Annotated in this window: 49 protein-coding genes; 22 read left to right on the top strand and 27 right to left on the bottom strand. The window is 34.9% G+C overall.

The annotated features are described in order from the left end of the window. Nucleotides 1-618 precede the first annotated feature (618 nt). From GXM17_RS18625 to GXM17_RS18610, 4 genes are all read right to left on the bottom strand, one after another. Nucleotides 619-1062, bottom strand: a complete 444-nt coding sequence (locus GXM17_RS18625) for a hypothetical protein (RefSeq protein WP_163401052.1) — start codon at nt 1060-1062, stop codon at nt 619-621. A gap of 78 nt (nt 1063-1140) precedes the next feature. Next, entirely contained in the window at nt 1141-1497 is a 357-nt protein-coding gene (locus tag GXM17_RS18620) for a hypothetical protein (protein WP_163401051.1), read from the bottom strand. A 192-nt stretch (nt 1498-1689) separates the two neighbouring features. Next, nucleotides 1690-2868, bottom strand: a complete 1179-nt coding sequence (locus GXM17_RS18615; protein ID WP_163401050.1) for an AIR synthase related protein — start codon at nt 2866-2868, stop codon at nt 1690-1692. Nucleotides 2869-2972: 104 nt separating this feature from the next. Then, nucleotides 2973-3638: a uracil-DNA glycosylase gene (locus GXM17_RS18610; RefSeq protein WP_163401049.1), complete on the bottom strand. Its 666-nt coding sequence runs from the start codon at nt 3636-3638 to the stop codon at nt 2973-2975. Nucleotides 3639-3771: 133 nt separating this feature from the next. Here GXM17_RS18610 and GXM17_RS18605 point away from each other — a divergent pair, with 133 nt between their 5' ends. From GXM17_RS18605 to GXM17_RS18595, 3 genes are all read left to right on the top strand, one after another. Next, on the top strand, nt 3772-5937 hold the full coding sequence (locus GXM17_RS18605; protein WP_163401048.1) for an endonuclease MutS2: 2166 nt from the start codon (nt 3772-3774) through the stop codon (nt 5935-5937). A gap of 144 nt (nt 5938-6081) precedes the next feature. After that, nucleotides 6082-6387, top strand: a complete 306-nt coding sequence (locus GXM17_RS18600) for a GIY-YIG nuclease family protein (protein WP_163401047.1) — start codon at nt 6082-6084, stop codon at nt 6385-6387. A gap of 11 nt (nt 6388-6398) precedes the next feature. Beyond that, nucleotides 6399-6842 (top strand): thiol-disulfide oxidoreductase DCC family protein, encoded by a 444-nt coding sequence (locus tag GXM17_RS18595; RefSeq protein ID WP_163401046.1) that lies wholly within the window; start codon nt 6399-6401, stop codon nt 6840-6842. Between the two features lie 208 nt (nt 6843-7050). On the opposite strand, the gene ettA is transcribed toward GXM17_RS18595, so the two are convergent. The 3 genes from ettA to holA form a co-directional block, all read right to left on the bottom strand. Then, the gene (ettA, locus tag GXM17_RS18590; RefSeq protein WP_163401045.1) at nt 7051-8742 is read right to left on the bottom strand and encodes an energy-dependent translational throttle protein EttA; all 1692 of its coding nucleotides are present in this window, start codon (nt 8740-8742) and stop codon (nt 7051-7053) included. A 75-nt stretch (nt 8743-8817) separates the two neighbouring features. After that, entirely contained in the window at nt 8818-9000 is a 183-nt protein-coding gene (locus tag GXM17_RS18585; RefSeq protein WP_163401044.1) for a CAL67264 family membrane protein, read from the bottom strand. Nucleotides 9001-9062: 62 nt separating this feature from the next. Further along, the gene (gene holA / locus GXM17_RS18580) at nt 9063-10067 is read right to left on the bottom strand and encodes a DNA polymerase III subunit delta (RefSeq protein ID WP_163401043.1); all 1005 of its coding nucleotides are present in this window, start codon (nt 10065-10067) and stop codon (nt 9063-9065) included. Between the two features lie 102 nt (nt 10068-10169). On the opposite strand from holA, the gene GXM17_RS18575 reads away from it, so the two are divergent. From GXM17_RS18575 to GXM17_RS18565, 3 genes are read left to right on the top strand one after another with little or no spacing between them, the layout of a single operon-like run. After that, nucleotides 10170-10619, top strand: coding sequence for a type I restriction enzyme HsdR N-terminal domain-containing protein (locus GXM17_RS18575; RefSeq protein ID WP_163401042.1), 450 nt, complete (start codon nt 10170-10172; stop codon nt 10617-10619). 20 nt (nt 10620-10639) lie between these two features. Beyond that, nucleotides 10640-11659 (top strand): glycosyltransferase family 2 protein, encoded by a 1020-nt coding sequence (locus GXM17_RS18570; protein WP_163401041.1) that lies wholly within the window; start codon nt 10640-10642, stop codon nt 11657-11659. Between the two features lie 34 nt (nt 11660-11693). Then, entirely contained in the window at nt 11694-12527 is an 834-nt protein-coding gene (locus tag GXM17_RS18565) for an OmpA/MotB family protein (protein WP_163401040.1), read from the top strand. Between the two features lie 158 nt (nt 12528-12685). Here GXM17_RS18565 and GXM17_RS18560 read toward each other — a convergent pair whose 3' ends face one another. The 3 genes from GXM17_RS18560 to GXM17_RS18550 form a co-directional block, all read right to left on the bottom strand. Continuing rightward, entirely contained in the window at nt 12686-13306 is a 621-nt protein-coding gene (locus tag GXM17_RS18560; protein ID WP_163401039.1) for an L-threonylcarbamoyladenylate synthase, read from the bottom strand. A gap of 82 nt (nt 13307-13388) precedes the next feature. Further along, nucleotides 13389-15728 carry an ATP-dependent helicase gene (locus GXM17_RS18555; protein ID WP_163401038.1) on the bottom strand — a complete coding sequence of 780 codons (2340 nt, stop codon included), beginning with the start codon at nt 15726-15728 and terminating at the stop codon, nt 13389-13391. A gap of 241 nt (nt 15729-15969) precedes the next feature. Next, on the bottom strand, nt 15970-16737 hold the full coding sequence (locus GXM17_RS18550; RefSeq protein ID WP_163401037.1) for a sulfite exporter TauE/SafE family protein: 768 nt from the start codon (nt 16735-16737) through the stop codon (nt 15970-15972). Between the two features lie 122 nt (nt 16738-16859). Here GXM17_RS18550 and GXM17_RS18545 point away from each other — a divergent pair, with 122 nt between their 5' ends. Next, nucleotides 16860-17381: a DUF7935 family protein gene (locus GXM17_RS18545; RefSeq protein ID WP_163401036.1), complete on the top strand. Its 522-nt coding sequence runs from the start codon at nt 16860-16862 to the stop codon at nt 17379-17381. 81 nt (nt 17382-17462) lie between these two features. Here the strand turns inward: GXM17_RS18545 and GXM17_RS18540 are convergent, their stop codons facing one another. Together GXM17_RS18540 and GXM17_RS18535 are read right to left on the bottom strand one after the other, a co-directional pair. After that, nucleotides 17463-18362 carry a patatin-like phospholipase family protein gene (locus GXM17_RS18540; protein WP_163401035.1) on the bottom strand — a complete coding sequence of 300 codons (900 nt, stop codon included), beginning with the start codon at nt 18360-18362 and terminating at the stop codon, nt 17463-17465. Nucleotides 18363-18476: 114 nt separating this feature from the next. Continuing rightward, the gene (locus GXM17_RS18535; RefSeq protein WP_163401034.1) at nt 18477-20537 is read right to left on the bottom strand and encodes a M1 family metallopeptidase; all 2061 of its coding nucleotides are present in this window, start codon (nt 20535-20537) and stop codon (nt 18477-18479) included. Nucleotides 20538-20603: 66 nt separating this feature from the next. Between GXM17_RS18535 and GXM17_RS18530 the strand changes: the two genes are divergently transcribed. Next, nucleotides 20604-21371 carry a Dph6-related ATP pyrophosphatase gene (locus GXM17_RS18530; protein ID WP_163401033.1) on the top strand — a complete coding sequence of 256 codons (768 nt, stop codon included), beginning with the start codon at nt 20604-20606 and terminating at the stop codon, nt 21369-21371. A gap of 2 nt (nt 21372-21373) precedes the next feature. After that, nucleotides 21374-21877: a hypothetical protein gene (locus tag GXM17_RS18525; RefSeq protein ID WP_163401032.1), complete on the top strand. Its 504-nt coding sequence runs from the start codon at nt 21374-21376 to the stop codon at nt 21875-21877. A gap of 44 nt (nt 21878-21921) precedes the next feature. Here the strand turns inward: GXM17_RS18525 and GXM17_RS18520 are convergent, their stop codons facing one another. The 5 genes from GXM17_RS18520 to GXM17_RS18500 are packed head-to-tail and all read right to left on the bottom strand — an operon-like array spanning nt 21922 to nt 28487. Then, nucleotides 21922-22506, bottom strand: coding sequence for a chemotaxis protein CheB (locus GXM17_RS18520; RefSeq protein ID WP_163401031.1), 585 nt, complete (start codon nt 22504-22506; stop codon nt 21922-21924). Further along, nucleotides 22488-23297, bottom strand: coding sequence for a CheR family methyltransferase (locus GXM17_RS18515; RefSeq protein ID WP_163401030.1), 810 nt, complete (start codon nt 23295-23297; stop codon nt 22488-22490). Before GXM17_RS18515 ends, GXM17_RS18520 begins: the two co-directional genes overlap by 19 nt. Before the next feature lie 7 nt (nt 23298-23304). Next, nucleotides 23305-23670, bottom strand: a complete 366-nt coding sequence (locus GXM17_RS18510; protein WP_163401029.1) for a response regulator — start codon at nt 23668-23670, stop codon at nt 23305-23307. 15 nt (nt 23671-23685) lie between these two features. After that, on the bottom strand, nt 23686-27258 hold the full coding sequence (locus tag GXM17_RS18505; RefSeq protein ID WP_163401028.1) for a response regulator: 3573 nt from the start codon (nt 27256-27258) through the stop codon (nt 23686-23688). Between the two features lie 5 nt (nt 27259-27263). Beyond that, on the bottom strand, nt 27264-28487 hold the full coding sequence (locus GXM17_RS18500; protein WP_163401027.1) for a hybrid sensor histidine kinase/response regulator: 1224 nt from the start codon (nt 28485-28487) through the stop codon (nt 27264-27266). A gap of 245 nt (nt 28488-28732) precedes the next feature. Between GXM17_RS18500 and GXM17_RS18495 the strand changes: the two genes are divergently transcribed. After that, nucleotides 28733-29581, top strand: a complete 849-nt coding sequence (locus tag GXM17_RS18495) for an SDR family oxidoreductase (RefSeq protein ID WP_163401026.1) — start codon at nt 28733-28735, stop codon at nt 29579-29581. A gap of 16 nt (nt 29582-29597) precedes the next feature. Then, nucleotides 29598-29861, top strand: coding sequence for a SemiSWEET family sugar transporter (locus tag GXM17_RS18490; protein WP_163401025.1), 264 nt, complete (start codon nt 29598-29600; stop codon nt 29859-29861). Between the two features lie 69 nt (nt 29862-29930). Here GXM17_RS18490 and GXM17_RS18485 read toward each other — a convergent pair whose 3' ends face one another. The 3 genes from GXM17_RS18485 to GXM17_RS18475 all read right to left on the bottom strand — a co-directional run bounded on the left by GXM17_RS18485 (nt 29931) and on the right by GXM17_RS18475 (nt 32041). Then, nucleotides 29931-30764 carry a hypothetical protein gene (locus GXM17_RS18485; RefSeq protein WP_163401024.1) on the bottom strand — a complete coding sequence of 278 codons (834 nt, stop codon included), beginning with the start codon at nt 30762-30764 and terminating at the stop codon, nt 29931-29933. Between the two features lie 256 nt (nt 30765-31020). Then, complete coding sequence (locus GXM17_RS18480; protein WP_163401023.1) at nt 31021-31362, bottom strand: hypothetical protein; 342 nt, start codon at nt 31360-31362, stop codon at nt 31021-31023. Between the two features lie 247 nt (nt 31363-31609). Then, complete coding sequence (locus tag GXM17_RS18475) at nt 31610-32041, bottom strand: response regulator (protein ID WP_163401022.1); 432 nt, start codon at nt 32039-32041, stop codon at nt 31610-31612. Between the two features lie 191 nt (nt 32042-32232). Between GXM17_RS18475 and GXM17_RS18470 the strand changes: the two genes are divergently transcribed. Further along, the gene (locus GXM17_RS18470) at nt 32233-32733 is read left to right on the top strand and encodes a pyridoxamine 5'-phosphate oxidase family protein (RefSeq protein WP_163401021.1); all 501 of its coding nucleotides are present in this window, start codon (nt 32233-32235) and stop codon (nt 32731-32733) included. Nucleotides 32734-32769: 36 nt separating this feature from the next. On the opposite strand, the gene GXM17_RS18465 is transcribed toward GXM17_RS18470, so the two are convergent. The 3 genes from GXM17_RS18465 to GXM17_RS18455 form a co-directional block, all read right to left on the bottom strand. Next, nucleotides 32770-33477 carry a DUF72 domain-containing protein gene (locus tag GXM17_RS18465; RefSeq protein WP_163401020.1) on the bottom strand — a complete coding sequence of 236 codons (708 nt, stop codon included), beginning with the start codon at nt 33475-33477 and terminating at the stop codon, nt 32770-32772. Continuing rightward, complete coding sequence (locus GXM17_RS18460) at nt 33474-34205, bottom strand: DNA-formamidopyrimidine glycosylase family protein (protein WP_163401019.1); 732 nt, start codon at nt 34203-34205, stop codon at nt 33474-33476. The genes GXM17_RS18465 and GXM17_RS18460 overlap by 4 nt, the downstream gene beginning before the upstream one ends. A 61-nt stretch (nt 34206-34266) precedes the next feature. Next, complete coding sequence (locus GXM17_RS18455) at nt 34267-34836, bottom strand: YciE/YciF ferroxidase family protein (RefSeq protein WP_163401018.1); 570 nt, start codon at nt 34834-34836, stop codon at nt 34267-34269. Between the two features lie 186 nt (nt 34837-35022). Here GXM17_RS18455 and GXM17_RS18450 point away from each other — a divergent pair, with 186 nt between their 5' ends. After that, on the top strand, nt 35023-35349 hold the full coding sequence (locus GXM17_RS18450) for a hypothetical protein (RefSeq protein WP_163401017.1): 327 nt from the start codon (nt 35023-35025) through the stop codon (nt 35347-35349). A gap of 39 nt (nt 35350-35388) precedes the next feature. Further along, nucleotides 35389-35853, top strand: coding sequence for a hypothetical protein (locus GXM17_RS18445; RefSeq protein WP_163401016.1), 465 nt, complete (start codon nt 35389-35391; stop codon nt 35851-35853). Between the two features lie 376 nt (nt 35854-36229). On the opposite strand, the gene GXM17_RS18440 is transcribed toward GXM17_RS18445, so the two are convergent. After that, a complete protein-coding gene (locus GXM17_RS18440; protein WP_163401015.1) occupies nt 36230-36391 on the bottom strand; it encodes a DUF1328 family protein in 162 nt (53 codons plus the stop codon). A 177-nt stretch (nt 36392-36568) separates the two neighbouring features. On the opposite strand from GXM17_RS18440, the gene GXM17_RS18435 reads away from it, so the two are divergent. From GXM17_RS18435 to GXM17_RS18420, 4 genes are all read left to right on the top strand, one after another. Beyond that, complete coding sequence (locus GXM17_RS18435; RefSeq protein WP_163401014.1) at nt 36569-36883, top strand: hypothetical protein; 315 nt, start codon at nt 36569-36571, stop codon at nt 36881-36883. A 2-nt stretch (nt 36884-36885) separates the two neighbouring features. Continuing rightward, entirely contained in the window at nt 36886-37449 is a 564-nt protein-coding gene (locus tag GXM17_RS18430; protein ID WP_163401013.1) for a 2'-5' RNA ligase family protein, read from the top strand. Between the two features lie 237 nt (nt 37450-37686). Further along, complete coding sequence (locus GXM17_RS18425; RefSeq protein ID WP_163401012.1) at nt 37687-38592, top strand: helix-turn-helix domain-containing protein; 906 nt, start codon at nt 37687-37689, stop codon at nt 38590-38592. A gap of 212 nt (nt 38593-38804) precedes the next feature. After that, on the top strand, nt 38805-39569 hold the full coding sequence (locus GXM17_RS18420; RefSeq protein ID WP_163401011.1) for an SDR family NAD(P)-dependent oxidoreductase: 765 nt from the start codon (nt 38805-38807) through the stop codon (nt 39567-39569). Between the two features lie 277 nt (nt 39570-39846). Here GXM17_RS18420 and GXM17_RS18415 read toward each other — a convergent pair whose 3' ends face one another. The 3 genes from GXM17_RS18415 to GXM17_RS18405 form a co-directional block, all read right to left on the bottom strand. Beyond that, nucleotides 39847-40320, bottom strand: coding sequence for a PepSY-like domain-containing protein (locus GXM17_RS18415; RefSeq protein WP_163401010.1), 474 nt, complete (start codon nt 40318-40320; stop codon nt 39847-39849). A gap of 218 nt (nt 40321-40538) precedes the next feature. Beyond that, on the bottom strand, nt 40539-41249 hold the full coding sequence (locus tag GXM17_RS18410) for a LytR/AlgR family response regulator transcription factor (protein WP_163401009.1): 711 nt from the start codon (nt 41247-41249) through the stop codon (nt 40539-40541). After that, nucleotides 41249-42283: a sensor histidine kinase gene (locus GXM17_RS18405; RefSeq protein ID WP_163401008.1), complete on the bottom strand. Its 1035-nt coding sequence runs from the start codon at nt 42281-42283 to the stop codon at nt 41249-41251. The genes GXM17_RS18410 and GXM17_RS18405 overlap by 1 nt, the downstream gene beginning before the upstream one ends. A 161-nt stretch (nt 42284-42444) precedes the next feature. Here GXM17_RS18405 and GXM17_RS18400 point away from each other — a divergent pair, with 161 nt between their 5' ends. The 4 genes from GXM17_RS18400 to GXM17_RS18385 all read left to right on the top strand — a co-directional run bounded on the left by GXM17_RS18400 (nt 42445) and on the right by GXM17_RS18385 (nt 50452). Continuing rightward, nucleotides 42445-44016 carry a TolC family protein gene (locus GXM17_RS18400; RefSeq protein WP_208796463.1) on the top strand — a complete coding sequence of 524 codons (1572 nt, stop codon included), beginning with the start codon at nt 42445-42447 and terminating at the stop codon, nt 44014-44016. A 12-nt stretch (nt 44017-44028) separates the two neighbouring features. Then, the gene (locus GXM17_RS18395; protein WP_163401007.1) at nt 44029-47322 is read left to right on the top strand and encodes an efflux RND transporter permease subunit; all 3294 of its coding nucleotides are present in this window, start codon (nt 44029-44031) and stop codon (nt 47320-47322) included. A gap of 324 nt (nt 47323-47646) precedes the next feature. Then, nucleotides 47647-48726 (top strand): efflux RND transporter periplasmic adaptor subunit, encoded by a 1080-nt coding sequence (locus GXM17_RS18390; protein WP_163401006.1) that lies wholly within the window; start codon nt 47647-47649, stop codon nt 48724-48726. Nucleotides 48727-49345: 619 nt separating this feature from the next. Further along, complete coding sequence (locus tag GXM17_RS18385) at nt 49346-50452, top strand: hypothetical protein (protein ID WP_163401005.1); 1107 nt, start codon at nt 49346-49348, stop codon at nt 50450-50452. Nucleotides 50453-50728 lie beyond the last annotated feature (276 nt).

The raw sequence follows: 50728 nt of genomic DNA, 5'->3' as shown, positions 1-50728 counted from the left end.
CAAACTGCGCAAGCTTTTTTGAATCTTTTTTTTGAAAATTTCTTCTCTCTTAAAATTCGTTTGCCTGTCAGTATTTCTGTGAACGTTTTTCGCTGTTGCGGGTGCAAAAGTACACAACAATTCCAGTTAAGCAAGCTTTTTTATTGCCTTTTTTTGATCTTTTTTTTGTTTAATTCATAACCCGCTGGCAACGCATTGTTTACAGAATGATTTTTTTTGACTTTCTGTACGGTTTTTCTGGTTTCCTTTGGTTTTTTATGGTTTAAAGACTCTTTCCCGTTATCGGTTTTGAGGAGTTTTCAGCCTTTTAGAATCTCTTTGAAGGGATTATTATTCTTTTAAGAACCGAATTATAACCGAAAATTCCTTCCGGAACAATACTGCCCTAGCCCGGATAGAAGCGAAAATCCTTTTTAGGGCGGGGTTTGCCATGAAAAGATTGCAGCGCATAGCGGGAAATAGCTCCTTAGTAATATCAAAATCCAATTCTTAATTTTAAAAAATGTCTTAACTACAATCTGACTTGAACAAACTCCCCTATTATACTATTATGTATAAAAAAAACAATCCCGATAGCCTAAAGCAACTATCGGGGTGGATATTATAAATATTCAATGGTTATTTCTTCGCAGGGAACTTCCAATCGAATTCGTCTTTGTCATTTATGATGGCGCCAATTTCAAATTTTACAACTTCATTAAATTCAGTTTGCAGAATGAACCAATTGTCTTCATTGAAATAGTTTTCGAAAGTATCAAATGTTTCCTGATTGTATTTTGTAATTCCTTTAGTTGCCAGATCTTTTTTTACATCTGCAATTTTTCTCCCAATAAGATTGAATCCAAAAACTTCCAGATCAACACCAGAAGCAACTACATAACCCAATTTAAAATCTTCTTCCTGATAAAAAGTCAATCTCATTTTTTGTGCGTTATATACAAAAATCACATTTTCGTCTTCATCCTTATAATTCTTATCAGGTTTTCCTAAAGCCGCTATTACATCATTTTGCTTCATTCCGAAAAGCAATTTATCGATTCCTGATTTTAGATTTATTTTCATATTTAACTATTAATTTTAAAAGTAAAAATTTCGCAATTTTTTGCTTTATGTTTCAAAACTTTATATGGAAGAGAAAAATTACTCACTCATTTCATCGTAGCGTTCAGGAACTTGTGGATCATATAAAGGACATTTGAACTCTTCTAATAAATCTACCAGTTTGTTCATTGTTCTGCCTTCGGTTCCGTAGCAGTCTATTTTGATACTTTGTGGTGTAGTGATAATTTGAAAAGCACCTTTACCTCTATTATTTTTCCAGCTGTTTTCATCCACTTTTTCCCATTCTGAGAAAACTGAACCAATTCGGTTGAGGATTACCTGTGTGGGAAGAATTTCAAGACCATTAACTTCCTGCTTTTCAAGTAAAGCTTCATAAACTTCCTGGTTGTTCAGGTAAATTTCGTCTAAATATCTCCAAAAAAGCAGTTCATACATAACAGGGTTGTTTTTTAGCCCCGATAGCAGCGGCATCCTTTTGTGGCGGGGTTCGCCACAAAAGATACAGCGAATAGCGGGATTAGCTCCTGAAAAAGCTAAAATTATTATAGATTCTAAAATGTAATCTGAAGGAGGTTGAGGCTTTTAAGGAATAAATAACTTCGACTCCTCAGCCTGACAAATTATATTTTAATATTCGAAAATTCCGTATTCGCTGGTGATAGTCAGTTTCTTAGCATCAGCAGCTTCTACTCTTCCTACGATTTGCGCATCAACATTGAATGATTTTGAAATCGCAATAATATCCTGAGCAATATTTTCAGGTACATAAAGTTCCATACGGTGACCGCAGTTGAAAACCTGATACATTTCTTTCCAGTCGGTTTTTGATTGTTCCTGAATCAGTTTGAACAATGGCGGAACCGGAAATAAATTATCTTTTATAATATGTAAATTTTGAACGAAATGTAAGATTTTAGTCTGTGCCCCTCCACTGCAATGCACCATTCCGTGAATATCATTTGGCGTGTAAGCGTCTAAAATCTTCTTGATGATCGGCGCATACGTTCTGGTTGGGGAAAGTACCAACTGCCCTGCGTTTATTGGACTGTTTTCTACAGGATCCGTCAAATTAACCTGACCTGAATAAATCAATTCTTCAGGAACGGCAGCGTCAAAACTTTCAGGGTATTTTTTTGCTAAATATTTTCCGAAAACATCGTGACGCGCAGATGTTAATCCGTTGCTTCCCATTCCGCCGTTATAGCTTTTTTCATAAGTTGCCTGACCAAACGAAGCCAGACCAACGATTACGTCTCCGGCCTTAATATTAGCATTATCTACAACATCGGAGCGTTTCATACGGGCTGTAACGGTTGAATCTACGATAATCGTACGAACTACATCGCCTACATCAGCAGTTTCTCCTCCTGTTGAGTGAATGGTTACTCCGAAAGATTTTAATTCGTTGATTAATTCTTCCGTTCCGTTGATGATTGCTGAGATAACTTCGGCAGGAATTAAGTTTTTATTTCTTCCGATAGTGGATGAAAGCAGGATATTATCTGTTGCTCCAACACATAATAAATCATCGATATTCATAATTAAAGCATCCTGAGCGATTCCTTTCCAGACTGAAATATCTCCGGTTTCTTTCCAATACATGTAAGCCAGAGACGATTTTGTACCTGCTCCGTCAGCATGCATAATCAGGCAGTATTCTTCGTCCTGTGTTAAATAATCAGGAACGATTTTACAGAAAGCCTGAGGGAATAAACCTTTATCAATATTTTTTATGGCGTTGTGTACGTCTTCTTTTGATGCCGAAACACCTCTTTGCGCGTACCTTTTGCTAGAATCTGAACTCATGAAACTTAGTTTGTGTTGAATGTGGGGCAAAGATAATCCCTTTTTTTAATTCTTTGGTTGATTCGTAAGTTTGATTGACAAAAAAATCCAATCTTACCTCAATATTACCACTCAATTTCTTTTAAACCTTTTGATTTAAGAAAAGTATTTGTCTGACTAAAATGTTTGTTTCCAAACCAAAATCCTCTGTTAGCACTTAAAGGCGAAGGGTGTCCTGATTTTAAAATATGATGTTTTGAAGCGTCGATTAAAGCTGTTTTTTTTTGAGCAAAACCTCCCCAAAGCAGGAAAACAACATTTTCTTTTTCGGCCGAAATTTGTTTGATAACGGCATCCGTAAATTTCTCCCAGCCTTTTCCCTGATGGCTTCCTGCTTCAGATTGACGAACCGTTAAAGTTGCATTTAAAAGAAAAACACCCTGATTTGCCCAACGCTCTAAATTACCGATTTTAGGAAGCGGTTTGCCTAAATCCGTTTCAATCTCTTTGAAAATATTATATAAAGAAGGCGGAAACGGGATTCCGTCATTTACAGAAAAACACAATCCGTTGGCCTGATTTGGACCGTGATAAGGGTCCTGCCCGATAATCACCACTTTTACCTCATCGAAATGGCAATGATCAAAAGCCGAAAAGATCTGGCTCCCTTTTGGATAACAAACTTTTGTCGTGTATTCGGATTTTACGAAAGAAATCAGTTCGGTGAAATATGGCTTTTCAAATTCTTCATTCAAAACCGGCTTCCAGGAATCATGCATTTTAACGTCCATATTTTTTTTATGCGAATTTCAGGATTTTTTTGCTGAAATCATATCTGCATCGAATAAAATAACACCTTTAAACTTTACAGCATTCATTGCTACTATTTTTGTATTTTTGCCTTCACTTTCTTAAAGAAATTAAATGATTAGTATTACCGAAAAAACATTACAAGACTTACAATTTCCAACCGTTCTCGAAACCATTTCAGATGGATGCAATACTGATATTGGAAAAGAAAAAGCTTTACAAATAAAACCATTTAGAGACAAAGAAACTTTGATGCAGGCCCTGATGCAGACATCTGAATATGTTTCGTCTTTTGAAAATAACAATGCCATTCCGAATCACGGATTTGACGCCATCACGCATGAAATTAAGTTTTTGGCAATTGAAGACAGTTTTCTTGAAGTGGGAAGTTTCAGAAAAATTGCCAATCTTTCTGCAACGACAAATGTATTATTGAATTTCTTACGAAAATTCGATGATTATTATCCAAACTTAAATGCGAGAGCGTCACGTGTAGAACTGACTAAAGATATCATCACTTCGATTGACGCAATTGTAGATAAATATGGAGAAATTAAAGACAATGCTTCTCCTGCCCTTTCCGGAATTCGTCAGAACATGAATTTGGTTCGAGGTAAAGTAAACCAAAGTTTTGGTGTTGCACTTACTCAATATAATGGTTTAGGATATCTGGACGACATTAAAGAAAGCTTCGTACAAAACCGTCGCGTTTTGGCGGTTTTAGCCATGTATCGTCGTAAAGTGAAAGGTTCTATTTTAGGAAGTTCTAAAACCGGAAGTATAGCCTACATCGAACCTGAAGCTACTTTGAAATATTCCAGAGAATTAGCGAATTTAGAATACGAAGAGAAAGAAGAAATTACGAGAATTTTAAAAAATTTATCGAATGTTATTCGTCCGTACTTACCTTTGTTAATTGAATACCAGGATTTTTTAAGTGATATTGATGTCGTTGCCGGAAAAGCAAAATATGCTAACAGAATCAACGGAATCTTACCAACAATTACTGAAGAAAGAAGATTGTTTTTCAGAGAAGCATATCATCCAATTTTGTATCTGAACAATAAGCAAAAAAAAGAAGTTACACATCCGCAGACTATAGAATTAAAACAGGAAAACAGAATTATTGTTATTTCGGGTCCAAACGCCGGAGGAAAAACCATTTCCTTAAAAACGGTTGGACTATTACAATTAATGTTGCAATCCGGAATTTTGATTCCGGTTCATGAAAGAAGCGAAACTTTCTTGTTTGACAGAATCTTAACTGATATTGGAGATAATCAGTCAATCGAAAATCATTTAAGTACTTATAGCTACCGACTAAAAAACATGAATTACTTTTTGAAAAAATGTAATCACAAAACCCTGTTTTTAATTGATGAGTTTGGTACAGGTTCTGATCCTGAACTGGGTGGGGCATTGGCAGAAATTTTCCTTGAGGAGTTTTATCATCGAGAAGCTTTCGGAATCATTACAACGCACTACTCGAATTTAAAAATTCTCGCTAACGAATTACCTTATGCAACCAATGCCAATATGATGTTTGATGAAAAATCGTTGGAACCAATGTACAAACTAGCTTTAGGACAGGCAGGAAGTTCCTTTACTTTTGAAGTTGCTCAGAAAAATGGTATTCCGTTTGGACTGATTAATCGTGCGAAAAAAAAAATCGAAGTGGGTAAAGTTCGTTTTGATAAAACTATTGCAACACTTCAGAAGGAAAGATCAAAACTGGAGAAAACTTCTTTGAATTTAAAAGAAGAAGAAACAAGAGCGCGTGAGGAAAGCAAAAAGATGGAAAACATCAATACCAAAATCAAGCAAAAACTGGAAAGCTATCAGGAATTGTACGACAGTAATCAGAAAATTATATATATAGGACAAAAAATTGACGATATTGCTGAGAAATATTTCAACAACAAAAACAAAAAGGAACTGATTGGTGAATTCCTGAAAATTGTTGAAATTGAAAATTCAAAACGTAAAAAAGCAACTCCAAAAGAAGTCAAAGCAAAAGTTGAAAAACAAAAAGAAATTATTGCTGAAGTACAGGTAAAAGTTGAAGAAATCCGAAAAGAGAAAAAAGAAAAGAAACTTAAACCGGTTGTAGAAAAACCAAAACCAATTTTAAAAGTTGGTGACCGCGTGCGAATGCTTGATGGAAGATCCGTGGGAAGTATTGATGCTATTGAAAAAAATAAGGCGACAGTAAATTATGGAATTTTCACCTCAAAAGTAAGTTTGGATGAATTGGAACTGGTTGAAGCTGTGAAAAAATAAGTCATTGCGACGAACGAGCAATCACACTTGTATGAGAAGCCTTGCAAATAGGAATGAGATCACTTCGTTCCTCGCATTAAAGTAAAAATAATACAAAAAATCAATAGGGATGAGATTGCTTCGTTCCTCGCAAAGACAAAAAAAGTGAAACCAGGATTTGTTTACATCATAACCAATAAATACCAAACGGTTGTTTACACTGGTGTAACTTCAAATCTTCCTCAAAGAATTTTAGAACATAGGGAGAAAAAATACCCAAAATCATTTTCAGCTCGTTATAATGTAAATATTTTAGTTTATTATGAGCAATTTCAGTGGATTGAAGATGCAATTGCAAGAGAAAAGCAAATCAAGGCAGGTTCAAGAGAAACGAAAAATGATTTAATTAGGTCGATAAATCCAAGCTGGAAAGATTTGTTTGAAGAAATAGAAAATATAATGATTGAATAATACAAATTAAAATGGAAGTACGTAGAGAGATTGCTTCGTTCCTCGCAATGACTGCCGGGAACAAAAAAATAATCCTCTTCGACGGTGTTTGCAATTTATGCGACGGAGCGGTTCAGTTGATTATAAAGCACGATAAAAAAGATATTTTTCGTTTTACAGCCCTGCAATCTGATTTGGGGAAAGAAATTTGCAGTTATATTGGTGTTGATCAGAGTAAAATTGACAGTATCATTTTGTATCATCCCGGAGTTGCCTATTATTTCAAATCATCTGCAGCTATTGAAATTGCAGAAGAATTAGGTGGGATTTACAGTTTAATTTCAATATTTAAAATTTTCCCTGAAAAACTTCGAAATTACATTTACGATTATATTGCTAAAAACCGTTACAAATGGTATGGTAAAAAAGAGAGCTGTATGATTCCTACTCCGGAATTGAAGGCTAAGTTTTTATGAAATTCCAAATCTGAAATTCCAAATCTGAAATTCCAAATTCCAATTTCAAAAAACTTGTCATTCTGAGGAAAAAGTTCTTCAAATCTTTGCCGAATTTCTAGTGTGATTTCACCTTACGTCGAAATGACAAAAAACAAAAAATCCCAAATTTCAAATCTATTAGAATTTGGAATTTGGGATTTTAAATATGGAATTTATTTTTAGAAAACTATCTAATCAATTTTCTATATTTCAAACGTTTTGGAGTTAAATCACCGCCTAAACGTTTCTTTTTATTTTCTTCATATTCAGTGAAACTTCCTTCGAAGAAATACACTTCAGAATCTCCTTCGAAAGCCAAGATGTGAGTACAGATTCTGTCCAGGAACCATCTGTCGTGCGAAATTACCACAGCACAACCTGCAAAATTTTCCAAACCTTCTTCAAGAGCACGAAGAGTATTTACGTCCAAGTCGTTCGTAGGCTCATCCAATAACAATACGTTTCCTTCTTCTTTCAAAGTCATTGCTAGGTGTAAACGGTTACGCTCGCCACCCGAAAGCATCGAAACTTTCTTGTTTTGCTCGCCTCCACCAAAATTGAAACGTGACAAATAAGCTCTGGAATTTACTTGTTTTCCGCCCATCATAATTAGTTCCTGACCATCGGCAAAATTTTCCCAAATCGATTTATTAGGATCAATATTAGAGTGAGACTGATCTACGTAAGCGATTTTTACAGTTTCTCCCACTGAAAATTCTCCGCTATCTGTAGCTTGTTCTCCCATAATCATTTTGAAAATGGTAGATTTACCAGCACCATTTGGTCCGATAATTCCAACGATTCCTGCTTGTGGCAAAGTGAAGTTTAAGTTGTCGTATAGTAATTTATCTCCAAAAGCTTTGGCAACATTTTTCGCTTCGATAACATTTGTTCCTAAACGCGGGCCATTCGGAATATAGATTTCTAATTTTTCATCCAGTTGTTTTTGGTCTTCATTCAAAAGTTTATCGTAGTTCTGTAAACGTGCTTTTTGTTTAGTCTGACGACCTTTTGCTCCCTGTCGAACCCAGTCCAACTCACGCTCCAATGTTTTTCTGCGTTTTGAAGCAACTTTTTCTTCTTGCTCTAAACGTTTTGATTTTTGGTCCAACCAGGAAGAATAGTTTCCTTTCCAAGGAATACCCTCTCCTCTATCCAATTCCAAAATCCAACCTGCTACATTATCCAGAAAATAACGGTCGTGCGTTACTGCAATTACAGTTCCGGCATATTGCGCTAAGTGTTGCTCTAACCAAAGCACAGACTCGGCATCCAAGTGGTTGGTAGGCTCATCCAAAAGCAAAACGTCCGGTTGCTGTAATAACAAACGACACAAAGCAACACGACGACGCTCTCCACCAGAAAGGTTTTTGATTGGGGTATCGCCATCCGGAGTACGCAACGCATCCATAGCGATTTCTAATTTGGTATCTATTTCCCAAGCCCCCAAAGCATCAATTTTGTCTTGTAGTGCCGCTTGACGCTCCATCAGTTTATCCATTTTATCCGGATCTGAATAGTTTTCTTCAAGACCAAATAAATCGTTGATTTTGTTGTATTCGTCTAAAACTGCCATTGTTTCAGCAGCTCCTTCACGAACAATTTCGATAACGGTTTTTGAATCGTCCAAAATTGGTTCTTGTTCCAAATAACCTACTTTGTATCCTGGCTGAAAAACCACATCACCCTGATAGTTTTTATCAACTCCTGCAATAATTTTTAAAAGAGAAGATTTTCCGGAACCGTTAAGACCTAAAATACCAATTTTAGCTCCATAAAAGAAACTCAAATAAATATTTTTAAGTACCGGTTTGTCTGCTCCCTGATACGTTTTACTCAATTTCTGCATTGAGAAAATTACTTTCTTATCGTCTGACATTTTTATGTTTTATTTTAATTGTTATTTTTCTATTGATTCTGAATTGCAATTGATTTTTGCAATTAATATTTTTTTTTAAACTCTCCCCTTCAAAGCATTAAAAACCCAGGCATTAGCAAGAAAACCTACTCCCGTTGCAGCAAAGCCATAGCCTGAAACATCTCTGTATCTGAATGCTCCAAGACCGATGAGTAACAATCCCATAAGTGTCATTATAAAAGTAGCCCATCCTAAGACGGTATTTTTATTCATTCCCATAATTGTGTAATTAATTTAGAGTGGTATTATTTAGAAATGCAAATATCGGGAATTTTCACGGCTTAATTAAAAATTTTGTATAGCATTTCTTTTAACAAATCAGATTGTGGTAAAGCATTGGCACCAACACCTTTACTTTTCATGTCAACCTCTCGTAAAGCTCCCACAATCTGGCTTACTTTTCGCATTGGATAATTTTTTAAAGCCAAATCATATTCCTTTAAAAAATAAGGATTTACTCCAATAGCTGCCGCAACATTTTTTGGGTTTTTATCTTTAAGTCCGTGGTATTTTAAAAGCTGAACAAAAAATCCAAAAACCAGTCCGGTTGTCATTACTAAAGGGTATTCTTTTGGGTTATGAGCGAAGTTTTCGGCAATTTTATACGCTTTTAACTGATTACGTTCTCCTATTGCTTTTCGAAGTTCAAAAACATTATAATCTTTACTGAAACCAATATTTTCCTCAATATGCTGAGGCGTAATCATAGTACCCTGAGGTAAAATGATCTGGAGCTTTTCAAGTTCATTATTAATTTTACTCAAGTCTGTCCCTAAAAACTCTACCAGCATCGCATTTGCTTTCGGGTCAATGGTATATTTTTTTCCGGCCAGAACACGCTTAATCCAGTCCCCTACCTGATTTTCGTACAACTTTTTACTTTCGTAAACGATTCCGTTTTGTGCCAATAATTTAGTCACTTTTTTACGTTTATCAAGCGTTTTATATTTGTAACAAAAAACCAAAACAGTTGTTTCCATTGGATTATTGACATAGGATTCAATTTTATCAATCGTCCTTGATAAATCCTGAGCTTCTTTTACGATAACCACCTGGCGTTCTGCCATCATCGGGTAACGCTTTGCTGTTGACACTATATCTTCTACAGAAACATCCCTTCCGTATAAAACCGTCTGATTAAATCCTTTCTCTTCTTCCGAAAGGACATTCTGCTCAATATATTCCGATAATTTATCAATGTAATAAGGTTCTTCACCCATTAAAAAATAAATTGGCTTTATATTTCCCGCTTTTATATCATTAACAATTTTTACAACTTCGTCCATTCAAATGTTTTGTTTCATGTTTCAAATTTCAGGTTTAAGCAAATTTTCACAACTTGAAACTTTAAAACTTGAAACCTGAAACTATTTTAATATTTTTGCTTTATGCAGCGATTAAATTTTCCAATCTATAATTTTCGATTCAAAAATAACGAAAATAAAGTGTCCATTTTTGATGAAATCAGAAAAAAATTTATAATTCTTACCCCCGAAGAATGGGTTCGTCAGCATGTTGTTCATTATTTAATAAATGAAAAAAAATACCCAAAATCGCTCATAAACGTAGAGAAAGTTTTAACGGTCAACGGTTTACGAAAACGCTATGATGTAGTTGTTTTTAATCCGGATGGTTCTATACATATACTGGTAGAATGCAAAGCGCCGGAAGTAAAAATATCACAGGCAACTTTTGATCAGATTGCGCGTTATAATATGACAATGCAGGCACGGTTTTTGAAAGTCACAAACGGGTTGAATCATTATTATTGTCAGATGGATTTTGAAAACGAAAAATATGATTTTTTAAGATCACTACCGGACTATAACGAAATATAATAATTATAAAAAAAATACTTTTGGATAAAATTGCAGTCGTCATTTTAAATTGGAACGGAATAAAATTATTAGAACAATTTTTGCCATCAGTAATTCAGTTTTCTCAAGAGGCTGCTATATATGTAGCTGATAATGCTTCTACAGATAATTCAATTCAATTTATTCAGGATAATTTTCCTTCTGTAAAAATAATTAAAAATTCTGGCAACCACGGTTTCGCCAAAGGCTACAATGATGCCTTGAAATCTGTAGATGCACAAATTTATGCCTTAGTCAATTCGGATATTGAAGTTACAGAAAACTGGCTCAAACCAATAGTTGATACATTCGAAGCAGAAAAACAAACTGCTATTATCCAGCCTAAAATCCTTGATTATAAAAACAAGGAATATTTTGAATATGCCGGAGCCGCAGGAGGCTTTATTGACCAATACGGTTATCCATTCTGCAGAGGAAGGATTTTCGATACGGTGGAAAAAGATAACGGACAATATGATGACAATTGTGAAATATTCTGGGCATCCGGGGCTTGTTTTTTTATCAGAAAAGAAGTTTACGATGAGCTGGAAGGATTTGATGAATCTTTTTTTGCCCACCAGGAAGAAATTGATTTGTGCTGGCGCGCCTTAAATAGAGGACACAGCATTAAATACAATCCGCAATCTGTTGTTTATCATGTAGGGGGGGCAACTTTACAACAAGGCAACCCCAAAAAAACGTATTTGAATTTTAGAAATTCATTGCTGATGCTGGTTAAAAACCTTCCAAAAAAAGGGTTGTTTTTCATCATTTTCTTCAGAATGGTTTTAGATGGAATTGCAGGAGTAAGATTTTTAACACAAGGAAAAATTAAACATACCTTTGCTGTTTTACATGCTCATTTTTCATTTTACTGCATGTCAATAGCTTATCTCAAAAAGAGAAAAGATTTTCAAATAAAGAAATACTACACTGTAAAAAGTATCGTTTTCATCTATTATATAAAGAAATTGGTTTTTTTTAAAGAAATCTTTAACACTAATCAAAATATTAAAAACTAAATTTGTAAACAACGTCTAATTAAATTTAACATTTATGAGAAAAATAGTTATCGCACTATCCGTACTAATGGCTTTAACATCGTGCGTATCGAAGAAACAATACGCAGCATTAGAGGCTAAAAACAAAGAGACTCAGGACTTATTAAATTCAACTACTGTAAAATTAAACGCATGCCTTGAAGAAAAAGCTGGTCTGGCTGCCACAGCTGCAAGTTATAAAGAACACAACCAGGATTTAATAAACAGCTCAAAAGACTTGACAGTATTAACTACCAAGGGTGCTGAAAATCTTGAAAAATCTTTAGAAAGTCTTAAAGAAAAAGATCTTAAGATATCCAGACTTCAGGATGCCCTTACTAAAAAAGACAGTGTAACATTAGCATTAGTTACAAGTTTAAAAGGAGCAGTTGGAATCAATGATCCGGATATCGAAATCAATGTTGAAAAAGGAGTTGTGTTTATTTCTATTGCTGACAAATTATTATTTAAAAGCGGAAGCTATGATGTAACTGACAGAGCTAAAACAGTTTTAGCAAAAGTTGCAAAAGTAGTAAATGACAAACCAGATTTTGAATGTATGGTTGAAGGACATACAGATAATGTTCCTTACAGAAGCAATGGTGTTTTACTTGATAACTGGGATTTAAGTGTAAAACGTTCTACATCTATTGTCAGAATATTGACAAATGATTTAGGAGTAAACCCTGCTAAATTAATTGCAGCAGGTAGAAGTTCTTACGTTCCTCTGGTTCCTAATGATACAGCAGAGAACAAATCAAAAAACAGAAGAACCCGTATTGTTGTGATGCCAAAAATCGATCAGTTCTATGATATGATTGAAAAAGAAATGAAAAAACAACAGCAATAATATTATCATCATTTTTGGATACAAAAAAGCAGGTCAATTGACCTGCTTTTTTTTTGTCCTAAGATTTAAGGACTGATTATTTTAATTAACTAACTAAATTTTAACTAACACTAAAGTTACTTAATAATTTTTAATTGTTACGTAGTTTAAGTTTTTTTTTACAAAATATCAATATCCCCTTTGCCTTCTCTGATAATTATCGGTTCATGTTCAGAAAGATCTATAATTGTAGAACCAACATTATCACCATAACCTCCATCAATCACCATATCAACAAGATTCTGCCATTTTTCAAAAATCAGTTCAGGATCAGTTGTATATTCAATTACATCATCTTCATCTCGTATTGATGTAGAGACAACAGGATTCCCCAATTGTCGTACAATCTCTAATATAATATTGTTATCAGGAACACGAATACCTACTGTTGTTTTCTTTTTAAATTCTTTAGGCAAATTATTATTTCCCGGTAAAATAAAGGTATAAGGACCCGGCAAAGCTCTTTTAAGAATTTTAAAAGTAGAAGTATCAATTTGCCTGACATAGTCAGATAAGTTGCTAAGATCGTGACAGATAAAAGAGAAATTAGCTTTTTCTAACTTCACTCCCTTAATTTTTGCAATTTTTTCTAAAGCCCTTGAGTTGGTTATATCACAACCTAAACCGTAAACAGTGTCGGTTGGATAAATAACTAAACCGCCATTCTGAAGAACTTTTACAACTTTTGCAATAGCAGCTTCACTGGGTTTGTCGGGATATATTTTTATAAATTCGGCCATTTTATTTTTGTTTAAATTTAATTTGTTTCGGGTTTCAGCTCATTTAACAGCAGTAATCTGAAACTCAAAACTTGCATTTATTTTATCCCACAACATCTAATTTAGCAAATCTCAACAACAGTTTTTTAATTCCCCCTGCTTCAAATTTTATTTCGGCTTTTTTATCAGCACCTGCCCCTTCTAAATTTATAACTTCTCCTTTTCCAAAACGTTCATGCATTACCACATTTCCAACGGTCAGCTTGTTATCAAACAGGTTTGCAGCACCTGAGGCCGCCTGTACATTTCCTGAAACTGGTTTTAATTTCCTGATATTTAAATCCGGTTTTGGACTATTATCTGTAATATGTTTGGGAGGAGTTCCCCCTATAGGTTTAGAAAGTCTTAATTTAGATTTTTCAACATCTCCAAAAATATCGCTGTCTATTGTTGGTTTGTAGCGATAATTACTTTCTGAAGGTGTTAAATATTCTAAATATTGGCCGTCAATTTCTTCGATAAAGCGGGAAGGTTCACTATCTGTAAGTTTTCCCCAGCGGTAACGTGACTGTGCATAGGTCAAATACGCCTGATGCTCTGCCCGCGTCAAGGCTACATAAAACAATCTGCGTTCTTCCTCAAGTTCACTTCGCGTACTCATGCTCATTGCGCTCGGAAACAAATCTTCTTCCATACCAACAACGAAAACATGAGGAAATTCAAGTCCTTTTGCCAGGTGGATTGTCATCAAAGCGACACGGTCTTCATCAGATGTATCCTTATCCAAATCAGTAGCCAGGGCAACATCTTCCATAAATTCAGAAAGAGCTCCCCTTGCCCCGTCAATTTCTCTCTGCCCTTCTGTAAAATCTTTAATCCCGTTTAAAAGCTCTTCAATATTCTGGATTTTTGCCATTCCTTCCGGAGTAGCATCTTTTTTCAGTTCCTGAACCAATCCCGTTTTTTTGGCAACATGATCTGTAATATAAAAAGCATCCTGATTTTCATTAATTACCTGAAAACTCTGAATCATTGTTACAAAATCTTTCAGTTTATTTTTTGTACCGGCATTCAGTTTCAAATCAATTTTATCGATATTAACCATTACCTCCCAAATAGAACGTTTGTAATGATTGGCCGCAATAGTAAGCTTTTCAACAGTTGTATCTCCAATTCCGCGCGCCGGATAATTGATTATACGTATTAAAGCTTCCTCGTCTTTCGGATTCAGAACCAAACGGAGATAACACAAAACGTCTTTTATTTCTTTACGCTGGTAAAATGAAAGTCCACCGTAAATTCTGTACGGAATATCGCGTTTTCTCAAAGCATCCTCCATCGCACGGGATTGTGCATTGGTGCGGTACAAAATTGCAAAAGCACCATTGTGCAACTGATGCTGCATTTTTTGTTCAAAAATAGTACTGGCAACAAAACGTCCTTCCTCAGCATCCGTCAAACTTCGGTGTACTTTTACTTTCGGACCAAATTCATTTGCCGTCCAGACTACTTTATCCAGTTTGGTTTTATTATGTTCCATTACCGTATTAGCAGCTTCTACAATATTTCGGGTCGAACGGTAATTTTGTTCTAAACGAAACATTTTTACGCCTTCATAATCCTTTTGAAAATTCAGAATATTATTGATATTCGCCCCCCGGAAAGCGTAAATACTCTGTGCATCATCCCCAACCACACAAATATTCTGGAATTTATCTGATAAAGCACGAACAATTAAATACTGAGAATGATTTGTATCCTGATACTCATCGACCAGAATATATCGGAAACGGTTTTGGTACTTCGCCAAAACTTCAGGAAAACGGGTTAATAACTCATTGGTTTTCAATAACAAATCATCAAAATCCATTGCTCCGGCTTTAAAACAGCGTTCAACGTACTGCTGATAGATTTCCCCTAAACGAGGTTTTTTTGACATTGCATCAGCTTCCATCAGTTCAGGATTATTGAAATAGGCTTTTACAGTAATCAAACTGTTTTTATAAGTCGAAATTCGTCCTAAAACCTGTTTCGGTTTATAAATATCACGATCCAGCTGCATTTCTTTTATAATAGAAGAAATCAGTCTGGCCGAATCCTGAGAATCATAAATAGTAAAATTGGAAGGGTAACCCAAAAGTTCGGATTCTGAACGAAGAATACGTGCAAAAACCGAGTGAAAAGTTCCCATCCACAGGTTTTTTGCTTCACTGGCTCCTACAATTGAAGAAATCCTTTGTTTCATTTCGCGGGCAGCCTTATTCGTAAACGTAAGTGACAATATATTGAAAGCATCGATTCCCTGATGCATCAAATAAGCAATCCTAATTGTTAAAACACGCGTTTTTCCCGAACCTGCACCTGCTATAATAATCATTGGGCCGTCTTTCTGTAAAACAGGCTGTCGTTGCGCTTCGTTGAGCTGGTCAATATAATTCTGCATGAAATTGTCTCCTTTTAGGCAAAAATAAGAATTAAAAAAGAAAGTTCCTAAGATGCTATGGTTCTGAGATACTAAGTTTTGTCGAAGTAAAAGAACAAGCATTTCAGCGAATATTATATTCGACTTCTGCTATAATTTTTCAGTCCGTTTAGATATGGTCTCAACTAATACACTGAATCAATTAAACCAAAATTAATATAAATTAATCCGGGCTAAGAGCAACAATTGCTGTCTTTAGAAACTATTTATAAAAAACATCGTAAGCAAACCGGATCAAAGTCCCCACAACCACAACTAAAAAGAAAATCCTGATAAAGCCATTTCCTTTGTTGATTGCCAATTTCGCACCAAGCCAGCCTCCTATTCCATTACTAACAGCCATCGGAATTGCAATGCTCCAGATGATTTTTCCTTTTATCATAAACAAACAAATCGAACCAAAATTGGTTGCCAGATTTACCATTTTAGCATTTGCAGAAGCATGCAAAAAGTCAAACCCTAATAAAGCAATAAAAGCAACCACAAAAAAACTGCCGGTTCCCGGACCAATAAATCCGTCATAGAAACCGATAAGAACACTGATAACAACGGCATACATAATCTGAGTCGTTGCAGAATGATCTTTAGCAGCATGCTGCCCGAAATTTTTCTTCGCATACGTATATACAAACAGCAAAGATAAAACCACCAGTAAAAGCGGTTTCATAAAATCGTTGCTTACAAGAGTTAAAATGGTCGAACCTAAAAATGCTGAAGGAACTGCCAGACACATCATAATCAGCAATAATCTCCACTGAATAATTACATTTTTAAGATATTGAAAAGCAGCAAAAGCAGTTCCGCTAAAAGCAGGAATCTTCAATGTTCCAATAACTGTAGAAACTGGCAAATTTGGTAATAAAACTAAACCCATTGGAGTTTGGATCAGTCCGCCACCTCCAACAATTGCATCAATAAAGCCTGCTGCAAATGCCGCCAGACAAAGAAAAAATATGATATAAGAATCCATTAAAATCGTGATTACGCTTTAAAAAAACAAGTTGCAAAAATAGGCCTTCTGTTTTGTTTATTGCTGAAAAATTAAAGCAGATTTCTCCTCAAAAAGTATATTTTTGCTTAAAAATTATTGAAATGGATTTTACACGAATTATAGAATTAGCGAGTTATACCTTACCTGCCATTGTAACTGGTTTTGTGGCTTACGGTTTTTTTGAACTGCATATTAAAAACAACGATAAAAAACGTGCTTTTTTATTAAACAGGGAATACCAAAAACAATCTTTACCGATCCGACTGCAGGCTTACGAGCGTATGACTTTATTTTTAGAGCGTATCAACCTGACCAAATTACTGATTCGTGTTGCGCCAATTTCACAACAAAAACATGATTACGAAAATTACATCATTGACCAGATAGAACAGGAATTTGAGCACAATCTAACACAGCAAATTTACATGTCTGAAGAATGCTGGACAATTATCACAACTGCTAAAAACTCGACTATCCAGATGATTCGAAAAGCCGCTATGAGTGAACGTGTAGAAAATGCTGATAAATTACGTGAAGTGATTTTGAATGATTTATTAGAAAAACAATCTCCAAGCAATGCGGCTTTGGGATTTATTAAAAATGAGGTTGCTGAATTGTGGTAATATTTAGTGGTTTAGTCCTTAGTAATTAATGAGTAGTTTTAAAAACTAACTCTCAAGGACTAGGGACTAAATAACTAAGGACTACCTATTATCACTCATAATCTCAGACTTATTCTGAGCATATTCGTATCCCTGTTCCCACCACGTTTTCATTACCTCCTTATTAAAAATCAAGGCATTATTGGTAAGTTTGGTAGGTGTGTAATATAAATTAAGTTTTACATTTTTATTATTTGCTATTAGTTTTCCTATAGTAATATCGTGTTTTTCAACCTGATCCAGAGCAATTCTAAACAAATCAATCATCAGCGAAAACGGGTTTTTACCGATAACCGTTTTCTCCATATTTACTTCTGTTTCCAGAATGATAACGTCAATTTCTGTTGCCCCTCTGTTGATTGCTTCACGAATAGGAACCAGACTTGAAAATCCTCCGTCACCATATTCGCAGTTGTTTTTTTCAACCAGACTCATAAAAGGAACATAATTGCTCGAAATCCAGGACCAGTCACAAAACTCTTCGTAAGTACACTCTTTTATCGATTTGTATTCGGCTTCGTTTTTTGTAAAATTGGTTACCGTAATTACGACATCCTTTTTGAGTTTTTTCAATTGATTAAAATCAGATAATGAGAAATTCTTTCTGATGTATTTCTTCAGGCCTTTGCTTTCTCCAAATGTTCTTTTTCCTTTAAAAAACTGCCGAATTACATTGAAGTGATTAATGGTCACTATATCTACACCGTCTTTAACTTTGACCACAAAAGGGCAAATATTAAATATTTTAGACATGTTGACATTGGTGTAAATCGAGTAGATTTGCTCAATATTTCCTAATGCGAGATGCGGAATCAATAAACTTCCGGTTGAAGTCCCCAGGAATAAATCGTATTGATGTCTTTTTACTTCTAATAAATATTGTGCAACACCGCCGGCAAATGCGCCTTTACTGCCACCACCGGAAATAACCAATGCTCTCATAAATTAATTGTAGGTTTTGTTTTTGGTTTAGATGAAAGAAAAAAGACTTAAGAAGAAAGATTTTATAAATTCTAAATTATCACTTTCCCGACTCTTGGTTCTTACATCTATTTTCTATTCTTTCAACAAACGATTCAACTGAAATTGTTCATCGGGGGTCAAATTAGGCAAAATTCTTTCAAACGAAGTACGCATTTCAGAATTTTTTAATAACAATCTGATAGTTTCTCTTCCAAATTTGGAAAACTGCCACATGTGATGTGTTGTAGCATTGACTAAATTACGCAGTACCTGATCGTTAATAATTTTAAAAGCAATTAATTTTTCTAAAGCATTTTGTCTGGTCGTCGCTTCATATTTTGTTGAAGAAAAAGCAATTAATTCTGAAATTAAAACTTCAGGATCATTGCTGTAGTTTACTGTAGACAACGCTAACGAAAGCCATAACGTACGAAGATTGTAATCGTTGAAACCAATCCAGCTTTTAGTTTTATCAAGATATGATGTCCTTAGTTCAGGAAAATCTTTCCATAAAAAATAAAGCGCAATTTCCCGTGTCTGGTAAGACTTTTCCTCTAATAAAGTTTCATATTCTGTTCTAAAATCTTCAGGGATTTTCGATAAATTTTCGGCTACAGCCTGTCGAACTTTTATATTATTAGTTTGCAAAGCGGTCGTTAAAAGTGCTTTTTTAGCTTCAAATTTTTCATTTTCAATTTGATTTATAACGGATACTTTTACAGCCTCATAAGTATCAGATTTTAAGACTTTTAAAAAATTACCCTCCTTTTCAGCCAAAGGTATTTTTTTCAGTTTATCAATTTCTAAACGTTCCTGAATTGCTTTATTTTTACTCAGCAAGGCGTTGGCAGTTTGCGTATCAAAAGCTGTAGTTTCCAGCCATGTTTTCTGAAATTTATCCAAATCAAAATCGGATACTTTTTTAATTTCGTTAAAGAAATCCTGTGTATTGACTGTTTGATAAGCATACTTCATTAAATAGCTTTTTATAGCCTTTTTAAAAGCTTTATCCCCAATTGATTCATGCAAAACAAATAACGCCCAGGCTCCTTTTTCGTAAAAAGTCAGTGAACTGGCTTTGGCGTTTAAAACCGGAATTGAATCTGTTCTGGAAGCAAATTTGAGTTGTTGTGCTGTATCGTATAATTTGGAATAAAAATAATCATCGCCATAAATTTCTTTTTCGGCCAATAGAGCATAATAGGTTGCAAAACCCTCCTGAAGCCAGTGATGCGTACTGCTTTCGGCGGTAATTAAATCCCCAAACCAGTGATGTGCCAGTTCGTGTGCATCAACATTGGTATAATTTCGATCTTTAAAACCAATAGAATCCACGATATAACGGGTAGCAAAAAGCGTTGTGGTCGTATTTTCCATTCCCGCATACAAAAAGTCCCGAACTGGAATCTGTCTGTTGATTTTCCAGGGATATTTCACGCCTATTTCTTTCTCTAAAAAGTCAAAAATACGTTTTGAATAACGATATGTAGGTTCAAAACGATCTGTATCTTTAGGTTCCAAATAATATTCAAGCGGAATTTTAGATTTTGATTTGAACTCTTTTTTATCAAATTTCCCAATCGCAAGCATCAATAAATAAGAGCTCATTGGTTTTTCCATTTGGTATTGCCAGTGAAACTGATTGTTTTCTTCTATTTTTTTCTTCAAAATTCCGTTAGAAACAACCTCATAATTTTTATCATACGTAATTCCAATGTTAAAAATCAATTTTTCATTCACATCATCAAAACTCGGAAACCAATTACTCGTGTATCTTCCCTGCCCTTGTGTCCAGATTTGTACCTCAGCATTTTCAACATTTACAAAATACAAAGCCTGTTTTGGTTTTACGGTGTACTGAAAAGTTAATTGATTTTCTCCTTCCTGAAAATGACCTGCGATTTGCAATTGTTTGCCTGTATTGATAAAAAAAACTTCTTTCTGATTGATTTCTACTTTTGAAAATTCCATGTTTTTGGCATCAATTTTAATGGTATCAAGTGACTTTAAAACCTCAAACTGAAATTCAACGGAACCTGAAACCGATTTTTCATTAGGATTGAGTTTTAATTGCCCTGAAACCGATTTAAAATCGACAAATTGGGTTTGTTGTGCAAAAACGAAGGTGGTGAAAAATAATAGAATGTATTTCATTGAAACAAATTTGAAGGCAGGATCCAAAGTTACAAAGGTTTCATCAACAAATCGAATGAAATTTGTATGTTTACGTTAGAAAATTTTGAGAACGTGTCAACACCTAAAAAAGCCTTGTTTAACTGGAGCAGCGGAAAGGATTCTGCTCTGGCCTTGTATAAAATTCTTCAGAATCCCGGATATAAAATCGAATGTTTGCTCACGAGCGTCAATCAGCAATATCAGCGAATTTCTATGCACGGTGTGCGTGTAGAATTACTAAAAGAGCAGGCTAAAAGCCTTGGTTTGCCTTTAAAAATAATGCAGATTCCGGAAATGCCAACCATGGAAGTGTATGAAAATGTCATGAACGAAACTTTATCCGGATTCAAAAAAAAAGGTATTACACATTCTGTTTTTGGAGATATTTTTCTGGAAGATTTACGAAAATACCGTGAAGACAAATTAGCCCAAATTGGTTTTGAAGGCTTTTTTCCAATCTGGAAAATCCCTACTTCTGATTTGATTCAGGAATTCATCGGTTTAGGGTTTAAAACTATTGTGGTTTGTGTAAACGAACGCTATCTGGACAAAAGTTTTGCAGGCAGGATTATCGATCAGGATTTTATTAATGATTTACCGGAAAATGTAGATGTTTGTGGCGAAAATGGCGAATTTCATACTTTTACTTTTGATGGACCTATTTTCTCAGAAGCTGTCAATTTCGAAATTGGCGAAACCGTATATCGGAAATATGAAAAACCAAAAACAGAATCCGGCAATACTGCCTGCGATACAAATGACACAGAGGCTTTTGATTACGGATTCTGGTATACTGATTTAATTCTGAAATAATTATGAACGAAAAACAGTATGCCGAATTAGAAAAAATCCTTTCATTTTTGAGCGAAATCGGGATAGATGTAGTTGAAAAAGAGCTTGAAACTTCTTTTTTGCCCGGATTAAGTCTGGGGCCAAATTGTCTTTATATTGATTATGAAAGATTAATGTACCCCGGTGATATCCTTCATGAAGCCGGACATCTGGCCGTAACAACTTCAGCCGAAAGAAAAATTGCCGGCACAGATGAAATGGCTCCTGACTGGCCATCCGAGGGCGAAGAAATGGGAGCTATTCTCTGGTCTTTTGCAGCTGCAAAACATTTAGAACTACCTGTTGAATTTGTCTTTCACCCTAATGGTTACAAAAACGAGTCGGAATGGCTCATTTCAAATTTTATCAGTGAAAATTATATCGGACTGCCTTTTCTGGAATGGATCGGACTTGCCTTAGGGAAAGTAAATGCCGCAAAAGAAGGCAGACAACCTTTTCCTAAAATGTTAAAATGGATAAGAGATTAAATGATGGATATTAGTTCTCTCGGCAAATTTCCGATGTTTTAAACTTAATTATCAATCGAAAGAATAAACTGAAGTATTTCCTTGATGTTTAAAATATAATCGGGTACTGTATTTTGAATCGCATTGTTGGGCATATAAGGCATTTCGGCAGATTTTGGATCCTGAATAATCACAGTTCCTCCTTCTTTTTGAATTGCTTTCAAACCCAATGTACCGTCAGCGTTTGATCCTGACAGCAAAATTCCGGTCAGATTGCTTTTGTAAACCTCTGCTGCCGATTCAAAAGACACATCAATACTGGGTCTGCTATAATTTATTTTTTCAGAAGTATCAAGTGATAAAGTTCTGTTTTTTTCGAATAATAAATGATAATTTGAAGGAGCGATATAAATAAATCCGGGTAAAAAAGGAACTTTATCCTCTACCGGTTTTACATTTATGATGGTTTTTAAAGCTATAAGTTCTTCTAAAGTCTGTTCATCAGTGCTTTTTCGATGCACCACAATTACGATCGCAAAAGATTTAATTTCGGACAGGTGTGGTAAAATCTGCATTAGTGCATTAAGACTTCCTGCAGAACCTCCTATAATTACAACGCTAAAATCTGGATCTATCTGATCTTTCTCCATATTTTTTCTCTCTCTAATTGTTTGTATTTTCCCGGAGCTATTGAGTATTTTATGGTTTCTTTTGTTCCTAAAGCCAAAAATCCTAAAACAGCAAGACTATCATCAAATAAATTAATGACCCTTTTTTGTAATTCATTATCAAAATAGATCAGTACATTGCGGCAAAAAATCATATCAAATTCATTAAACGAAGTATCTGAGACCAAGTTGTGCTGGGAAAAAACCATTTTCTGAGCCAGATCATCGTTAAATTTTGCAATACCATAATTAGCGGTATAATAACTTGAAAAATCTTCTTTTCCACCAGAATCCCTGTAATTTTCAGAATACTCCTTCATCATTCTCAGAGGAAAAATTCCTTTTTTTGCTGAATCCAGAACCTTTGCATTTATATCCGTAGCATAAATAAGGGATTTATGAAGTAATCCTGCTTCTTTGAGCAGAATAGCCATAGAATATACCTCTTCTCCTGTCGAACAGCCAGCATGCCATAAACGAATAAAAGGTTTTGTACCTAATAACGGAAGAATTTGATTTCGTATTACAGTATAAAAAGCCGGATCACGAAACATTTCTGTAACATTAACCGTAATTTCATCAACCATATGTTTATAATATTCCGGATCGTATCTCACTTTAGACAAAAAATCTTCAAAATGAGTAAATCCATCTAATTGATATATCCTGTTGACACGTCTTTTTAAGGATGCTCTTGAATAACTACCAAAATCAAAACCATAATATTCATACACTTCATTAATAAGGGTTTCCAGTTCGATATCTTCTATCATATTAAATTCAGATTTTGCTCAACATAATAAGCAATTTATCAACATCAACCGGCTTAGAGATGTAGTCATCTGCACCGGCCTCCAAACATTTTTCTTTATCACCCGTCATCGCCTGAGCTGTTACTGCTATAACAAAAGTAGATTCATGCGAGGGGATTTGTTTTATTAAAGGAATGGCGTCATAGCCATCCATTTCAGGCATCATCATATCTATTAAAACTGCATCAATTTTTTCATCAGATTTTAATATTTTCAAAGCTTCCTCTGCGCTCAAACATGATAAGCAATCAAATGATCTAGCACGCAGCGTATTTTCCAAAGCAAAAATATTTCTGGAATCATCATCAATAATTAAAAGTCGTTTTTTATTCATTTTTACTACTTTTTATTAAACTTTATCATACAGCCAAACACGCAATAACGACAACAGCTGGTCAATATCTACAGGCTTCGTAATATAATCTGAAGCTCCGGCTTTAATACACTTTTCCCGATCGCCTGTCATTGCTTTTGCAGTAACAGCAATTAACGGCAGAGTAAGGTGTTTTGGATTACTTCGTATTTTTTCAGCAGTTTCATAACCATCCATATTAGGCATCATCATATCCAGCAAAACAATATCTGTATTTGGATTTTCTTCAAGCATTTTAATAGCCTCTTTACCATCAAAAGCTGTAATTACATTCATTTTAAAAACTTCCAGTGCTTTTGTCAGCGAATAAATATTACGAACGTCATCATCTACTATTAAAACCGTTTTATCAAACAAAATATTATTGAGTAGATTCAGTTTTTTATGGCCTTCTTTTTTACCATCCGGAATTTTGTTTTCTTCAACCAAATGGAGGAAAAGCGATACCTCATCAAGCATCCTCTGGTAAGAATGTGCTGTTTTAACAATTATTGAATCTGCATATTTCTTAATTTTTATTTCTTCCTTAAGCGATAAGCTTTTTCCAGTAAATACAATTACCGGCAAGTTTTCTAAGCCTGGGCTTTTCTTAACACCATCCAGAATTTCATAAGCCTGTTTGTCAGGAATTCCCATATCTAAAATTACACAATCGACATCGCTTTTATTCAGTGCAATTAAACCTGCAGAAACTTCGCTTTTGATTTCAGAATTGATGTTATACGTTTCTAAAAAGTAAGACAGTGCCTTTGCATGTTTGGGATTATCCTCAATAATCAGGACCTTCTGGGCTTCTTTGCTAATGATATGCTCTATTCGCATAAAAACATCCGGAATTTTTTCGAACGCAACAGGCTTGTCAAGAAAATCAACAGCTCCTTTTAACAAACTTTCCTGTTTCAGTTTATGCGATGACATAATATGCACCGGAACATGCTTTGTTTGTGAGTTATTTTTAAGTTCTTCTAAAATTTCCCAGCCACTTTTTACCGGAAGCTCAATATCCAGTAAAACTCCAATTGGCTTGTACATTAAAGCAAAATTTAAGGCATAATCACCTCTTACTGCCACGACTGCTTTATATCCTTTTTTTCTGCTAAAAGCTAACAGTGATTTTGCAAAATTAATATCATCTTCTACAATCAGAATTACTCTGTCATTATCGGTAATTGAGTTTCTGTCGTCTTCTATTTCATCCGGAATAACAGTACTAATGTATTTGCTCTTAGTATTTTTTTCCTGTTCTTCTTCCTGTTCTGCAATTTCAATAGGAGGTGTTTTTAAAGCCGTAATTTTTTTTAAAGCTTTGCCCACAACTGGCAGACATAAAGTAAAACTGCTTCCTTCATTTTCTTTACTATGCAGGATAATCTCTCCATTGAGTAATTTTGCCAGTTCTCTGCTTATGGATAGCCCTAAACCTGTACCGCCATATTTTCTTTTGGTTGATCCGTCAGCTTGCTGGAAAGCTTCAAATATTAAAGGCTGTTTTTCCAGAGGAATCCCGATTCCTGTATCTTTTACAATAAAACAAATAATTTTGTCATCGTCATCACTTACTTTAATTTCTAAACTTACTGATCCTTCTTCTGTAAATTTTATAGCATTTGAAATTAAATTTTTAAGGATTTGCTCCAGACGCATTTTATCTGTTTTAATAACTAGCGGCGCATTGGCTGAAATAATTTTGAAATCGATTTTCTTCTCTTTAGCGACCAGTGTAAACAAATTAGAAAGATTGTCCGTTATTTCTTTAGTGGAAACATCTAAAAACTCCAGTTCCATTTTGCCTGCTTCAATTTTCGACAAATCCAGAATTTCGTCAATCAGGCCCAATAAACTGTTTCCGGAACTCTGAATCACCTTTGCAAACTCGATTTCTTCTGAATTCATGCTTTTGTTATTGTTTTCTGATAATAATCGGCTTAATAACAAAATTGAATTTAAAGGGGTTCTTAGCTCATGTGACATATTAGCCAAAAACTCTGATTTATAACGTGTTGTTAACTCTAATGCTTCTGATTTTTTCTGAATTTCAGTGTTTCTCTCTTCTAGTAAAACACTTCGTTCTGATAATTCTTCATTAGTCTGTTCCAGTTCTTCCTGCTGTACCCTTAATTCTTCTTCTGAAGCCTGAAGTTTTTCGGTCTGCGTTTCTAATTCGGCATTCATGGCTTCAAGTTCACTATGCTGAATCCTTAATTCTTCTGATTGTGCCTGTGTTTCCTCCAGAAGTTCCAATACCCGTTTTCTGTTCTGGGTTGATTTTATGGCAATTGCAATATTGTTGGAGACAGCCTGCAGAAATTCCAAATCAATTTCAGTAAATTCTTTTACACTTGCTATTTCAAAAGCGCCTTCGATTTTAGTATCAATTAAAGGTACAGCAACAATGTGTTTGGGTTTTATTTCTCCCAAAGCATAGGTAATCTGAACATCATTTTCTGAAAATGTCTTTAATTCAAGAATTTTTCTTGAAGCCACACATTGCCCAATTAATCCCTCTCCATGTTGGATATGTTCTCTGCTTTTATTAGGTAGGTAGCTGTAACCTGAAATTGCATACAACTCATCACCCTCGATCGCATAGATCACGCCTGCGCTGCTTTTTGTATATTGGCACAAAAATTCAATAACGTCCCTGGATAGTTTTTCCAGTTCTTTATCCCCAATCATCACATTATTTAGCTGAGCAATTCCGGTCTGCAGCCATTCCTTTTGTAAGAGTAAATCAAAAGAAGATTTTAAGGAAGCCCCCATGCTGTTTAAAGATTCTCCTACACTACCCAGGGCATCAGATTTTGTATCGTCAACCTTTATGTCATAATTTCCTTTGGAAATATTAGCCGCAATGGTACTTATTGCCTCAATTCTCTGCGCGGTTTCAATATCTTTCCGTTCTAATTCTTCCTGAAGAAAGGAGCGTTCATTATAATCTTTTAAAATGCGCAGCAGGAACACAATTGTTATGATAAATGCAATGATAAAAGCAGCTATGATTAAAATAAAGCTATAATTACCATATCGTTCCGAATCTGCATTTCGTTTTTTCAAAAGTGATTGCTCTGAACTTTCTATAAGTTTATAGTCTGCCCGCAATTCATCCATCATTTTTTTTCCTTCATTAAGATCAAAGGAAACAGCACCTTTGCCCAGGCGCTTTTTAACAACCTGATTATGCAGGTATTTATAAAAAGCAGCAGTACTCTGTTTTACTTTTTGTAAGTTCTTTTGTTGTAATGGATTATCTGTTGTTAATTCATCCAGTTTATTAAAGAAACTGTCTGATTTTTTTTCTGCGTCATTATATTGTTCTAAAAATCCTTCATTTCCTGTTATTAAGAAGCCTCTCATACTCGTCTGGGCATCTGTAACGACTGATATCCCTTCGTTTAAATTGTAAATTACTTCCTGAGTGTGGTTTACCCAGTAATTACTGTTCAGTAGGCTTTTGATACTTAGAAATGAAGCCGTTGAGCTGATCATTAATATTAATAAAGAAACCAATGAACTGATTAATAAATTTCTTTTAAAGTTATTTTGCTTCATATAAATTATTTTATGTCCTGATATTCTAAAGGTAAAATCATAATAAAACTCGCACCCTGTCCAACCTGACTTTTAGCTGTAATTAATCCGTTGTGTTTTTCAATTATTTTTTTTGCAATTGCCAGTCCAATACCGGTTCCCTCATAGCTTTGGCGGTCGTTTAAGCTCTGAAAAATGATGAAAATCCTGTCAAGGTAAATCTCATCAAAACCAATTCCGTTGTCTTTTACAATAATACGGCAATATTTTCCGTCAGGAGAAGGTTTTCCATCAAAATCTTTGGTTTCAATTAATTCAGAGGTGACCTCTATGACAGGGTTTTGGGTATTGTTCGAAAACTTAAGGGCGTTTCCAATCAAATTTTGAAAAACCTGACGCAACTGGCTCGGAATACTGTCAATAGTGGGAAGCACATTTGTTTTTACTGTTGCATTCTTGCTTTCGATGAGATAATCAAAATCAGAAAGTACTTCCTGCAACACCTCATTTAAATCGGTTTTTTCAGGCTGAACTTTTGATGATAACCTTGAATAAGCCAGTAAATCTGTAATTAAAGTCTGCATTCTTTCTGCCGATTTAATGGTACGGTTTACATAATCAACGGCTTTATCATCTTTTGCCAGATAAAGATCTTTGATAATTTTGATAAAGATTTGAATCTTTCTTATGGGCTCATTCAAATCATGCGAAACTACCCAGGCAAACTGCTGAAGCTCATGGTTTTTAAGTTCCAGTTCTTCATTTTTTAAGATCAGTTCTTTCGTCCTTTCGGTGATTTTTACTTCCAGGTTGTCCTGCGCTTCTTTTCGAACTTTAATTTCTTTAGAAAGCAGTTCTTTCATTTCTTTTAGCTGGTTCTGCTGTTCGTAAATTTTCAGAAAGGTTTTTACTTTTAAAATCAGCAGATCAGTGTCAACAGGTTTAGTAATATATTCTACCGCACCGGTCTCATAACCTTTAAAAATGTATTTCTTTTCAATATTAAGTGCTGAAAGAAAAATTACAGGAATGTCTTTTGTTTTCTTATTCCCGGAAAGAATTTTTACTACCTCAAAACCATCCAGACCAGGCATCTGAACATCCATGATTATAAGACAGTAGTTAATTTGTAAAATTTTCTTCAATGCCTCTTCGCCTGATTCCGCAGTATCTACTTCGATATTATGCAGCTCTAAAGTTTTTTTTAAGGCAATTATATTTGCCTTTATATCGTCTACAATCAATATCATCTATTTCTGGTCTAAATTTGTTATGGTTAATATAAATTTTTAAAATTCTCTTTCAAATTTAAAGTTTATAAACTTTCAAATGTATTTAAAAAAAAATGAACCGTTTTTTATTTAAAATTATAATCATTACATAATTCCCATCCCGACAATTCCCTGACTTTTTGCGACAATGATAAAACCTTTTAAGTTAAAGATTTTAATCTGTTCATAATAATTTTAATTTAAATATTAAAAATGAAAGAGTTATGAAAAATATCAAAACATTTCCTGAACAAAAACAAAATTTGCCGGGAAACGAATATTTAATGAACCCTGAACCAGAAATTATTAAAGAGAATTATACCGGCAGCGGAAAACTTTTGGACAAAGTAGCGTTTATAACCGGAGGTGACAGCGGAATTGGGCGAAGTGCTGCTGTGCATTTTGCCAGAGAAGGCGCCAATATTGCAATTGTATATTTAAAAGAAGACAAAGATGCTCAAAAAACAAAAGAACTTGTCGAGAAAGAAGGCCAGCAATGCCTGCTTATAAGTGGAGATCTGAAAGATGAAAAATTTTGCAAAAATGCCATAAAAAGCTGCGTCAAAACATTTGGCAAACTCAATATTGTTGTTAATAATGCAGCGGTACAGTTCCCTCAAAATGAGCTTGAAAAGATTACTACGGCACAGCTTCAAAAAACATTTGAGACCAACATTTACCCTTATTTTTATATTACCAAAGCTGCTTTGCCTTTTTTAAATAAAGGAGACAGTATCATAAACACAAGTTCGGTCACTGCTTACCGTGGAAGTGAACACCTGCTGGATTACTCGAGTACAAAAGGTGCAATTCTGACTTTTACCAGGTCATTATCAACTATGCTGGCAAAAAAACAGATCAGGGTAAACGGAGTTGCTCCTGGTCCTATCTGGACACCGCTGATTGTCGCAACATTTGATAAAGTTTCTGATTTTGGACAAGACAATCCTATGGGAAGAGCAGGTCAGCCGTCTGAAGTTGGTCCGGCGTATGTTTTTTTAGCTTCTGAAGACAGCAGCTACATCACTGGACAATTCATTCATATAAACGGCGGAGAACTTGTAGGAGGCTAATTAAATAATAAAAAATATGAATTACGTTGATCTGATTGGCCTTTTTGCGGGAATTTGCGTGACCATTTCGGTTATCCCGCAAATCATAAAAGTCTGGAAAACAAAAAAGGTAAAACAAATTTCACTGCTTACTTTTGGAGTCCTGACTTTTGGAATTGCAGTGTGGATTTTGTACGGAATTTTAAAAAAAGATTTACCTATAATCGTTACAAACAGCATTTCGCTCTTCTTAAATTTGATTATGGTCTACTTTCTCATTTACTACGAAAAAGAACAATAGTCTTAAAACTCCTGTAAATAAAAAAAACAGCTTCAGTAAAAGCTGTTTTTTTTCAATATGTGATGCTTATTAGCTAACTAGTTTTTGATTGTATGATTTATTAAAAGACAAATGGTATTTCTCTTTAAGTAATCTCGGAAAATAATTTCGCCCTGTTACACCACCTCCTGAAAAAATTTCAAGAACATTTAAATTAGAAACTTTTCTCAGTCCTTCTATTTGTCTGTTTGCCAGTGACAAAATTGGCTGTATGCTTTTTGTATATCCATAAGTATGCTGATCGAGTTCAATTTCTAATATATTTTCTAAAATTCTGTTTTTCAGCAAATTCTTAACTATTCCTTTTTGAGGAACGGCGTTAAACTCTTTAATTTTTTCAGCTATTTTCGAATTTTGCTGGCCAACATGAATATAATTCCCGGACTTGCTTATGAATCTCTTTTTTAAACCTAAAAACAATTTGCTGTTTTCAGAGACCGCAGCATGATAGGTATTATTACAAATCATAGAAAACTTTACACGTTTATATCCTTCAAAATGCAATACACTATTTATATTTGATGTATTTCTGATAATACCGGTTTGGTTTGGTTTTATTTTTTTTCTCTCACCGTTAATTCCGAAACTGTGAGTCAGATTACCTTCAAAACAATAAGTAAATAAAATAGGCGAATTGGCAAACGACTCCATACTCAATTCAATATCCTCATTAAAAACAATATCAAACTGAATGTATGAAATTTGTTTATTTAGCGTAATACCGTTGATAATTCCATTTGCGTTTTTGGACTTAACTTTCAGGTTGTATTGATTATTTTCTAAAGTCAAACTACCAGTAAGATCCTCTTTAAGGTCATTAAAAATAGTATTTATTCCGCCTGTATTTATGTAAAGTTTTTTCATCTGATTACAATTAAAGTTTATAATTAGGTGTTCAAATTTTTTTAACTATTACATCATAATCTTTCTCTTTTGAACAATTCAAATTTCGTTTAAGTGCAGATTTTTAGTGTTATATAATTTTTCGTACAACTTTCATAATTAATACTTTAATTGAAAAGTAGCATATAAACAAAACAGCTGCTCCAAACTAACATTTGAAACAGCTGTTTTTCAGCAAAATAAAAAAATCCTTAACCTATATCTATAAATCTAATTTTTAAGTGAGTTTATCAATGTCTGCATTAGCCGAATAGTTTTTTTCCGGTATATCTTTAAAAAATTCTGCAGCTTCTAAATCTCCTGAAGGCCCATATCCTAACAAATAAGTCCCTTTTTTATCATCGCCTGTTTCTATAATATATAAAATGGACATATCCTCAGGATTGCTCATCCCTTCGTATCGGTGATGTGCAACAATGAATATCTCGTCAGGATGATAAGAATATTTCGATTCGGTTTCTACAAGTGCTCCATCCTGGAATAAAAAATTACAGCAATATCCTTTTTTTTGATACTCATCCAGATATTCTAATTCGTGTTTTGAAAGTTCGTTTTTCATGACAATTTCTTTTATGGAGGCCTAATAAGACAGCCAACTTTATCAATACAAATTTCATATATTCTGAATCAGGCTTTTAACTCAAAAAATATTTTTTTTGTCTCATAAAATCTTTTGATCAGAGATTGAATTGCTAAATACTTAACTTTATTAATTCAATAATTGGTAATAGCATAGAGAACTCCAAAAGGGATAAAAAAAGCAGCCAATTATGACTAAACTGGCTGCTTTATGGATTTTGGATGTTTTACGATTTATAAACAAAATTTTGTTCTGTTGAAATAAAATTTTTCCAGTCCATTTCGAGAGTGAAATTTATAATTTTTATGATATCACTCAAAAATACTGGCTTTGTCACAAAATAACTGGCACCCAGTGCACGACACTTTTCAATTATTCCTGGTTCGCTTGAAGTAGAAAAGATAATTACAGGAATATCTTTTTTTGCATCGTTGTTATATAGTTCTGCCAAAACATCAAAACCGTTTTTGCCCGGCATGTTTAAATCCAGAAAGATAACACTAGGCGTGGGAGGCGGATTATAAATAGCATTTAACAATTTCTCTCCTCCTGTATAAGTCTGAAGTACTATGTTTTTTTGCAATGAATCTACTGCATCAGCAAAAATACTTAAATCATCCTCGTCATCATCAGTGTAGAATATAGTTATATCATTCATAAGTATTTTTGAAATTAATAAAGTGTATTCAAAGATATATAATTAAATAGAATTATCAATAATTTCCTAATTTCTGATGAATTGAAATTGAAATACCATAACCTTAGAAATGAATTATATAACCATTAATAAAAGAAAATTCTGACCTTTATTTTCACATATATTTAAAATAATCATTAAAAAATAAAACTATGGGAGATCATAAAGACCTTAAAGACGTTTCGGCTGCAGAAAAAATAAAGGATTTGGCTGAAGATATCAAAACCTGTATGCTATGTACATACAAAAATGGAAAATTACAATCACGACCAATGTCGTTTCAGGAAATTGACGAGAATGGGAATATTTTCTTCTTATCGGATAAAAACAGTAATAAGAATGCCGAGATTATGGAAAATTCAAAAGTCGAAATCATATTTGCCCAGCCACACGACAAGTTTCTGTTCCTGCACGGCAATGCTACTGTCTCTTACGATAGGGAAAGAATTAAGGAACTATGGAATCCAATTATTAAAGTCTGGATGACTGGTGGCGAAGATGATCCTAATCTTAGTATCATTAAAGTAGTTCCGGAAGACGGGTACTATTGGAACAACAAACATGGTAAAATGGTGGCACTTGCTAAAATGACAGTTGCTTTTGTTACCGGGAAAACTATGGATGACGGTATTGAAGGCAATCTCGAGTTATAAAAGTTAAAAAGTGGCAGTTTAATCGATTGCCACTTTTCATATTTTACTGAATTCCAATGCATTTAAGATTCCCTCAGTGCCTGCTGTATTATTAAAATACACAAACCCATTTTTGTTTTCGAGCTTATTCTTTACCTGGTGTAGTTCATCTTTTGAATAACCCGAATAAAAAAGTTTTTTATTACCATGAAACCTTATATAAATTAAGGGGAATTCAGTGAAGATAGTCTGTTGCAAACCGGGATAACTAACGCTACAGAAAGTAATATTGTTTTCAAGGAATGTTTGCCAGACATCATCATTCCACCAGCTTTCATGCCTAAACTCAATCACATTTTTAAATTCCGGATTTAAATTATCTACTATATTATTCAGCTTTTCTTTGCTGTAGTGATACCCTGGCGGGAACTGAAACAAAATACAGCCTAATTTTTCTTTTAAGCCATTTTTGGAAATAGTATAAAAATCATCAATAAGATTTTTACAATTTACAAACTTTTTAATATGCGTGATTTCTTTGTGCACTTTAACCGAAAATATAAAGTCTTCCGGTGCTTTTTTATACCAATTGTCTAATATCTTTGTTGTTGGGAATTTATAAAAACTACCATTGAATTCATACGTATCGAAATGTTTGCAATAGTATTCGAACCATTTAGACACAGGGAGATTTTGAGGATAAAAAACATCTTTCCAAAAGCGGTTATTGAAACTGGAACAGCCTGTTAAAACTACATTTTTCATAGATATAATTTCTGACAGTTAGTGCAAAAGAAGCTTCGTCTTTTTTTAGCGCCTGTATATTTCTTTACGAGTGGAAGATTACAGCGTACACAAGTTTTTTTTGTATGCGCAAGCCAGTGCTTTTTCAACTCATACTTCTTCTTCCATTCCAGAAACTGAAAACTATAAATAACACTTTCATCAATAAGATTTTGTATATCTTTTTTTGGAATTTGACCAACTAAAGATTCCGGGTGAATTTTGCATCGGTACAAAACTTCATTTTTGATGATATTCCCTACTCCTGAAAATATATTTTGCTCCAGCAAGGCATCACAAATCATCATTTGCGGAATTTTCTCCAAACTCTGTTTTGCTTTTTCCGGTTCCCAGTTTTCATTCATTACATCTTCTTCCCACTTATAATAAAGGTTGATGTCTCCTTCTAAAATTTTAATAGAGCAGGTATAAAAATTAAGTTCCCCATTAGCAAAAATCAGACTTAGCCTGGGCAATGTTTCCTTCCTTTCATTAATCCGGTAAGTACCAAACATCAGCATATGAATTTTGACGGTAAAGTCGTCGAAACAAATGAGAAAATGTTTGCCCCATGTTTTAAACTCACGTATTGTTTTATTTTTTAATCTCAAAATAGCAATGCTGCTATTCCCGGAAACATCAATAATTTTTTGTCCAGAAAATTGCTGCACTGCTTCTTTTAATATCACTATGGATGGACCTTCCGGCATAATTCATTCAATTAAAACTAAAAAAAGCACAGTAGAGAACTGTACTTTTTTAGTGTTAAAATTAATCTAGTTCTGCAGCTTCGAGATTTACTGCACTTACCGCTACTTCAGTAAGTGTTTTGTCTGCTCCTTTTTCTTCATCAAGTGTTTGCTCTAATATAGCAGCAGCTTCTTCAAATCCTAAAGTTTCTGCAAATTGTCTTAATGTTCCGTAAGTTGCAATTTCATAATGTTCAATTTTTTGGCTTGCTGCAATAATTCCGGCATCTCGCACCACTCCTAATTCGGTTTCTTCAAGGATTGATTTTCCTTCTTCAATTAAACCTTCCATCGCATCACATTTTTTTGCAGTTGCTTTTTTACCTATTAGTTCAAAAACTTTTTCCAGACGGATTACATGTTCCTCTGTTTCGGTTAGGTGAGCATTCAATGCTTCGATCAAATCAGCTGAAGTTGCATTTTTTGCCATTGTTGGAAGCGCTTTTGTTAAAGCTTTCTCTGCCCAATAAATATCTTTAAGGCTATCTTCAAACAATTCCGTTAATCCGGATGCGGCATTTGACTTTGATTTTGCTGCTCCGCTTTTTTTTGCAGTCTCATTAGATTCTGTTTGTTTATTATTCGTTTTCATAATTATAATTTTTATTTATTAATGTTTTCAAAATTAGGCTGTTAATAAACCGTTTGCTTATATCATTTAAATTCAAAGTTTCAAGATGAACACCTGTATATTATGAAAGGAGTTTCGTAAATCCTGTAAGATGATTCCTTTATATGATGGATAGCTTTGTAATATCAAATTATTAAAATAAATACCATGAAAACGCACATTATATATCATACCAATAAATACAACGATTACGAAAACGCACAGCTATACTTTGAACAAAAATTTCAGGGAGGTTTTTTAGATCCTGATGCTGCCGTTTTAATCGAAAACGCAATTGATAAACTTTTAAAAAAAGACAACATCTTTCGAAATGAAAATATTCCTAACGACGGAAGCATCAGCGAAGAAGAATATGTGAGAAAACATCAGGAAGATGATAACTATTACAAACCTGAAAAAACAGAACAGGAAGAAGAAGGGATACAAAATGATGAGAACCTGGATTATGACCAATTAGAACAGCGAAATGAATAATCCATAAGGTTATAATTAATAACATTAAAAACTATGATTATGAGTACTATAGATCAAAATACTACGGATAAAAATTTCCTTATGAATGAGGAACTGTACAATAGCAATGAACAGAAACAGACCAACAGAGAAATCGCCGAGCAAGGATTTACTGTTCGAAATGGTCATGACCCGAACAAACCAAATCCGGATGAACCAATCACAAATGACGAAGACGATCTGGACGATTTAAATGATGATTTTCATACTGACAGAGATCTGGAAGGCGACGACATTGGCGAAGAAATAGACCTTGACGGAGACGAAAGAATCGTTAATGACGAGTTTGATAATCCTTCTGATTCTTTTGAAAATACTTTCAATGAAACTGAAGATGATTTAGAAGATCTTGATGAGGATGATGAAGAAATAGAAGAAGAGGATGATTACGAATACGAAGAAGATGATATTCAGGAAGAAGAAACTGAAGAAGATTATCCTGAAAATGATCCCAGAAAATTTTAAGCAGTACATCAATTAATACCACCAAAAAAACCGTTAGGATTTATTTCTCTAACGGTTTTTATCTTGTACAGAAAATCTTTTTTAAATCTTGAAATCAGTACTTTAGCCTTCAGGCTGAAGCAGCCAAAGAAATATTCATACTATTCAAAACCGGAGAATTATTTTAAACCAACATTATACCATTATATTTGAAAAAAGGCTCCTGTAAAAATGAATCACTCTCTTTTCAGCTATATCCATTTTAGCAGAGCTTCTTTTAATCCCAATTTCTTCCAGGGCAATAAGCATCGATTTTTTGCCATGAGCTTACTTAAAATTACAAAACGACACATTTACTAAATAAATGTGTCGTTTTTTACTTTTTTTGAAGTTTTATTTAGACATTTCTTCTGCCACTGATTAATGATATCAGAAACAATACAATAAATATAAAAAATAACACTTTTGCGATACCCGCAGCTCCGGCAGCAATACCACCAAAACCAAATATTCCTGCTACTATAGCGAGAATAATAAATATGACTGTCCAACGTAACATAATATTGATTTTTTTAAGTTAATACTGAATTTGTTTGTTACTCAAATTTCGAATTTTAACAGGAATTCGATTAACTCAAAACATTATTTTATTGTCTCAATCGAATAGCGGTTCTTAATCTGTATTAAGTTGGTTTTTGACATATATGAACTATTTTTGTAATGTAAAAATGGCATCATGAAAAAATACGACTTTTTAATACTGGGTAAAAATCAGCCAATACTTGAAATTTTGCTACGGCTGGTAAATGCTAATGAAAATTGGAATGCCGTTGGGTTTAATGATGAAAAATTGGCTGAGGATTACTTTTTACAGCACAATGTTGACTTTGTTTTGCTAAGCTCTGCAATTGAAGACCATGTTGAAAAAGAATTCTCTGCATTTTGCTTAAATGCCCGTCCCGGAGTTGAAATCATTGAACATTTTGGCGGTGGCAGCGGATTGCTGCAGTCTGAGATTTATGACCGGTTGTTTAGGAAAGGAGAGCTTTAAGAATGGATAAGAAATATTCGGTTGCTATTTATCCTTCGCAGGATGTTATTGCTTCAGTAAAAACAATGAAGGAGTATCTGAAAGGCAAAATCAAATGGTACAACAGTTGCAACTCTACCGCACATATTACGATCTGCGAATTCACGATTGACGATTCTCAAATCGATATTTTGAAGCAAAAGCTTTTTAGAAAATGTGATGCTATAACTCCTTTTCCCGTTTATTTAGATCATTTTTCTTCTTATGAAAACAGCGGTGCTTTTTTTATTGCTCCGAATGAAGTTTCGAAAAATAAACTAAAACCAGTCATGAAAATGATTCAGGAAACCCTCAAATCTTTAAAACTTAAAAAAAGTGACGACCCTCATCTGTCCATTGGCAGAAAACTTACTCCTGAAAAGCTCAAAATAGCATCACAGCTTTTTACATCCATTGAAATTGATTTTTTGTGTAAAGAAATTGTTTTGCGGGAACTCGACCCTGTCAAAATACAGTTTTTTGTTATTGATACTTTTCTTTTTAATGGGAATTCACAGCCTGAGTTTGTTCAGGGAAGTTTGTTTTAATTGAAAGGTAAACCACAATACGAGGAACGAGGAATCTCCACAAGTAACTCCGCAATGGTAATCCAATCTTTATCGAGTTTTTAGTGTGATTTGCTTCGCCTATTCGCTATCGCTCGAGTCTCCCTTCGGCGAAATGACAAAAAAAACGAATAAAAAATCTGCACAGATCTGCTTGAATCTGTTTGAATCTGCGTACCACAAAATTTCATATATTTGAATTTTACAAATCAAAACCTAATGAATTCTATAAAGACATTTTATAAAGAAATTGCAGAATTAACCCATACCGAATCCAATTCATTGTTAGATAACTGTATCCAAAAAGAGATCTGCCAGTTTAATGTTTTTAATATTAAAGAGCTTTTGGGAAAATGCACCATGCCTTACAATCGAAGAGCGTATTACAAAATAAGCCTCATAAAAGGCAGAAACAGAGCAGAATATGCGGATAAAATAATTGAAATCGATAAACAGGCACTTTTATTTGCTACACCCAAAATCCCTTATAATTACATTCCGCAGGACGGCAACCAGACAGGGCAATTCTGCGTTTTTACAGATCAGTTTCTAAATAAGAGCGGAATTGTGTTAAACGAACTTCCAATTTTTGCTCCGGACGGTTTTCCTGTTTTTCAGCTTTCAGACGAACAAATTACAGAAGTTGAATTCATTTTCAGCAAGATACAGAACGAAATCAATTCTGATTATGCTTACAAATACGATTTAATCCGAAACTATGTGGCTGAGTTAATTCACTTTGGACAAAAACTACAGCCAGTTACAGCCTTATACTACAAACACAATTCGGCAGCCAGGGTTTCGTCTTTATTTGCTGAATTATTAGAAAGACAGTTTCCAATAGAGTCACCACATCAGCGTTTAGAATTAAGGACTGCCAAAGATTTTGCCGAAAGATTATCAGTCCACGTGAATCATTTAAACAAGGTTTTAAAAGAAAACAGCGGAAAAACCACAACCGAGTTAATCAGCAGCAGATTAACCAGCGAAGCCAAAATTCTTTTAAGACAAACCAACTGGAATATCTCTGAAATTGCCTATTCGCTTGGTTTTGAAGAATTGGCACATTTCTCGAATTTCTTTAAAAAACAAACGTCATTGACCCCTTTGGCTTTTAGAGGTTAATTTAAAGTTTCAAGTTTAAAGTTTAAAGTTTGAAATTGAAATTCAATTTTGAAATTCAATTTTGAAATTGCTATTGTCATTGCTATTGTCATTGTTATTGTCATTGTTATTGTTATTGTTATTTGAATTTCGCAAACATAGGTTTGATATTTACAATTTTAGGTTAATGCTTCACTCCTACCTTTGACTTATCAATTCAAAACATAAATCAAATGGCAGTAAATACAAAAATCGCCTTAGTTACAGGCGGAAGCAGAGGCTTAGGAAAAAATATGGCAGTCGCAATTGCTAAAAAAGGAATCGATGTTATCATCACCTACAACAGCAAACAGGATGAAGCTGAAGAGGTCGTAAAAGAAATTGAGAATTTAGGCCAGAGAGCTGCTGCAATTCAGTTAAACGTTGCGGAATCAGGTACTTTTGATTCCTTTTTAGAACAGGTTTCTTCTTCATTAAAAAATATTTTTAAAACAGATAAATTCGACTTTTTGATAAACAATGCCGGAATCGGAGTTCATAATTCTTTCGCAGAAACTACAGAGGCCGAATTTGATCTGTTGACGAATATTCATTTTAAAGGACCTTTCTTTTTAACTCAGAAAGCATTGCCAATACTAAACGATGGCGGCGGAATCGTAAATATCTCAAGCGGTCTTACAAGATTTTCATTCCCGGGTTATGCTGCCTACGCTTCGATGAAAGGCGCTATTGAAACTTTGACACAATATCAGGCAAAAGAACTGGGCGAAAGAAAAATCAGAGTCAACATCGTCGCTCCCGGTGCAATTGAAACCGATTTTGGAGGCGGGGCTGTTCGTGATAATAATGAACTAAACCAAATGATTGCCGGCTTAACCGCTTTAGGAAGAGTTGGTCTTCCTGATGATATTGGCGGAGTTGTTGCCTTTTTATGTTCTGAAGAATCGCGTTGGGTCAACGGACAGCGTATTGAGGTCGCGGGAGGAATATTTTTATAACATTTTAGAAATTTAACCTATTTTTCAACACATAGAAACATCGGTTTTTCTTTTTTTGAAAAGGTTAAAAAGAGAAACTCATTTCTCAACACATAGCTACGCGTTTTTTAAACAAGTGAAACGCCTTTACAGTTACAAAAGGCTATGTTTACAGCCTGCACTGAGCGGAGTAGAAGTGTGTTTAAATCAGCACTAAACTTCTTTAAAACAAAACCCGATAAGAAAAAAACTTATCGGGTTTGTCGTTTAAATATCTGAATTAGTAAGTAAGCCAATTTCAATTTTTTTCGATACTGACATCGAATTTTCCGTTCTTGTCAAAAACAACATCATAAAACTTTGAATCTTTTTCTACTCCAACTTCATACGTGGTTTTGTTTTTATTGTCAACCATTACTGTGATCTCTTTTATTGCTTTTGCCGGATAGTTTTTTTTGAGATAGGTTTGCGCTTTTGGCGGAAGTTTGCTCAAAGGAATCTGCAGTTCATAGGCTTTCATATTTCCTAAATTGTCATAAATTGCCAGTGCTTTAGTTGTATTGTTTACATTATATTTGGCTTCATAACGAATTTCATCATTATCATCACCCACATATTCCTCATACCATACAGCTGTTTTTCCAGGATTTTCTTTTTCAAAAGCAACTCTTACAATTTCCGGAGGAATCACTGTTTTTTTCATGATCGTTCCATTCTGTGCTATTAAAAGACTGAAACTGAACATGGCGAAAATTGAAGATACTGTTCTCATTTTTCTGTCATTAAAGAATTAATAATCACCAAAAAACAGTAATAAATTTACTACTTATAAATGAATTAAAAAATGAAATTTTTAAAAAAATATAGTCTTAAGGAAAATAAAAGAAGGTTCAGATTCTAGATTAACAAATCAAAAAAGCCTGCAGAAATAAATCCTGACAGGCTTCTTTTTTGAAATAACTGAATTAGTAAGCACTTATTTCTGAACTCTTATATAGGGTCTTTATTCTTTAGTCGGTCTGTTAATTCCCTTCTGTAGGTAATCCCAACCGGCAGTTTTTCTTTGTTTATGAGTACAAAATCTTTTTCGCTTTCTTCGATTTTATCCAAAGCCACGATATAGGATTTATGAATACGCATGAAGTTTTTTTCGGGCAGGCATTTTTCCAGTTCGGTGGTAGTAATAGAAGCCAGATACGTTCTTTTGACTGTATGGATTTTTACATAATTACCAAAACTTTGCGCAAATAACAGCTGGTCTAATTCGATATCCATCAAATAACCATCCACTTTTACACTAACAGAATTGACTAACTCTTCCTCTTCCCTGATTTTTACATTTTCTGTAGCAAAAAAACGGTCAATCGCTTTTAAAAACCTTGGAAAATAAATAGGTTTGAGCAGATAATCAATCACACCGTAGTCATAACTTTCCAAAGCGAATTCGGAATAAGCAGTAGTTAAAATCGTTTTGGGATGTGTTGGAATAATCTTAAGCAGTTCCATTCCTGAAATTTCCGGCATATTGATATCCAGAAACATCAGATCGACTTTGTTTTCACGCAGATAATCCATCGCTTCAACGCCATTATAGCCCTGAAAAACAAGTTCCAGCTGCGAATTCTGTTTGATGTAATTGGCCAGAACATAATGCGCTGCCGGCTCATCATCAACGATAATACATTTTTTAGTCTCCTTCATTATACCAACTTTTTAAGTTGTATTTTCAAATCTGCGATATAGGTATTTTTATCCTCCTGAATATCTAATTTATATTCTTTACCGTAAATCAGGTTCAGCCTTTCAATTGTGTTTTTTAAACCAATTTTAGTAGAAACCACATCCGTTTTTTTCGGGATTGAATTGACAACATGCAGGTGCAGCAATCCGCTTTCGACTGTAATTATAATACGAACGAAACATTTTTCAATCGCGCAGGTCCCGTGTTTGAAAGCATTTTCAATAAAAGCTATCAATAACATTGGTGAGATTTTATAAGCATTTTCATTGTCTATTTTACAATCGTAGGTAATATCACAGCGATAGCCTACACGTTCCTTTTCGAGTTGGATATAACTGTTTATAAACTCCAGTTCCGCTTCAAGAGAGACACACTGTTTATTATTGCTTTCAAGCTGATAACGCATCAGTTGCGACACTTTCATAATCAGATCTGGCGTTCTTTCGGGGAATTCTAAACTGATTCCGTAAAGCGTATTGAAGGTGTTGAATAAAAAATGAGGATTTAATTGTCCTTTCAGTGAATTCAGCTGCATTTGATTGAAAAGAAGCGTTTCGTCTGTCTGTTTTTTATTGATTCTGTAAAACTTAAAAACAATAATCGGACTCAAAATACAAACTAAAGTTCCCAATACACTGGCCAGCTGATACACATAACTGCGCTGGTGTGAATTCTGATACAAACGACAGTTCGCAAACACGCTTAGAGAAGTAATCTGATATAAAACGACTGAGAAAAGAAAAACCCCTAAAAGTGCTAAAAAAACATAGGTTACCGGTCTTTTGTTTTTGAATAAAATGGGAAGTATAAAAAACCGGTTGAACTGGGCGTGCAGGTACAAAATGCAGTAGAAAAAAATCCCCATTAAAATCGAAATGAAAGAACTAAACAGCATCCAGTCATTTTTAAGGGTGTAGACCGTGAATGAAAAAAGGACGACGGCAATTTCCTGCCACCATTTGTTTTCCATCATGTTACTCAGCTTTTTATTCATCTCTGCATTAAATAGTTTACAAAGTACGGACAAATATTTAATTAATTTTTCGTAAAAATGACAAATTCAATTCGTCATTTATTATTTCAGTACATCATTTATAAAGGTTTTTATTCTGATTTCAGAAATAAATTTGGGGCATAATTTCACATCTAAATTATATGTATTTCAAAAAAACTACTTTAACTCCATGGATACGATTAGTTTTTAGTTTTAATTTTTCGTTAGTTCGAGTGTTTTTCGATAGAAAAATGTATCGGGAACAAGAAAAGTTAGAATTAAAAACGGTTCTCGATACATTTTTTATTCCGTTTCACTCCACAAAAAACACTCGAACTGACGTTTTTAACAAGAGCCTAAGAGTTACCTTATTATTTTTCCTGATTTTTGCCCTGAACAGTCATTCTCAAACCCTGTCTTTAAAAGACGCCATAAAAACCGGGCTTGAAAATTACGGTTCAGTCAGAGCAAAAAACAACTATACAAATGCTTCACGGGAGAGCCTTAAACAATCCCGCCGCGATTACCTGCCTAACCTTAATTTATCAGCACAACAGGATTACGGAACTGTAAACGGACAAAACGGGCCATTATACGGTTTTGGAGGTCTTGGCGTTGCTTCTTCAGGGTTACCGCTTCCGACACAAAACTGGAACTCGGCTTTTGGCGCGCTTTATTTAGTGAATATGAACTGGGATTTTTTCACTTTCGGAAAAGCAAAAGAAAAAATCAACCTTTCTAAAATTGATGTTGAGGCCAAAGAAAAAGATCTGAATCAGGAGAAATTCCAACTCGAAATTAAAATCTCTGCCGCTTATCTCAATTTATTGGCAAGCCAAAGATTACTGATTTCACAACAAAAGAATTTAAACCGTGCCGAAGTTTTTAAAAGAACCGCCGCGGTCAGAGTCAAAAACGGATTACTGGCCGGAGTGGATTCAACTTTGGCTACAGCCGAAGTTTCAAAAGCCAAAATAGCCCTGAATCTGGCTAAAAATTTCGTTAAGGAACAAAACAATAAACTGGTCGATTTAATGGGTGTGGAACCTCAGGATTTTGTTACTGATACTCTTTTTGTAACACAGATTCCAAAAGAACTTATAAAACAAAATAGTGTAACAGATAGCCTTCACCCGTTATTGCAATTGTATAAAACCAGAATTGATTACAGCAACCAGCAGGTCAAATTGTACAAACGTTTTTATTATCCTACAATGAGTGCCTTTGGTGTTTTACAAACCCGCGCCTCAGGATTTGATTCCTCTTACGCGACAGATCAGACCGCTTTTAACAGAAATTACTGGGATGGCGTCAATCCGGATCGTATGAATTATTTGATTGGTATTGGAATTACCTGGAATCTGACCACTCCTTTCCGAATGAGCAAACAAGTCAGTGCCCAGAAATTTGTTTCGCAGGGGTTACAGGAAGAATACAATCAGGCGGACAGAGAATTAAAATCGCAGTTGAATTTTGCGGAAGATAAAATCAAAATCACGCTGGAAAATTACGCCGAAGCCCCAATTCAGGTCAATGCGGCACAAAGGGCATATCTGCAAAAATCGACTTTGTACAAAAACGGATTAACCGATTTAACCGATCTGACACAGACGATTTACACATTAAACCGTGCTGAAATCGATCGTGACATTGTCAACAATAATGTATGGCAGTCGTATTTGCTAAAAGTAGCCGCAACAGGCAATTTTGACTTATTTATAAATGAATTTTAATTATAGCGCCTAATGAATTTAATACGTTTTGCACTCCGCAAACCCATCTCTATATTGGTATTGGTGGCCGGTTTATTTTTCTTCGGAATTGGTGCCATCAAAGACATCAAGGTAGATATTCTTCCGAAAATGAATCTGCCGGTAATCTATATTGCACATCCGTTTGGTGGTTACACACCGGATCAGATGGAGGCTTATTTTGCTAAAAATTACGTGAACATTCTTCCGTTTGCCAATGGTATAAAATCGGTAGAAACCAAGAATATTCAGGGGTTGATGATTATGAAATTAACCTATTACGAAAATACCAATATGGCGCAGGCTGCTGCCGAATTAGGAGCGCTTTCGAACCGAATTCAGGCGGCTTTTCCTCCCGGAACACAGCCTCCGTTTATCATTCGTTTTGATGCTTCGTCATTGCCGATCGGGCAATTGGTTTTAAGTAGTAAAATACGTTCCAACAACGAATTGCAGGATTTGGCCAACGTTTACGTACGTGCTTCGTTTACTTCGATTCCGGGTTTATTATCTCCGGCTCCCTTTGGCGGAAGCCCAAGAACAGTAGAAGTTAACGTAGATCCTGATTTACTACGCTCACACAATATGACACCAGATCAGATTGTAGAAGCCATTCGTATCAACAATCAGACGGCTCCATCAGGAAATGTGAGAATTGGTGATATCAATTACCTTTCGCCAACGAACAATACGATTAAAGAAATCAAGGATTTTGAGCAGATTCCGTTGTTTAAAGGCGGTGTTCAAAATCTGAAATTAGGCGATGTTGCCACTGTTAAAGACGGTGCCGATGTGACCAACGGATATGCTTTGGTTAACGGAAAACGTTCGGTTTATATCAGCATTGCAAAAGCCGGAGACGCCTCGACCTGGGATGTTGTTCAGAAATTAAAGTCGGAATTGCCTAAAATTCAGAGCACACTTCCTGAAGACGTACAATTATCATACGAATTTGACCAGTCGGTTTATGTAATCAACTCGGTTAAAAGTTTAATTACCGAAGGAATCATCGGAGCGGTTTTAACCGGATTAATGGTTTTATTATTCTTAGGCGACAGGCGTGCGGCTTTGATTGTAATTTTAACGATTCCAATTTCGATTATTTCGGGGGTTTTATTTCTGAAATTATTCGGACAGACGATTAACTTAATGTCGCTGAGCGGACTGGCGTTAGCGATTGGAATTTTAGTAGATGAAAGTACCGTTACGATAGAAAATATTCATCAGCATCTCGATATGGGCAAACCAAAAGCACTTGCGATTTGGGATGCCTGTCAGGAAATTGCTTTGCCTAAATTATTGATTCTGCTTTGTATTCTGGCGGTTTTTGCGCCTGCCTTTACAATGGTCGGAATTCCGGGAGCTTTGTTTTTGCCATTGGCTTTGGCGATTGGTTTTTCAATGGTAATTTCGTTTTTACTTTCGCAGACTTTTGTTCCGGTAATGGCAAACTGGCTGATGAAAGCACATTCTAAACACGAACATAAACCGGAAATCACAGATGATGAAGCCGAATTCAACGCCTGTGGATTAACGCCTGAATCGGAGAAACAACTGATTACTCAGAAAAAGGAGTATGTTGAAAGAACGGATACAGATGGCAACGGAAAAATCAGTGCTTTTGAGCGTTTCAGAATTCGTTTTATGCGAACACTTGAACGATTGTTTCCATACAAAAAAGCAGCTGCTTTAACCTATTTGGTTCTGGCTACGACACTTGCTATTGTATTTATTTCGTTCATCGGAAAAGATGTTTTTCCGAAAGTAAATTCAAGTCAGTTTCAATTGAGAATGCGTGCTCCCGACGGAACCCGTTTGGAACGCACCGAAGAAAAAGCCATTTTGGTACTGAAAGAACTGAAGAAAATGGTCGGCAACGAACACATCGGAATATCTTCTGTTTATGTAGGTCAGCACCCGTCGCTGTTTTCGATTAACCCGATTTATCTGTTCATGGCGGGTTCGCATGAAGCTGTTTTTCAGGTGAGTTTAAAGGAATATCATGCCGATATGGATGAGTTTAAAGACGAATTCAGAGCGAGAATCAAAAAGATACTGCCTGATGTAAAACTCACTTTTGAGCCAATCGAATTAACGGACAAAGTTTTGAGCCAAGGCTCTCCTACTCCAATCGAAATCCGAATTGCGGGGAAAGACAAAAAACGAAATGAAACCTATGCGAATCAAATCGTTGAAAAATTACAAAAAATAGACTATTTCCGTGATGTGCAGATCGGTCAGCCGATTCATTATCCGGCAATGAACATCGATATTGACAGAACCCGTGCTGCCGAACTGGGAGTGGACATGAATGACATTTCGCGTTCGCTGATTGCTTCGACCTCATCATCCCGATATACCGAAAAAAATACGTGGATTGACGAACGAACAGGTTTATCTGTAAACGTTCAGGTTCAGGTTCCGTTAAATCAAATGAAAAGCAAAACCGATATCGGCGAAATTCCGGTATTGAAAAACTCGCTTCGTCCTGTTTTGAGCGACGTGGCAAAAATTACACCCGGCTATGTGAGCGGTGAAAATGACAATTTAGGGGCTATGCCATACATTACAGTGACAGCAAACATCAATCAGACCGATTTGGGGACGGCCGCGAAAGATGTAGATGCTGCAATCAGTTCATTAGGCGAATTACCACGTGGCTTATTTGTCACGCCTATTGGACTGAGTAAGGTATTGAGCGAAACATTAAGCAGTTTACAAGTAGGGTTATTGGTTGCTATTTTTGTAATCTTCTTAATGTTAGCCGCTAATTTCCAGTCATTCAAGGTTTCGCTGGTGATTTTAACCACAGTTCCAGCGGTAGTTTTGGGGGCTTTGTTGATGCTGACTATTACAGGCTCAACACTGAATTTACAATCGTACATGGGCATCATCATGTCAGTCGGGGTTTCGATTGCGAATGCCGTTTTACTCGTTACAAATGCCGAACAATTGCGAAAAATAAACGGAAACGCCTTAGAGTCGGCCCGTGAGGCTGCAGCACTGCGTCTTCGTCCGATTATCATGACTTCGGTGGCGATGATTGCGGGAATGCTTCCAATGGCAATTGGTCATGGCGAAGGAGGCGATCAGGTTTCTCCGTTGGGTAGAGCCGTAATTGGCGGACTGTTGTTTTCGACCTTTGCTGTATTATTGATCTTACCGCTGATTTTCGCCTGGGCGCAGGAACATACCACGACACAATCTGTTTCCCTCGATCCTGAAGACGAAGAAAGTATTCATTATATTTCATCAATAAGTAAGTCGAAAGTGAAGAGTGAAGAGTGAAGAGTGAAAAGTTATAAGTTATAAGTCGAAAGTCACTTGGTCGTGCAAGTTCTTCGACAGACTTTTATCTTTTCCTTTTATTTTATCAAATAAGAAATCCGCTGGGTGTAATTATTAAAAACGTCAGTTCGAGTGTTTTTTGTGCAGAGAAACGGAACAAAAAATATATCGAGAACCGTTTTTAATGATAACTTTTCTGTTCTCGATACAATCCCGATAAAAAATCGGGATCACTCGAACTGACGAAAAATTATCATCCAAAACTAATTACACCCAACAGTTTAAATAAGACATTATATCATATTCATTATATAAAACCAAAAAATGAACACTAAAATTATAAAATACAGCCCACTGTTTTTTGCAGCACTATTTTTCCTGAACAGCTGTAATTCTAAAAAGGAAGAAGTTATTACGGCAGAAATCGAACCGAAAACGGAAACCTTTCTTCTGGAAAAAGAAAAACTGACTACGGAATTGCGTTTACCGGCCGAATTAACCGGTTTCCAACAGGTAGATTTGTATGCCAAAGTGAGCAGTTTCGTAAAAACGCTGAAAGTGGATATTGGTTCGAAAGTAACCAAAGGGCAACTTTTGATCGTTCTGGAAGCACCGGAAATCAGTTCACAACTGGCTGCAGCCGAATCAAGACTGAAGTCGATGGAAGCAATTTATGCCACCAGTAAAAGCACCTACAACCGTTTGTACGAAACGAGCAAGGTCGAAGGAACGATTTCTAAAAACGACCTGGAAATGGCAAGCGGTAAAAAGAACTCTGATTACGCACAATATCAGGCAGCGGTTGCGGCTCATAAAGAAGTAAAAATCATGAGAAGTTATCTTGAAATCCGCGCGCCTTTTGACGGTGTCGTAGCAGCAAGAAACGTGAATTTAGGAACTTTTGTTGGTCCTTCTTCAAGTTCGCCATTATTGACGATTCAGCAGCAAAACAAACTGCGTCTGGCGGTTTCAGTTCCTGAATTGTACACCGGATATTTACACAATGGAGACGAAATGAGTTTTAATGTAAAATCATTGCCGGATACTTTTAAAGCCACAATTACGAGAATGTCAGGCGCTTTAGATTTGAAATTACGTTCTGAACGTGTCGAAATGGATGTGCACAACACCAAAGGCAATTTATTGCCCGGAATGGTAGCCGAAGTCTTGTTACCGCTTAACGCAAAAGACAGCACATTTGTAGTGCCAAAATCGGCTTTGGTGAATGCTGCCGAAGGGATGTTTGTGATCAAAGTGGTCAACCACAAAGCTACAAGAGTCGATGTAAAAAAAGGAAGGGAAATTGACGATAAAATCGAAATATTCGGAGACCTGAACCCGAAAGACAAACTCGTAAAAATCGCCAACGAAGAAATTAAGGAAGGCGATATCATAAACGAATAACCTGTACGCTTTAATTAATTATTGATTTGTTTAAAAGTGCTGTAAGACTTAGGTTTTATGGCACTTTTTTTGTTTAGGGAGCTTTTTCCTGCTATTCGCTTGTATCTTTTCCTGGCTAAAGGAACCAAAGGATACCGCTGCTATCAGGGCTATAACTTTAGGTTTCATAAGAAATAAACAGATATACAATAGATAGCGCGTATTTGAAGTCTATTTCCACATAGTAATTCAATTATTTAAAATAAATCTAGTCCTTACATCCAATTCGTTTCCTAAACCTGCATAGCTTGTTACTGAACTAAAATAGTGATCCTTTGGCAAGACTACGACTTTATCTTTTAAAGGATTTTGTGAATATAGCTAATCTTTTGTTTTATTTTTGTAAATTAGCTTTGTTCGCGAGAATTGCAAATCCGTGCAATCGTAATTAAGAGACTTTTTTTACATATTCGAGCGATCCGGCTTTCGGCTATATCTTTTATTACACTCCCGTTTCATAAAAGGATACATAGTCTTTATCATTCATACAAAAAAAGACTGTTTTTATCTACATTAAAAACATAATAATAGTTTCCAAGATTAAGAAATCCAAGATTATATAAAATACATATTTAAATTTATGGGAGAGTTGATATTTACACAAAAAGAAAAAGAATTTGATTTGGCTTTTAAATCAGATGGTGGTATTTGGCCAATTAAAGGTGTTTTAGAGACAGATAATCTCAGGATTTATGGAAGCAAAATACTTGAATGGTGTAGAAATAATGGAAAAGATTTACCATCTTGTAATTTTAATATCATTAATGATTCCAGAGTAAATGCAAAAGCTACCCTTTTTGAAAATCAATATTATATTGGAATAAATGTAGGAGCCATAGCATGTATCAGTAACTTATTTAACAGAATGCTTTCTCATCCTGAAATATTGAAACAATATGGGGATTCTTCTAAAGAAACTCCACCAGAAAAAATTTTTGACGTGCAAGTTATAGATTTTGATGTGCTAAAAGATTATATTACTGAAGAAAAAATAGTTATTCCAAAAGACCCACAACGTGCAAGTTTAGCGCGATACCTTACACAAACTTGTCTTAAAACAATTTTAATACATGAGTATGCACATGTAAAAAATGGACATTTAGATTACAAAAAAAGCCTTTTTTCGGATAATAGCTATAATGAATTCACTCAAATAAATAATTTAGCTGAAGGTAATTTAATGTGGCAAGCATTAGAAATGGATGCTGACTGTATTGCCGTTAATAATTTAATAATGGAAGCTGAAGTCTTGCTTAATCATAGAGAATTTATTCCAAAAACATTTGCGGAATTTTATACTGATTTAGAAAATAGCATCTACTTAATATATTTTGCTAACTATTGCTTTTACAGAATCTTTGGAAGACTTCGGTTTAGCTTAGATAATTTAAATAATTATACACACCCTCCGGCTCCCTTAAGACAAATGATGATGATGGCAACTGTATTAAGATTCGTTGAAGTGAATTTTCCTGAATTGCAAAACAAAATTCCTTCAATGGGACTTGAAGTAATTGAAGAAGTTGAAAATGGATTCAATAAAATTTCAGAACAACAAATAGATCCAAGCGGAATTATGTTAGCAACCACTTTACCTGCAACTGAGCATGTAAATAAAATATTAAAAGCATGGAGTGATATTCGTCCATTATTAACACCTTTTTCTAAAGGACCTTTAGCTGAATAATTTTATACCCTGCTCTACGAAGTGTTCTCATGAAAAGCTGCGCCCGCTCCCGCACGAATCCTTTCGTGTGGGCTTTTTGAAACCAGAATTTCTTATATTTCTTATATTTCAAGCATTCTAATAAAGCCATAACATCAAAGAACTTGTTATCTTTTATCATAAAATAACATAAAAAGGCTATGAAAAAATAAATTTCTAATCTAGGTACTATCTTTAGTTCCTAATTTATTTTACTATTTTTTTTATATTTGTATGACCGAGAGGAAACTTCTTGCG

The sequence above is a fragment of the Flavobacterium fluviatile genome, assembly GCF_010645065.1.
Classification (GTDB): Bacteria; Bacteroidota; Bacteroidia; order Flavobacteriales; family Flavobacteriaceae; genus Flavobacterium; species Flavobacterium fluviatile.
Note: the sequence above shows the minus strand (reverse complement) of the source record. Positions and strands in the feature narration are given on the sequence as shown.

Coding starts and splice junctions, on each gene's coding strand:
- GXM17_RS18405 (WP_163401008.1), bottom strand. CDS start 42,283: ATGAATAAAAAGCTGAGTAACATGATGGAAAACAAATGGTGGCAGGAA.
- ettA (WP_163401045.1), bottom strand. CDS start 8,742: ATGTCAGACGATAAGAAAGTAATTTTCTCAATGCAGAAATTGAGTAAA.
- GXM17_RS18415 (WP_163401010.1), bottom strand. CDS start 40,320: ATGAGAACAGTATCTTCAATTTTCGCCATGTTCAGTTTCAGTCTTTTA.
- GXM17_RS18440 (WP_163401015.1), bottom strand. CDS start 36,391: ATGTTACGTTGGACAGTCATATTTATTATTCTCGCTATAGTAGCAGGA.
- GXM17_RS18520 (WP_163401031.1), bottom strand. CDS start 22,506: ATGGAGAAAGATCAGATAGATCCAGATTTTAGCGTTGTAATTATAGGA.
- GXM17_RS18510 (WP_163401029.1), bottom strand. CDS start 23,670: ATGAATAAAAAACGACTTTTAATTATTGATGATGATTCCAGAAATATT.
- GXM17_RS18555 (WP_163401038.1), bottom strand. CDS start 15,728: ATGCAGAATTATATTGACCAGCTCAACGAAGCGCAACGACAGCCTGTT.
- GXM17_RS18540 (WP_163401035.1), bottom strand. CDS start 18,362: ATGAGAGCATTGGTTATTTCCGGTGGTGGCAGTAAAGGCGCATTTGCC.
- holA (WP_163401043.1), bottom strand. CDS start 10,067: ATGGACGAAGTTGTAAAAATTGTTAATGATATAAAAGCGGGAAATATA.
- GXM17_RS18605 (WP_163401048.1), top strand. CDS start 3,772: ATGATTAGTATTACCGAAAAAACATTACAAGACTTACAATTTCCAACC.
- GXM17_RS18625 (WP_163401052.1), bottom strand. CDS start 1,062: ATGAAAATAAATCTAAAATCAGGAATCGATAAATTGCTTTTCGGAATG.
- GXM17_RS18395 (WP_163401007.1), top strand. CDS start 44,029: ATGAATTTAATACGTTTTGCACTCCGCAAACCCATCTCTATATTGGTA.
- GXM17_RS18420 (WP_163401011.1), top strand. CDS start 38,805: ATGGCAGTAAATACAAAAATCGCCTTAGTTACAGGCGGAAGCAGAGGC.
- GXM17_RS18400 (WP_208796463.1), top strand. CDS start 42,445: ATGTATTTCAAAAAAACTACTTTAACTCCATGGATACGATTAGTTTTT.
- GXM17_RS18575 (WP_163401042.1), top strand. CDS start 10,170: ATGCAGCGATTAAATTTTCCAATCTATAATTTTCGATTCAAAAATAAC.
- GXM17_RS18465 (WP_163401020.1), bottom strand. CDS start 33,477: ATGAAAAATGTAGTTTTAACAGGCTGTTCCAGTTTCAATAACCGCTTT.
- GXM17_RS18560 (WP_163401039.1), bottom strand. CDS start 13,306: ATGGCCGAATTTATAAAAATATATCCCGACAAACCCAGTGAAGCTGCT.
- GXM17_RS18490 (WP_163401025.1), top strand. CDS start 29,598: ATGAATTACGTTGATCTGATTGGCCTTTTTGCGGGAATTTGCGTGACC.
- GXM17_RS18470 (WP_163401021.1), top strand. CDS start 32,233: ATGGGAGATCATAAAGACCTTAAAGACGTTTCGGCTGCAGAAAAAATA.
- GXM17_RS18410 (WP_163401009.1), bottom strand. CDS start 41,249: ATGAAGGAGACTAAAAAATGTATTATCGTTGATGATGAGCCGGCAGCG.
- GXM17_RS18585 (WP_163401044.1), bottom strand. CDS start 9,000: ATGGGAATGAATAAAAATACCGTCTTAGGATGGGCTACTTTTATAATG.
- GXM17_RS18425 (WP_163401012.1), top strand. CDS start 37,687: ATGAATTCTATAAAGACATTTTATAAAGAAATTGCAGAATTAACCCAT.
- GXM17_RS18610 (WP_163401049.1), bottom strand. CDS start 3,638: ATGGACGTTAAAATGCATGATTCCTGGAAGCCGGTTTTGAATGAAGAA.
- GXM17_RS18505 (WP_163401028.1), bottom strand. CDS start 27,258: ATGAAGCAAAATAACTTTAAAAGAAATTTATTAATCAGTTCATTGGTT.
- GXM17_RS18535 (WP_163401034.1), bottom strand. CDS start 20,537: ATGAAATACATTCTATTATTTTTCACCACCTTCGTTTTTGCACAACAA.
- GXM17_RS18460 (WP_163401019.1), bottom strand. CDS start 34,205: ATGCCGGAAGGTCCATCCATAGTGATATTAAAAGAAGCAGTGCAGCAA.
- GXM17_RS18525 (WP_163401032.1), top strand. CDS start 21,374: ATGAACGAAAAACAGTATGCCGAATTAGAAAAAATCCTTTCATTTTTG.
- GXM17_RS18450 (WP_163401017.1), top strand. CDS start 35,023: ATGAAAACGCACATTATATATCATACCAATAAATACAACGATTACGAA.
- GXM17_RS18530 (WP_163401033.1), top strand. CDS start 20,604: ATGTTTACGTTAGAAAATTTTGAGAACGTGTCAACACCTAAAAAAGCC.
- GXM17_RS18500 (WP_163401027.1), bottom strand. CDS start 28,487: ATGATATTGATTGTAGACGATATAAAGGCAAATATAATTGCCTTAAAA.
- GXM17_RS18475 (WP_163401022.1), bottom strand. CDS start 32,041: ATGAATGATATAACTATATTCTACACTGATGATGACGAGGATGATTTA.
- GXM17_RS18455 (WP_163401018.1), bottom strand. CDS start 34,836: ATGAAAACGAATAATAAACAAACAGAATCTAATGAGACTGCAAAAAAA.
- GXM17_RS18385 (WP_163401005.1), top strand. CDS start 49,346: ATGGGAGAGTTGATATTTACACAAAAAGAAAAAGAATTTGATTTGGCT.
- GXM17_RS18545 (WP_163401036.1), top strand. CDS start 16,860: ATGGATTTTACACGAATTATAGAATTAGCGAGTTATACCTTACCTGCC.
- GXM17_RS18495 (WP_163401026.1), top strand. CDS start 28,733: ATGAAAAATATCAAAACATTTCCTGAACAAAAACAAAATTTGCCGGGA.
- GXM17_RS18390 (WP_163401006.1), top strand. CDS start 47,647: ATGAACACTAAAATTATAAAATACAGCCCACTGTTTTTTGCAGCACTA.
- GXM17_RS18620 (WP_163401051.1), bottom strand. CDS start 1,497: ATGTATGAACTGCTTTTTTGGAGATATTTAGACGAAATTTACCTGAAC.
- GXM17_RS18445 (WP_163401016.1), top strand. CDS start 35,389: ATGAGTACTATAGATCAAAATACTACGGATAAAAATTTCCTTATGAAT.
- GXM17_RS18515 (WP_163401030.1), bottom strand. CDS start 23,297: ATGATAGAAGATATCGAACTGGAAACCCTTATTAATGAAGTGTATGAA.
- GXM17_RS18550 (WP_163401037.1), bottom strand. CDS start 16,737: ATGGATTCTTATATCATATTTTTTCTTTGTCTGGCGGCATTTGCAGCA.
- GXM17_RS18615 (WP_163401050.1), bottom strand. CDS start 2,868: ATGAGTTCAGATTCTAGCAAAAGGTACGCGCAAAGAGGTGTTTCGGCA.
- GXM17_RS18595 (WP_163401046.1), top strand. CDS start 6,399: ATGGAAGTACGTAGAGAGATTGCTTCGTTCCTCGCAATGACTGCCGGG.
- GXM17_RS18480 (WP_163401023.1), bottom strand. CDS start 31,362: ATGAAAAACGAACTTTCAAAACACGAATTAGAATATCTGGATGAGTAT.
- GXM17_RS18435 (WP_163401014.1), top strand. CDS start 36,569: ATGAAAAAATACGACTTTTTAATACTGGGTAAAAATCAGCCAATACTT.
- GXM17_RS18485 (WP_163401024.1), bottom strand. CDS start 30,764: ATGAAAAAACTTTACATAAATACAGGCGGAATAAATACTATTTTTAAT.
- GXM17_RS18430 (WP_163401013.1), top strand. CDS start 36,886: ATGGATAAGAAATATTCGGTTGCTATTTATCCTTCGCAGGATGTTATT.
- GXM17_RS18565 (WP_163401040.1), top strand. CDS start 11,694: ATGAGAAAAATAGTTATCGCACTATCCGTACTAATGGCTTTAACATCG.